The following is a 57,671-nucleotide window of genomic DNA, read 5'->3' as shown; positions in this document are numbered from 1 at the left end:
TTACTTTTCAAATCACTCTTTTTTATTTTTAAGTTTACTTATTTCATACAATGCCAATGCGTATATTTCGGTAATCTTTTCCAAATCATCCAAATCCATCCATTCGTCGGGCAGATGTGCGATATCTTTTTGCCCTGGAAAACTCGGTCCGTAAGCAATAATATTCGGAATAATTTTTGCGTATGTTCCGCCTGTTGTAGTAACAGGCTTTGAATCGAATCCTGTTACATCATTATAGACTTTCTGCAATGTCTTTACATATTTTGAAGTCTTATCATACAATATAGGATTCCAGTTGGCAATTTCTTCTATTTTCAGATTATCGGATAATTTCTCTTTTATCAGCTTTATTAATTCATCTTTTGTACAAATTGCAGGATAGCTCATTGCCCATTCAAAATAATTTTGATTTTCGGAAACTCCCAATTTATACCCTCTCATTATCATTTCACCGAAGTCTTCATCTTTAAAATTGATACCCAATTTTACTCCGTTATTCGGTGCAGACAGAATATAGTCATTGACAAAATTATAAAGTTCTTCAATATATTTATTTTCTGCAGAAACTCTTACTTTCAGTCTGCCTCTTTCACCATATACCACAGGCCATTTACAATCAGGTGTCCAACCGAAAACAGGAGGTTTCTCTTTTGTCATATAATGTTTTACACACTTAAATCCTGTTTCTTCATTTGTTCCGAATACAATTCTTACAGGAACATCAAAAGTTACACCGCATTTTTTCAATATATACAGTGCAAATAAATTTGCTAAAATCGGACCTTTATTATCCAAAACTCCTCGTCCGTAAATACGGTTATTTTCGATTTCTCCTTTTAGCGGTTCGTGTTTCCAGCCTTCTCCCAAAGGTACGACATCTACGTGTCCGAAAATTCCTATATATTCATCATTTTCACTTTCTCCGTACTGTGCATATCCTATTTTATTATCAATATTTTCAATATGAAATCCCATTTTTTGAGCTATATCTAAAACTTTATGAAGTGCTTCAAGAGGACCTTCCCCGAACGGTGCACTTTCCGAAGAAGTTCCTTCAATACTGTAAACAGCTACCAACTCTCTGATTGAATTTATCAAATCTTTCTGTATATTTTTAACTTTGTTTATAATTTCTTCTTTTTTTTCCGTACTCATTTTATTTTTCCTCCAAAGGTTTCATTCTTTCCTTTACATAATCGTCTACCCATTCCTTTGTTGCAGGCTCGTATATCGTTTCTTTTCCTTTTCTTTTAGCACGGTAAATACAAATATCCTCATTTTCATTTGCAACCACAAAAGAAAAATTATCAATATTTGTAGCAACTCCCCATTCCCCTTTATTGTTCATGGCAATAACCGAAATATCCCCCAATTTTCCTCTTCTTTTTATCATTTTCTCTTCAAAATTGAAAACAGCTTCTTCACAGGCTTTTTGAGGACTAAGTCCTGTTTCCATTAATTTTACTATCTCATAGGAAATAATCCCTTTCATTATATCCTCTCCAAGTCCTGTAGCACTTGCTCCTCCTATTTCACTGTCGGCATAAAGTCCCGAACCTATAATAGGTGAATCTCCCACACGTCCCTTTTTTTTCATAAACAGTCCGCTTGTAGATGTTCCCGAAACCACATTTCCCGAACAGTCCAGACAGACCATTCCCACAGTATCGTGTCCTGAATAAGGCTTTAATTCCAAGTTTATAATATCTTTTTTTCTGTTTTTATAGTGAATTTTGGCTCTGTCTGTAAGCATATTTTTTCTTTCAAAACCTTCTTTATGTGCATAGGCTTCCGCTCCTGCTCCTACCAAAACATTGTTTTCATTCAGTTTGCTAAGTCTTTTTGCTACGGATATAGGATTTGCAAAATCTTTTATAGCACATACAGCACCGAAATCAAGAGTTGTACCGTCCATATATGCCGCATCCAGTTCCACTTCCATTTCTTCATTAGGCAATCCGCCGTATCCTACCGACTTATAATAAGGAAAATCTTCAACACTCCTTATCGCTTTTTCTATCGCTTCTCCTGCTTCACCTTTATTTTCGAGTATTTTTTTCCCTTCTTCCAAACCGTCTTTTGCCATAGTCCATGTAGCGATTATTCCCCACATAAATATTTTCACCTCTTTCCGCATTTCTTAATATGCTGATTGTTTATAAAAATTCTCGTTCTTACTCTATAGATATAAAATAACTATATGCTGAAATCACTGATATATGTTATCTTCAGTCGTCAATTTCTCACTATTATGAACTTTCTTTATAACTTTCGCCATATTTTTGAGTGACTCTCTAAGTCCTGTTCCACCTTTTTTAGGCATTTTTACCATTATTATATCATTTTTATATTTTTGAATAACGTCGTCATTTTCTTCAGAACACACTACAATCGGCTTACACTCGGTTTTTTTCTGAATATAATCCGCTAAAATAGCCGACATCTCAGCATAACCGTGATAATTAAAACACGGACCGCATAAAAGTATATCGGCTTTCACTTTATTTATAAGTCCTTCCATTTTGGATAAAACTGTTTCTTCATTATCTCTAAAATAATTATCACTGCAATAAGTTGTTGCTATTACTGTTCCGCCTATTTCTTTTATATATTCTTCAAACATAAGATAAGAACCTATCCCGCCTTTTTCCACGGCAAGTTCTACATTTGACCCTTCTTTACCGCCTGTTCCCGACTGTATCTGATCGAAAAATAATATAATTCTCATTTTTTTGTCCTTCCCTGTAACTTATATTAAATTTCCCTCATTACTGCAAAGAAAATCTACATTTATGAGGAATGAGAGGGCTGCAATGAGCCCTCATCAGATTATATTAAGTATATTAATCAAACGATATATCGTCTAACGAAATATCATCCAAATCATCATTATTTTCTTCAACAGGTTTTGTTTCATCTTTCAAATACTGTTCATCCAAAACTCTGAAGAACGGATAGTATATTGCACATCCTATAGCTACCAACAATATTTGGAACAATCCTGCAATTATACTTCCTGTAGACAACCATCCCGAAAAGAATAACGGTGTTGTCCAAGGTAATGAAGCTCCTGTTGTACGAGGAATAATTCCCGCCAATGTTGCCGCTGTTGATAATCCTATATTTACTAAAGGTACTAATAAGAACGGAATCAAAATAATAGGGTTTAAAACAACAGGTAATCCGAATATAACCATTTCATTTATTCCGAATATTCCCGGTACTATAGATAATTTACCTAATTTTTTCATACGTTCTGATTTTCCTGCGAATATCATCAATAATACAAGAGAAAGTGTACTTCCTCCACCACCGAAGTTACCGAAGAAATCACCGAAAGGTCCTGTAAATATATTCGGTAAAGGTTGATGTGCAGTAAATGCTGCAAGATTTTCAGTAGTCAAAGCCAAGTGTATAGGTCCAAATACAGTATTTGTAACTGCCGGTCCGTTTATTCCGAAGAACCAGAATAATGTTGACAGGAACTGATAAACAGGTTCAAAAATAATACTTCTACCGAATCCCATTAGCGGTGTTTGCAATATTTTATAAACAAAATCATGAGCATATTTGTATTCTGTAAAATTGAAAATAAGTCTTATTATAAAGAAGAAAATCATAACAAACATACTCGGTATCAATGCCGCAAATGAATTTGACACTGCAGGTGGAACTCCTTCAGGAAGTTTTATAGTCCAACCTTTATTTTTAATTGCTGCAAATATTGATACAGATACAAGAGCTGTAATCATTGCGACAAATAAACCTGCCGAGCCTAAATTTTTGAATGCAAATCCTCCGAAAGCTTTCCCATTGGCATCTACATATTCATGAGATTGAGGACTTAAAATAAGAAAAGCTACAAGTGCTGCTGCCGCTCCTGCTATTCCTTCTATTCCTTTTGCTTTACCGTAGTAATATCCGATTCCTATAACTCCTATTAATGCCACTACTCCAAATGTTGCGTTAATTATAGCATCAAGATAATTTTCCCATCCTTTTCCAAAAAATCCTGCTAAAAATTCAGAATATCCGGGAACAGGGAAATTTCCGATTACAAGAAATATTGAAGCTACTATAAGTAAAGGTGTACCTACCAAAAACCCGTCCCTAATTGCAGTCAATACTTTGTTACTGCTTAATTTAACGGCCACAGGGCCTAAAACTTTTTCCAACTTTTCAAACATAGTTATTTACTCTCCTTCTCTTTTAAAATTTTTATTGCTCTTTTCAAAATACGTTCGCCATCAACATTACCATAATCATTTAAATCTATAACTGTTACAGGTATTCCCTTAGGTTCATATTTTTCTCTTGTTTCTTCATACTTAAATTTCACCTGCGGTCCTAATAAAATAACATCAGGATGAAGTTCCTCAACAATGATATCTAATTTATGATCAGGAAAAGCCTTAACTTCAATCGGAAGTTTATGACTGTCCGCTACATCCTGCATTTTCTTTGCAACCAGACTTGTTGACATTCCTGCTGCACAGAACAAATAAAATTTTTTCATAAAATCCTCCTATAAATTGTGTATTTTTATTATCTGTATTATCTGTCATTTGAAGCTGCTATCATTCTTATTGTGTGTCTTACACCTCTTATTGCTATAGACAGCTCCATTATATTTTCATAAGGAGCAACTCCTGCATAACCTGCATCTCCTATATGTTGAATATCTACTCCTGCAATTTTATTCAATATTGCTATTTCTCTTATTGTTTCTCTTGTGGAGCTTTCCTGACTTGTACCTATTGCAGACATTACAAGCCCTCCGTTTTCTTTTATATATTTTACGGCTTCTATCATTTCATCATGAGTAAATCCGGGTATAGTTCCTACCGCAGGGAGCATAATAACATCCGCTCCGCTTTCCAAAAACTGTTTTATTACATCTAAATTTACTATACGCTCATTTACTCCTGCACCGTGCATTTTTCCTGCTATTATCATACCGTCAAAGTATTTTTTAGCCAGTTTTATTCCGTTTACAGTTTCTTTATTTGTAACTCCGGTTCCGGGATTTCCTGTCAGACACACGAAATCAAATCCCATTTCAGAAGCTTTTTTCAATGTTTTTTCCGAACACATTCTTCCTTCGGGAATAATCTCAAGATTTTCCAACATATCGGCATTCAAATCCACAGGCTCCAAATTCAGTCCTACAGGTCTTCCTGTAAGTTTTTTCAATAATTTTATAGGTTCATCGCTTTCAGGTAATGATGCAATAACAGGATTATATACATCCAATCCGTTTAATAAAATCAAATCTGCACCGAATGCCCTTGCCAACTCACTGTTTGTTACATCTCCTGTAACTGTTCTTCTGTCGGCAACATTTTCCGATAATACTGTTCTTCCTTCGCTTGCTTTAATAGCATTTATTAACTCTTCTTTCGTCATTTTTTTAAAATCGCTTGCAAAGCAGTTAAGTAATCTTTTCGACATTATTTTCATCTCCATTTCTGTTATTTTCATTTTCAAATTTTCTGCATTTTTTATATTATTTTTATACCCTATGATTTATATTTTGTCAAAAAAATTTTTTTTAATTTTCAATTTATTATTTCATAACTATTATTTTTATTCCCTTGATTTTTTTCTTTATTATTAGTATAATTTAAAAAAGACGAAAAAATTTAATCTTTTTTCGTGTAGTTTATTTTAATCTAAAATTAGTTAAAATATACATAATCATATAACGAAAACTATAAAAATATTTTCGTTAAATTTGGAGGATTGCTAAATGAATGAAATATATTTTTCAGAAATATACACAAATATTGGACAAAAGAATATTAAACTCGAATTTTCCAAAAAAATAACAAAAAATGAAAAAACCTTCCTGAAATCAATTTTTTTTAAAATTATTTCAGACTTTTCTCTTTTGGAAAATATGAAAATATCACTTGAAGAACTTGGAAATAATCCTGAACTTTCTTCTATTGATGATTACTCTTTATTTACTAAAAATTTATCCGAAAAGCGGATATTTTTTTCAGTTTCTTCTTCATCCGAAAAATACGAAGGTTCATTCGGAATTATTTCTTCTTTTATTTTCAACACCGATTCTATCCTTCTGTTTTTTACCGAAGAATTTAAGTCCTGTTTTTCAAATAAGAAAAATTTTTTTTCACTTTTGGAAATTGAAAAATTTATTTTTATGTCCGAATCTTTTTCTTTCAGTCTGTATTCAAATATATTAAAAAATTTTGAAAACAGTAAAGAAATTATTTTTCCTATCTCATCTTTGAAAATGTATTTGAACTCAGATAATAAATACAGCAGATTTTTTGATTTTGAGAAATATATTTTAAAAAAAGCGGTTTCCGATATAAATATATTCACAACTTTCAATATTTCATATAAAAAAATAAAAGAAGGAACAAAATTAACAAATAAAATTACTTCTATTGCTTTTTTTGTTGAAAAATCAAAACATATGAATACTTCCCAGGATAATACTGTTTACAAAATGATGGAACTTGTAAAAGATCGCATTAAAAATCCTGAAAAAATTTATCAGTTATTTTTACTATATATCGCAAAAAGAGGCTATAAATATGTTTACGAAAATATAAAATATCTGAAGCATACCTCCTCTGAAAATTTTGATAAAAAATTAAGAAAAGCTCTATTACTGGATTTAGCTTCAAACAGTCTTAAATTATACATCAGTATAAATAAATCTGTAGACTCTTCCATAGTATTATTTTCCATTCTCAGTCGGAATATAAATGACATTAAAAGGTATTTTCCTAAAATCGAAAAATTGCTGCAAACTTCAGAATTAAAAAATATTAACTCTATCAGTTATTTTAAAGACGGCAATATTTTTGAATTTGTAAACGAAGATATCGAAATTTATGTCGAATACTATATTAATAAGCCTTCTTTAATCAAAATATATTTACCTGATAACATAATCAAAAAACTTGAAAAAAATAAGCCGAGACTGAGAAGTTAGTATTAATAAAGGGGTAATGACATACTCATAACTCCCATTATATAAAAAAATCCTCTACACTCGAAATTAAAAAATATCGAATATAGGGATTTTTTAGTAAAAATAATTTAAAACTTTTTATCTAATTTTATTTCAATTCAGGCCAGTATCCTTTATTAGCTTCTATTAAATCATCAAGTATCAATTTAGCAACAGATGCACTAGGTACTGTTCTTGAGAGAGTGATTGCCTGCCATAATTTTTGATAAGAACCTTCTATCCAAGCTTCTACTGTCAATTTTTCCACAGAAACTTGCTGTTCCATCAATCCTTTTTGGAATTGAGGGATTTTTCCCTGACATATTCTTTCAGGTCCGTTTGATCCTACTATACAAGGAACTTCAACCATTGCGGTAGAATCAAAGTTGGAAACAGCTCCGTCATTTTCTACTATCAAAAGCATTCTTTCATGAGTGTTATATGCTATTGCTCTCGCCAAGTCCACTATGTATGATGCATGGTCATCTACATGCAGTTTTGTTCCTTCGGAACTCCCTTTTTCAGCTATTGCTTTACATTCACCGAATACAAATTTTTCTCTTCCTTCCATTACTTCATTTGCTCTTGTATGATTAGGATTGGAATGAGCAACCACATAATCAGGGAAATAGTAATATTTTAAATATGTATTAGGCATTGTAGCAGGATCAAGTGCATAAACATCTTTTGCTTTTGTAAATGTTTCGCTCCAGCTCGCTTCTACATTTTCTCCCTCTATTTCTACATTATATCCTACTCTTGCAACTTTTTCTCTAAGTGCAGGCATCAAATCGTTTCCTTCTTTATCTCTTATATCAGTCCACCATCCAAAATGGTTTAATCCGAAATATCTTATAAACATTTCTTTTCTTGATTTTAAGCCTAACATTTCAGCCATTCTTATCTCAATACCTATAGGCATATCACAAATATTTAATATTTTAGAGTTGGGTCTCAGTTTTCTTGTAGCTTCCGCAACTATTGCTGCAGGATTTGAATAATTCAGCATCCAAGCATCAGGAGAATATTTTTCCATATAATCTACTATTTCCAATACCCCTCCTATAGATCTCATTCCATAAGAAATCCCTCCCGGTCCACATGTTTCTTGACCAAGCACACCGTGTTTCAACGGTATTTTCTCATCTTTTTCTCTCATAGCATATTTTCCTACTCTTATATGTGCCATAACAAAGTCAATATCTGTAAATGCTTCTTCAGGATCAACAGTATAAACAAAATTAATATCGGGAGCTTTTTCTTTTATCAATATTTCACAAGCTTTTGCTATAATTTCCTGTCTTTCTTTATCATTGTCATAAAATTTAATTTGTCTTATCGGAAATTTATCCAAATTCTCCAGTAACATCAATACTATTCCCGGTGTAAATGTACTTCCTCCTCCTGCTACTACAATTGAAAATTTTTTCATTTTTTTACCTCCTAATTTTATTATTTTTTCAATAATTCTTCCACTCTGTCTCTTACTTGAGGAACAGACAGCCCTATTATTACCTGTATAGCTTTTCCCTGTTTCAATACTCCGTGTGCTCCTGCCTGTTTAAATACCGAATCGGGCTGTAACAATTTTTCATCTTTTACACTTACTCTAAGTCTTGTCGCACAGTTATTCAGTTCTTCTATATTATCTTTTCCGCCTAAAGCCTCCAGTATTATAATTGCCTGATCCATATACATATCATTTTCATCATTCTGATTTGCTTCCATATTTTTCTTTGCTTTATAATCCGCTTTTGTAAATAACTTAGTTTCAACATCATCTTCTTCTCTTCCCGGAGTTTTTAAGTTCATTTTCTCAATTAAAAATTTAAAAACAAAGAAATATATTACTGTAAATATCAATCCTATAAATATCTGAGTAAACATAACATTACTGTGATTTTTCGCCATAGGTATCCAGTTTTGGAATAAGAAATCCAGCAAACCTCCTCCAAAATTTCCTACAACTCCGAATGTATACATTACTGCAGCCATTGTTGCTGCCAATACCGAATGTACAGCAAATAATAACGGAGCTATAAATAAGAATGTAAATTCAAGAGGCTCTGTAATTCCTGAAACTACTGCTGTTAAAACTGCCGGAATCAATAATCCTGCTATTCTTTTTTCTTTTCAGGCTTTGCTGTTGCATACAAAGCCAATGCAATCCCCGTGCATCCGAATATTTTCGAGTTTCCATGAAGAGAGAAGCCTCCCTGTGGAAATAAAGTCTTTAAAGCTTCAGTGCTTGCTCCAAATTGAGGTGCATGTACCAACCAGTAATTTGTTATTCCGCCTTCAACAACAGCCGGACCGAATATAAACGGACCGTAAATAAAGTGATGTAACCCTGTAGGTATAAGTATTCTTTCGAGGAATGTATAAATCCACACTCCTATTACTCCTGAAGTTACAAGTAAACCTTGTAAAGCAAATATACCCGCCTGTATTTTAGGCCATACCAAAACTGTTATTAATGCACACGGTATCATTACTATAAATCCTATTATATATACAAATACCGAACCTTGAAATATTCCCAAAAAATCAGGTAATTTTGTATCAAAATATTTATTATGTAAATATACCACTATTCCTGCTATTATAATTGAGCCTATTATGCTTGTATCAAGTGTTCTTATTCCTGCAATATCAGTAAGTCCACTTGTAGGACCTGTCGCATTAATATCTACACCGAAGCCCCATAATTTTATCAAAGCATTTACAAAATAGTTAAAAGTTGTGTACAGTGCAAATGTTTCAAGACATGCTCTTGCATTAGTTTTCTTAGCTAATCCCACAGGTAATCCTATAGCAAATAATAAAGGCATTTGTCTAAATACTGTCCATCCTCCTTCTTCTATTAGTTGCCAAAATTTCCACCAACCGGTTCCTTCATTTGCAATACTTCCCATAATTTGAGGATTTTTAAATATTCCTGTTATTCCCACGACTACTCCTGTAAATGTAAAGAATAGTACCGGAGTAAACATAGCTCCTCCAAAACGTTGAATTTTTTTTAACATATTACAGATACCTCCTAAAATATTTTTTATTTTTTCTTGCTTTGTATAGCTTTTATACCTCAAAAATTTTACTTTGTCAAAAAGAAATATTTTAATTATTTTCTTTTGTAATTTATAAATATTATTCTTCTTATCCTTGATTTTTTTCTTTATTTAAGATATAATTCTAAAAAGACGAAATAATATATGTTTTTTTTCGTGTCAATTCTTAAAATTAATAAAGATTAAAATTTAATATAATTAATAAGCGAAAATCTTAATAATTTTTTTCGCTTTTTAGGAGGGTATTTTTGTGAAAGACATCTATTTTTCTCAAAACATTATAAATACTGTAAAAAATGATATTAATCTTAATTTTTCCAAAAAAATGTCAAAAAAGGAAAGATTATTTTTAAAATTACTTTTTTTTAAAATTATTTCCAATTCAAAATCGCTAAATAAATTAGAAATTGAAATTAATGAAATGATTCTTACTCTTCAATTATCTTCTATTGATGAATTTGAAAATTTTCTAAAGATTTTAGCTGAAAAACGTATTATTTTTGAAATACCGACAAAATCCGGAAAATACTCAGGTTCTTTTTCTTTAATTTCTTCTTTTATTTTAAGTATGAATTTCTGCCAAATTTTTTTCACTGAAGAATTTAAATATTGTTTTTCCAATCAAAAAAATATATTTTCTCTTTTGGAAATTGAAAAATTTATTTTTATGGAAGACACTTTTTCATTTAATCTCTACAATAGTATAATAAAAATGTCGGATAATAAAAAAGAATTTAACTTACCGCTGAGCTCTTTAAAAAGATATTTGAATTCTGATGATAAGTATAAAAGATTTTTTGACTTTGAAAAACATATTTTAAAAAAAGCAGTTTTTGATATTAACACTTTTACTGATTTTAATATAGAATATAAAAAAATTAAATCAGGTACAAAGGCAAGTAATAAAATTGTTTCCATTAATTTTAAAATAAGAAAATCTAAACAAATTCCTATTTTATATGATGATACCATTTATAAAATGATTGAAACTATTAAAGATAAAATCGAGAATCATGAAAAAATATATAATCTTTTGCTTTTATATTCAATTAAACGGGGACATAAATATGTTTATGATAATATAGAATACCTAAAAAATGATTCTTCCGAAAATTTTGAAAGAAAATTGAAGAGAGCTCTTTTACTTGATTTGGCAACAAATAAATTGAAACTCTATATCAGCATAAATGAATTTGTAAAATCCCCTACTAAATTATACAATATTCTTGTACAAAATATAAACCTTATAAAAACATATTATCCTAAAATTGATATCCCGGAATATACCACAGGACTTACAAATTTAAGAAATGTCAGTTTTTTAGAAGATCAGGAAATATTTGAACTTTCCAATAATGAAATAGAATTATATATAAAATATTACTCAAAGAAAAAATCTGTTATTAAAATCTATTTATCAAATAATATTATAAAAATAATTAGAAAAGCAAAACAAAATGATGATAGCGATATTTAAAAATAAAAAGTTTTGAAATCTGACAACTTTTCTCTGAAAACGAACAGATACATTTATTTTAAAATAATCAATCTTAAACCAAGTTAATTTTCTCATTTTTTTTTAATATTTATATGATATAATAAATTCAAACTTAAATTAAGAATATCCGTATTTTTAATAAAGATTGTGTAACTATTTTTAAAGGAGAAGTAATGAAAAATAAAATGTTAATCACGATGTTACTAAGTATCATCATATTGGGAACTGTTTTAACAGCTGCTACTGCAAAGAAAAAAACAGTAAGTAAAACCAAAACTGCTGCAAAAAAAAGAGAACCTCAAACTACAAAAATAAAATATAAAAAAGTTGTCGGAGAAAATCCTTTCGTGACTTTTGTAAAAGCCGAAGAAATAGCATTGAAACATGCAGGATTGGATAAAGAAACCGGCGATATAACTAAAATTCTTATGGAACAGAAAGATAAAGAGCTCGTTTATAAAATAGCTCTTCATTCCGATTATAACGACTACAGTTATATTATAGGTTCTAAAGAAGGAAAAGTTTTGAATTATTCCTTGAGAAGTAGAGATTATCTTCTCTCAAATAAAGATTATATAGGAAACGATAAAGTCAGAGATATTATTCTTGAAAAAATGCCTGAGATAAAGGATTCTGACATATATGAAATTAAAAGCGAAAAAGAAAATAATCTTCCTGTATATAAAGTAAGAGTTATTCGTAGCGGTAAAGAATATAAATTTATTATTGATGCTTTAAAAGGAAAAATTTTAAAATCTGAAGAGAGTGAATTTACTTCTCTTTAATTTAAAAATTTTAGCTGAAAAGTTATAAAAATCAGCTTTTGAATGTGTTTTTAATTTTTTAAAATAAATAAAAAATCGGTATTACAATTGGAAGTTTTTTATCTTCTTACAATATCTAAATATAAAAATACCCTAATCTTCTAATATTTATGATATTATAGAAAATAAAAAACAGATAATTAATAATGCCGATTTTTATTTTATTACTAATCTAATTCCCTATTTTACTCAATTTTTTTGTGTCATTTACATTAAATCCTCTATTTCTTTATAAAAAATTTCAAACTCTCATTTTTTTTTAATATTTATGAGGTATAATATACATGCTAACAACCTAAATCTATCCGTAAAGGAGGGATTGCATGGAAGAACCTGAGAAAAGAATTTTTTTAAATTTCGGGTTTTCCCGGAAGAATTATGATTAATGTTAATCATATTCTCTTTAATCTTCTAAAAAACAGGGTTATCTAAAAATTATTTCAATTTTCGATAGCCCTGTTTTATTTATTATTTTTTATTAATTCATTTCAAACTCTATGTATACAGTTTTTGAAAACGAAGATTTCTGTGGATTTATAATTATTGCATTATGTTCCGACTTTTCTATAATTTTAGCATCACTTTCTTTTAATATATCCAAATTATGATCATCAACATAATTTCTATTGAAATAAGAATAAAAAGGTCTTATTACACCGTTTGAATTATCTGTTATTGTTACAGGTTTTCTTAATTTAAGTTCAGTTTTATTAAGTATATTTTCCGCCTTTTTAAGTGCTTCCTTATAAGCCTGCTCATATAATTGATCTTCCATTTTCTGCTTGTTATCAATGTCATATTCTATAATTCCTGTAGAAGCTATTTCAAGAGAATGAGCCAGATTTATTATATTTCCGAGTTTTTTCATATCTCTTGTACTTACTTCAATGGAATGGCTTACTGTATAAACTTCTTTTTTTACATCCTTATTACTTTCCATATTCACTTCATTATTATCATATCCTGATATTTTAATATTATTACTGTTAAAACCGTTTGCAGCAAGTTTTTTCTGAATATCGTTAAAATCATTTACTGCATTTTGATAAGATGTTTTATTGTCGGTATTTTGAGATATTACATTAAAAGAATAACTGCCGTTGTCATTTCTTATTATATTATAAACTCCTTTTTGAACTAAAACCGTCATAAAATTTTTCAGTAAATTTATATCAAAAGGACTTACTTCTACAGTCAATACTGTTCTGAATTCTTTTTTTCCTTCATTTACTTTTATACTTTCCCAATTATAATTTTTATAAGTGGAATAATTCGTCGATTCTATCTTTTCATATTTTGTATTTGTTTTTTTCAATAAATTCTTATATTTAGCCAATATATCGGCATTTTCTCTGCTTGCTTTTTCAAGATTTTCATTTTTTGTGATAATCTCAAAATGTATTTTTGCTGAATCCGGAGCAATTTCTCTTGTAGCAGTACCTCTAACCTGTATTCTTTTTTCCGAAGCATTATCTCCGAAAGAAAAAATCGAACATACTGCAAATAACAAAGTTATAATTTTTTTCATTTATTTCAACCTCTTTCACAAATTTATTTTATTTCGTATAAAACTGATATATTCTGACTTAATTTAATCGGTTTCGGAGTATAATCCACTTTCGGTAAACTTCTCTTTGCTATCGCCGCATTATTAACATATCCCATTTCTTTCAATCTATAAGTTTCAGGTGCTTCAGCTGCTATTGCCCAATCCTGATCTATACGATCTATCATCTTTTGCTGAAACGCTATATCCTCACTCACTACAAGCGGAGAACTCAACATCATATTACTTGATTTTAATATGCTCACAGCTTTAGATTTAGCCTGATTAAATGCTTCGTTATACATTTCCGAAGCTATCCTGTCCTTATCGGAAATATCAAAATATATAGAACCGCTAACATTTATAGAATTATCATCTGCAAGAGAAATAATATCATTCAGATTTTTTAAATTTTTTGTAGAAATCGTGAATTCTTCAGTAACAACAAAAACATCTTTTTCATTTTTTCCTTGTACATTTTGATTTTCAATCACTTTATAATTACTGAATACAATATCATTCGCAGAAATTCCCGATGACTGTAACTTGGATTTTACAGAATTAAATTTGCTCAAAGTCTTGCTCAAAGCATTATTCAAATTTATATCCGTTTCATTTAGAACAAAATAATAAGAAGCACTGTCTTTTTCATATTTTTTGATATTTTTCACAGCATCATTTCCTGAAAATTCTATTAACTTTGAAATCTTATCAAAAGTAGTATTTTTTACAATAACCTGCATTTGTATAGTATAAGAAGCCGGCTTCTTATCTTTGTCAGTTTTTGTTTTACCTTTAACATCATATACCGCCTGTTCATCTTCTACATACCTATAATCATCATAATAATCATTATAATCCTTAGTTTTATTACTGTAAAAAGAAACAGTTTCAAAATTCGATAATTCTATCTTTTTAGCTCTTAGCCCCGATTTGAATTTTTCTATTTTTTCCTTAAGTTCTTTTGTTGCCGTGTTCAAATTCTGATTTTTCATTTGTATTTTAAAAGAAATTTTTGCCGTATCGGGTAAAACTTCCCTTTCAGAATTACCTGTAACACTTATTTTTCTTACAACGTTTTCTCCAAAAGAAAATGCCGCTAAAATAAGAAACAGGGCTGTAAAAATTTTTTTCATAATTGAATTCCTCCTCATTTTCTCAAATTATCTTATTTTTTCTGAATTTTTTCTTTCAAGATAATCTTATAACAATATATTACCAAAAGAACCTTAAAATAAACTGAAAAATTTTAATTTTAAAATAAAAAATCACGATTTTTTAACGTGATAATTTCTACCCTAAAGAATTCAGGGTATTAATCAGTACAAAATTTTTTGTGTTAATAAAAATATTACCAATACAAAAAATAAGGTACGAATAGTACACCTCCTTAAATATTAGTACGGGTGACGAACCCGCTTAAAATTTATTATAACAAAAAAGACCGGATTTTTCCAGTCTAATTTGTCGTCATTTTTTACTAATATCTAAGTTACCCTTCGAGATTTGCCCTATAGGTAAATATATTATAACATTTTTTGAAAAAATGTCAATAAATTTAAACTATTTATAAAAAGAAAAACCTTGAAAATCAATATTATCAAGGCTTCTAAAATTATCAAAATTATCTTTTTGAGAATTGAGGGCTTCTTCTTGCTTTCTTTTTCCCGTATTTTTTTCTTTCAACCATTCTTGAATCTCTTGTTAAGAATCCTGCTTCTTTTAAAGCTCCTCTTAACTCTTCATCAGCTACTACCAATGCTCTTGAAACACCGTGTCTTATAGCTCCTGCCTGACCTGTATTTCCTCCGCCGTTTACATTAACTTTTACTCCGTATTTATTTAAAGTTTCAGTCAATTCTAAAGGTTGTTCTACTATTTTAGCTAATAATTCTCTTCCACCGAAATACTCTCTCATATCTTTTCCGTTGATTTCTATTCCTGAAGTTCCCGGAATTAATCTTACTCTTGCTACTGAAGTTTTTCTTCTACCTGTTCCTAAATATTGAATTTTTTCTGCCACCTAAATTACCTCCTATAACTCTATCTTCTCAGGTTTTTGAGCTTCGTGATTGTGCTCTGTTCCTGTGTAAATTTTTAATCTTCCGATCATTTGGCTACCTAATTTATTTTTAGGCAACATTCTTTCAACTGCTTTTCTTATAACTTCAGTAGGTTTTTTCTCTAACATTTCTTCCAAACTTCTTACTTTCAATCCTCCCGGATATCCACTATGTCTGTAATATTTTTTGTTCAGCATTTTTGTACCTGTTACAGCAAATTTTGTTGCATTTGTTACTATAACATAGTCTCCTCCGTCAACGTGAGGTGTATAACTCGGTTTATGTTTACCCATTAATTTTACGGCAATTTCAGTTGCCAATTTTCCTAAAATTTTTCCTTCGGCATCGATTTCATACCAGTTTCTTGTTACTTCTTCTTTTTTTTGCATTACAGTGTATTTATTCACTTTTTATCCTCCTGATTTTTATCTTTTTGGATAACGGTCCTTTGTGGGAAAGGATTAATTACATTAAAAGATTATATATTATTTATTTTTAATTGTCAAGTAAAAAATCTTTATATTTTATAAATTTTCTTTTACTAAATCGTCTATTTTATATTCTTCGATTAATTTGTTTATAACATTTTGTCTTTCTTCAACTGCTCTGTTATTTAACAATCCGTTTGCTATTTGATTATAAGCATCGTTAGGAGTTACATTTCCTAATTTTCCTTTTTCAGATTCATAAATTCCTACGATTTCTTCATGAGTTACCTGAACTTTTTTTCTTATTTCCAAATCAACATAAAAATTAGCTAAAACATTGTCTTTAATTATTTTAAGAGCATCTTTTTCTTTTTTCTCAAAGTCTGTACCTTTTGCTTTTTCTTCCACAACTTTGTTTAATACGATATTTCTTATAACATCAGGATTTCCTTGAGAGAAGATAATTTCTTTTTTAGCTATTGACACGGATTCTCCCATTTCTTCAATTATTTTATTGAACTCTTCATTTTCAAGAGTTGCAACCTGTTGGTTCAACAAATCTCTTTGTATAATATCTCTTGCCTGAGTAAAAGGAACATTTTGTGCATCAAACTGTGCTTTGTTTTCGTTGTAGATTTTTACAACTTCATCTGCATCTACAGATATTTTTTCTTCGATTTGTTTTGCTACAAAATATTTTGTTTTTTCATTATTGTAAAAGTAATCGATCTCTTCTTTTTCAGAATCCGAAAATTCATATTTTTCAGCAGTTGCAAGAGCCGCTTTATTAATAAAAGCCTGCTTTAATCCTTCTTCATTGCCTTTCAATAATTCTTTTTCTTCATCAGTTAATTTTAATTTTTTCATTTTTTCTCCTTTGAATTTATTATTTAATTTTTTACATATATTTTACATTATTTTTTCAATAATATCAATACTATTTATTTAACATTCTTGATAAAAATTCTTTTGTTCTATCATGTTTAGGATTATCAAAGATTATTTCAGGTTTATCACTTTCTACTATAACTCCCTGATCCATAAATACTACACGACTTGAAACATCATGAGCAAAATCCATTTCATGTGTTACGACAATCATAGTAAGTCCACTTTTCGCAAGGTCTTTCATTACTTTCAAAACTTCTCCGACCATTTCCGGATCAAGAGCCGATGTAGGCTCATCAAACAAAAGGACTTCAGGTTCCATTGCCAATGCTCTTGCTATAGCAACTCTCTGTTTCTGTCCTCCGGATATTTGATTGGGCTTTGCATGAATAAATCTTTCCATTCCGACTTTTGCAAGTAATTCTTTTGCAGTTTTTTCAGCTTCTTCACGGGATTTTTTAAGAACTTTCGTCTGCCCTATAACACAGTTGTCAAGCACACTCAAATTATTAAACAGATTAAACTGCTGAAAAACCATTCCAACTTTTTCTCTTAATGTTATTAGAGGAATATTGCCCGAAACAACATCTTTTCCGTGAAAGAGAATTTCTCCGCCTGTGGGTGTTTCAAGTAAATTTATACATCTTAAAAGTGTAGATTTACCGCTTCCCGAAGCTCCTATTATACTTACAACTTCTTTTTCGTAAACGTCAAAATTTATATCTTTTAAAACTGTTCTGTTTCCGAAATCTTTTCTTATATTTTTTATTTCTATTACTTTATTTCCGTTTTCCACTATTTCTCTCCTCCTGTATTCACACTTGCTTCCTCTAAAACTTCAAAATTTTGAGGTCCGTCCATTTTTTTCTCGACATATTTTAAAAGTGCCGATAAAGTAAATGTCAGGAAGAAATATATTACACATGTAATAATAAATACTTCATAATATTTCGAGTATGTTCCTGCTACTGATTTTGATACAAAGAACAGTTCAGTAACACTTATTACACTAAGTACAGACGTATCTTTTATATTTATAATAAATTCGTTCCCTATGGATGGCAATATAATTCTGAATACCTGCGGGAAAATTATATTTTTCATCATTTGAAAATGCGTCATTCCTATTGCCTGTGCAGCTTCAAACTGACCCTTATCGATGGAATCTATTCCTCCACGTATAATTTCACACATATATGCTCCCGTATTAATGGAAACTATGAATAATGCCGCTCCTAAAGGAGACAGATTCCAGTTTAAGACTTGAGACGAACCGTAGAATATTATCATTGACTGAACTATCATCGGTGTCCCTCTAAATACAGCTATATATATTGAAAAAATTGTATTTATTATCTTTAGTCCTATTTTCTTTATAGCAGATGTTCTTTCGTCAGTATTGATATTTTTTACGAGCATTACTCCCAATCCTATTATAAATCCTACAACAGTTCCTGTAAGAGAAATCCCCAACGTAGTAGCTGTACCTATTAGGAAAGCCTTTTTGTTATTTTTAAGAAAAAACAGTACCCATCCTGTAAAATCTCTCTTCTTCATCTCAGGCTGATTGCTTATAGCTTTTTCCATAAGCTGTTTTCTCTGCTCAGGTGAAATATTGTCCAAAATTTTATTTATTTCTCCGACCAGCTTTTCATCGCCTTTTTTCACTCCTACCGCTACATCGACTTCGGAATTTTCATACTTAAATCCGTTTTCTTTATCAAAACTCACAAAAACCAGCTCAGGATTTGACATTTGTGCTGCCATTGCTCCCGGCTTTTCGGAAACATATCCGTCTATTTTCCCTGAATCAAGTGCCACTATCATTGCAGGAAAATTTTCCATTGCCTGCTGCTTTTTTACACCTTTCATCTGGTCTATAACATTGTAGTGAAGTGTACTCAGCTGCCCCGTTATTCTTGCTCCGGCAAAGTCATTAATCGACTTTGCATTGGCATATTTACCGTCCTTTTTTACTACAACTACAAGATCCGATTCATAATAAGGCTTTGTAAAAGAAAGACTCTGTTTTCTTTCAGCAGTGGGCGACATTCCTGCTATAACTATGTCTACATTTCCTGATGTCAATGCAGGTCCGAGCAGTGCATCCCACTCACTTTTTACTACAACCAGCTTTTTATCCAACCCTTTTGCTATTAATTTTGCTATTTCAACATCATAACCGCCGCAATATCCGCTGTCGATTTTTACAGCCCCGTTTTTATCATTATTCTGAACCCAGTTAAAAGGAGCATATCCGCACTCCATCCCTACTCTTAGCTCACCGTTTTCAGCATATCCGAAAACAAACAAGCTCAAAAAACATAATAATAAAACTATTTTATTTTTTAACAAATTCAATTTCAATTATATAACTCCTTTTTTTATTAATGTTTCTGCTATCTGAATAGTATTCGTAGCTGCACCTTTTCTTATATTGTCGGCAACTACCCATAAATTCAATCCGTTTTCTACAGATTCATCTCTTCTTATTCTTCCCACGTATACTTCATCAGTATCTGCAGCATCTATAGGCATAGGATAAACATTTTTTGAAACGTCGTCTTTTACAATAACTCCTTCTTTTTCCTCAAAAGCCTTAAATACATCTTTCAAATCAAAAGGTTTTTCCAACTCCACGTTTACCGATACGGCATGCCCCATTCTTACAGGCACTCTTACACATGTAGCCGTTATTTTCAAATCAGGCAATCCCAATATTTTTCTTGTTTCCTCTACCATTTTCATTTCTTCTTTTGTATATCCGTTGTCTAAAAATACATCAATATGAGGCAACAAATTGAACGCTATCTGATAAGGATAATTTTTTGAAGACTCTCCTTTCAGGTTTGCTTCCAAGTCGTCTATTCCTTTCTGTCCGGAACCTGCCACTGCCTGATAAGTAGAATATACTACTCTTTTAAGTCCGTATTTATCTGCTAATACCTTTAACACAGGCATTACCTGTATCGTAGAACAGTTAGGATTGGCTATTATTCCGTTTTGCCCGTCCAATGCTTCAGGATTTGCCTCAGGTACAACAAGAGGTATATCTTTATCCATTCTCCATGCACTGCTGTTATCTACAACTATTGCACCTTTATCTCTGAATTTCGGAGCATATTCTTTGGAAATGCTTCCCCCTGCAGAAAATAAAGCTATATCAATATCATCTTTTATATTTTCGTCTTTCAACTCTATTACAGTGTACTCTTTCCCGTCAAAATCGACTTTTTTCCCTGCCGATCTTGCCGAGGCATAAAGATAAAGATTTTCTATCGGGAATTTTCTTTCTTTCAAAACCTTTAAAAATGTTTGTCCTACCAGTCCTGTCGCACCCACAACCGCTACATTGTATTTTTTCATATTTTTATTTCCTCCTCATAAATATTTTATATTTGAAATTTTATATCCATTGTTTATTAACCGAAAATTTGTATTTTTACTTAATAATTCCTCTTTCCTTGAAAAACTTCGTCAATCTGTCTTTTGTTTTATGCTCTGCCGAAACTAACGGAAGTCTTACAGAATCATTGCCGATTTGCCCCAAAATATTCATAGCGGCTTTTACCGTAACAGGATTTCCCTCTATAAACATATTTCTGCTGACTTCATAAAGTTTTGTATGCAGCTCGAATGCTTTCTCATACTCTTTATTTAAAAACGAAGCTATCAAATCACTCATTTCTTTAGGCATAATATTTGCAACTACTGAAACTACTCCTTTTGCTCCTATAGACAACATCGGAAGTATCAAATGATCTTCTCCCGAAAGAATTTCTATTCTGTTACCGCACAAATCCTGTATTTTTATCATCTGTTCCAAACTTCCTGTAGCTTCTTTAATTGCAACTATTTCAGGAATTTCAGCCAATCTTGCCACAGTTTCCGCTTCAATGTTAATTCCCGTTCTTCCCGGCACATTATAAAGCATAACAGGAAACTTTGCTTCTTCAGCAATTTTTTTATAATGTTCGTAAAGTCCTCTCTGTGTCGGTTTGTTATAATAAGGACAAGTGCTTAATGCTGCATCTGCTCCAAGTTCTTTAGCATATTTTGTAAGTTCTACCGCTCTGTCTGTATTGTTGGATCCCGCTCCCGCTATTACTTTTATTCTTCCTTTTACTTCTTCGACTACTATTTTTATTACCTTTTCATGCTCAGAAAAAGTCAGTGTAGGGGCTTCTCCAGTAGTTCCGCAAGGTACTATTCCTGCTGTACCGTTTTCAATATGATAATTTACAAGTTCCCTTATTTTTTCTTCATCAACTTCTCCGTTTTCTTTAAACGGAGTTATCAATGCCACGTAAGATCCTTCAAATTTCATAACTACCATCCTTCTCTATTTATCTTTTAAAAATATAATGACCTTCAGCTATCTTTTCACTTGTTCCCGTCATATAGGCTTCACTTCCGTAACCTGCATAATCTATAACAAGTTTTCCTCCGGGAACAGTCACGTTTATTCTGTCTTCCACATATCCGTATATTCTCGCAAGAACTGCAGAAGCTGTAGCTCCTGTTCCGCAGGCAAGAGTTCTTCCTGCTCCTCTTTCCCAAGTAATAACTTCAATATTCGATCTGTCGTGTACTTTTACAAAATTCACATTTACTTTTTTTGGAAAAATTTCAGTATAATTTTCTATTTTAGAACCTAAATCATCTATATCATAATCAGAAAAGTCATTTACAAATATTACAGAATGATCTGTTCCCATAAAAATATACGAAATTTCTATTTCTTTTTCATCTATGACTATTTTTTCCCTCATAAATCTCTCTTTTTCAATATTTATGAGTTTTTTAACGTCAAATACAGGCTCTCCCATATTTACTTTGGCAAAAAAAGTTTCATTTTCGGTTTTAGTTTCGATTTTCAAATCTCCCGAAAGAGTTTTCACTGTAAAAATGTCTTCCTGTTCCACATTATTATTTTTCAGATAAAGAGCAAAACATCTTATTCCGTTTCCACACATAGGTGCCTGACTCCCGTCGGAATTATAATAGAACATAAAAGGCATATTTGCTACATATTTCAATATTAAAAGTCCGTCGGCTCCTATTCCGAAATGTCTGCAGCACACTTCACTCGCAAACTGATTGTAATCAGGTATACCTTTTTCTATAAGATCTTTTTCATTTACAATAATAAAATCATTTCCCGCCCCTTGATACTTTTCAAATTTCAACATACTTAATTCCTCCTTCGGGTAAAATTTTAATATTTTATATTATTAATTTAAACATTAAATTCCTTCGCAAGTAATTCTGCAACTTTTTTTCCCATTACCTCGTCCACTATAAGTCCTATACTTATTTCCGAAGTTGCTACTTGGTGAAAACTTATATTGTTATCTGCAAGGACTTTAAATACCCTCGCAGCTATTCCTATATTGCTTATAAGCCCTATACCCACAATGGATACCTTTGTTACATAAGGATTTATAATAACAGAAATTCTTTCAAATTTTTCTTTTAAAATCTCACTTATTTTCTCAAGAGAAGCCTTATCGCTTTGAGGACATGTAAATGCGAAACTTCCATGTTCGCTCGACACATCATTCTGACTTATTACCCCTATATTTACTCCGAATTTTACCGCCTGTTCCAATATTGCGTACACATTTTTCGCATAAGTAGGAATTTCCTCGATATTTACCATTAATATATCTTCATTTACCGATATGCCTGTTATTACTTTCTCTTCCATTATTTTCTCCTTTGCAGTTATTACAGTACCGTTTTTTTCTCCCAAAGACTTTCCTACATATATTTCCACACCGTATTTTTTACCAAGTTCCACTGCTCTCGTCTCCATTACTCCCGCTCCGAGAAATGCGAGTTCCATCATTTCGTCATAAGAAATATACGAAATCTTTTTCGCTTCGGGATAAATTCTCGGATCTACGGAATACACACCGTCAACGTCTGTATATATTTCACATTTCCCGTTTAGAGCCGCAGCTAATGCCACTGCCGAAGTATCCGAGCCTCCCCGCCCGAGCGTAGCTACATCTCCGTTTTCATTTACTCCCTGAAATCCTGCAATAATAACAATCTTTCCTTCTTCCAGATGTTTCTTTATCTTTTTTTCGTCTATTGATTCTATTCTGTTTTTCGTGTGATGTCCTGAAGTCCTGATTCCTGCCTGCCGCCCTGTCAAAGAGATAGCATCATATCCCAACGACTGCAACGCTATACTCAAAAGAGCTATTGTCTGCTGTTCTCCCGTAGACATCAGTCTGTCCATTTCTCTTTTATCGGGATCTCCCGTTATTTCATGAGCCAGTTTTATAAGTGTGTCGGTTGTTTTTCCCATTGCAGAAACTACCACTACTACATCATTTTTCTCGTCTTTTACTTTTCCTAAATATTTTGCTATATTCATTATTTTTTCGGTCGTAGCTACCGAACTTCCGCCGTATTTATGTACAATAATCACTACAATTCCTACTTTCCGAAGTTAATCTGTTTTTTGTCTATTGTAATATTATAACATTTATTTAACAAAAATTACAGTTCAAAAATTTCATCATTTCTTATCAGATCTTCAAAAGTTTCTCTTTTTACAGCCAACTTGGCTTTTCCGTCTTTTACAAATACAACGGCAGGCTTTGTAAATCTGTTATAATTACTCGACATAGTATAACAGTAAGCTCCCGTGGTAGTCATCGCAAGTATATCGCCTACATGTGCTTCCTGAATTTTTGTTTTTTCTATAAGTATATCTCCTGACTCGCAGAATTTTCCCGCAACAGTTACTTCACTTGTCGCTTCTTTATCCAGTTTGTTTATAATTCCTGCTTCATATTCTGCCTGATAAAGTGCAGGTCTTATATTATCTGCCATTCCTCCATTTACAAAAACATAAGTCTTTCCGCCGACAGTTTTCTTTATTCCTCCCACTTCATAAAGTGTCGTCCCGGCATTTCCGACAATGCTTCTTCCCGGCTCGATACAAAGTTCTTTAAATCCTATTTTATATTTTATTTCCATTGCTTCTGTATAAGTTATTATTTCTTTCAGTACTTCTTCCACAGGCACAGGATCGTCTCCTTCTTTATAATAGACTCCGAAGCCACCTCCCATATTTACCGTATGTACTACAATCCCCAGTTCTTTTTTCAGTTTATCCAGATATTTGAATATTTCTTCCAAAGCAAATATAAAAAATATCGACTGAAATATCTGCGAACCTATATGTGTATGAAATCCTCTAAATTCAAGATATTCACTGTCATTAATTCTTTTTATTATATCAAGCAGATCTTTTTGAAAAAGAGAAATCCCGAATTTTGAAGTCAATCCCGATGTTTTTATGTAATGATGAGTATGAGCCTCTATTCCCGGGTCTATTCTTAATAATACTGCCTGTTTTTTGTTTTTTTCTTTGCATATTTTTTCGATTTTTCCGATTTCGTCTTCATTATCTATTACAATCTGTTTTATCTCTAAATCTATTGCCATTTCAAGTTCTTCGTATGATTTATTATTTCCGTGCATATGCACTTTATTCATAGGAAATCCTGCTTTATAAGCAGTATAAAGCTCTCCGCCCGACACTACATCCAGTTCCAGGTCTTTTGCTTCGATAATTTTCGCCATACCTGTTGTAAAAAACGCTTTCCCCGCATAAGCAATATGTGTATCAAATCTCGAAGAAACAAATGCTTTTTTCATTTTATCAATAGTCGTTTCTATCAGTTCCTGATCCATTACATAAAGCGGCGTTTTAAAGTCTTTTACAAGTTCTGTCGTGTCCACTCCTCCTATGGACAAATTCCCATTTTCATTGATTTTTGATGTTCCGAATAATTTCATGATATACCTCCTCAGATTTTTTGTTTTTATATAAAAAAATACTGATAGAGAAATCAGCATATAAAACATTTATTTTAATAATTAAAAAATTACGATTTATATCTGACAGCTCACCATTATCATTAAGATAATGACAGTTCTACGGATATTTTCCGTAGCCCCAGTAACAAAGTCAGTCAATCTTTGTCCTTCGGCAATTATTCCTTTCAATTTACTTCACCAAATTGACTGTTCTCCATAAATTTACTCTTAATAATTGCACCTCTATCTTTGTGTATTATACATGTTTTTTATAAATTTGTAAAGATGAAATTTTAAATTTTCAGGGAAAAATTCCCCTAAAACCCCTTTTCCAACTTCAAATTTTACATACTCAAAAATGCCCGTTCACTATGAAAATAAAAAAGATATTTTCATAACATTCACTAACACATTTTTTTCGTTGTAAAATCTGAAAGTTGGGGTTTTTATTTTTAATATTTCTAATCCCTGAATATTTTTCTGAATACTTGAAGTTCTTTCTTAACTTTTTTACTATCATATTGATTTTAATTTGTCAAATTTTATAAATAATTAAATTTTTCCCACTACTTTTTTTATTGTTAAAGTGTTATAATAAAAATAAATTATTATTTTAGCGAAGAAAAGAGGATACATATGATATTTAAAGCTCAAACCGCAGAAGAACGGCGAAAAATGATTTTGAATGGAAATATTTTAAATACACTTCTTTTTTTATCGGTCCCTACCCTTCTTGTAGGTGCGATACAGGCATTTATTCCCTTGTCGGACGGTCTGTTTCTAAATAATATTGCAGGAGTCGTTACTGCAAGTGCAGTTACTTTCAGCCAACCTGTTTTAAATATTATGATTGCATTGTCACAAGGGCTCGGTGCCGCTGCAATGGCAATGATAGGACAACTCTACGGTCGGGGAGTTATAAAAGCCGTAAAGGAAGTTACTCTTCAAGTTTTTGTTTTCGGATTTGTTATAGGACTTATCCTTATTCCGGTGTGTATAGGAGCAGGATATCTTGTTTCTGCAAATATTACTTCGGAGATAAAACACGAAGTATTTGTTTATATTTCTCTTTATTCTTTAGTTATGCCTCTCGTATTTATGACGGCAATATACAATTCCGCCAAAAATGCGGTAGGGCGACCCGAAGTAACTTTTATAAGAGTTTTTATACTGTTATTTTTAAAAATTATATTTAATACTGTATTTTTATATTTTTTTGAAATGAAAATCGTCGGTGCTGTAATGGCAAGTCTTTTCTCGTATATTATTATTTCTGTATGGATGTATCATGACCTGTTTATAAAAAATACCGATATGAAACTTGATTTGAAAAAATATCATCTAAATCTTCCCATTGTTGCCAGACTTTTTAAAATCGGATTTCCATCAATGCTCAGTTATATGCTCATTCAAACGGGATTTGTACTTATTAATAAAGAAGTTGACAAATACGATGCCATTTCTCTGAATGCACAGGGAATCGCTTCAAATATTAATTCTATCTGTTTTATTCTCCCATCGGCTATAGGAACTACAGTTACTACAATGATCAGCATGAATATGGGAATCGGAGAAATTAAAAAAGCAAAAAAAATTTTTACTTACGGCTGGATTACCAGTGTTGTGATTGCTCTTTTGACAATAGGTATGATAGTTCCTTTGGCGGGAAAAATAACCGTGCTTTTCACACGTAATAAAGAAGTTCTCGATATTGCCAATCATGCTTTAAATATTTATACATATTCAGTAATAGGATTCGGTGTATTTTCAGTCTGTCAGGGTGTTTTCATCGCTTTAGGAAGAACAAAAGTGCCGCTTTTTATGGCTATATTGAGAATATGGTTTTTCAGATATCTGTTTATACTTTTTACACAAAAATTTTTGGGCGTGTATGCCGTATTTTGGGGAAATCTTTTCTCAAATACCCTTGCAGCAATACTGTTTTTCTGCCTTGTAAAAAAACTTGACTGGAATATAAATCCTGCAAAGATCCAAAAGAAGAAACTTAAATAAGATTAGAATTGATAAATAAGGAAAAGAGGGCTTGCTGTTTTGCCCTCCTGATTTTTCAAAAATTATTTATATTCTGTTATAGTATAGTCATCTATTCTTTCAAGAACTTTTTTATTTTCTTTTTACTTTTTATGAATTAAAATTCTATCATAGAATTAAATTCTTTTATGTATTATTTTTACTGTTAATATTTTCATTAATTCCTATTTTACCTTACCTGCTACTATTTCTTTTTTATATTTAATTAAATTATCTTCTATTTTTCCCAATCTAAATCTAATTCTTTCAAATCATTTTCTTCAAAAAAACAATTTTCATTATGATTTGTCATAAAAACCTTGCTATCCCAAAAAACATAGCAAGGAAAAAATACTATTACATAGCATTATTTTGAATTAATAAAAACAATACTACAAAAAATAGTATTTTTATTATGAAACAGTACATATTTCACCTCCTAACTGACTTAGTATTGGTGAGATACTTCAGTCGGAGATAGCGAATATATATCATAAAAACAAAAAAACAACTACTATAGAGTTGTTCTTTTGTCACCTTAATATGTACCGTTTCATTTTTATAAAATTATTATAGCATTATATCTTACTTTTTGCAAACAAAAAGGCACAATCACTCTGATTATGCCTTTATAATTTTAAAAAAATTTTTTTAAAATTAACCAATGACAATTAGCTTGCCAATGAATTAACTTTTAATGCAAGTCTTGATTTTTTTCTCGATGCTGTATTTTTCTTAAGAACTCCTTTAGTTACAGCTTTATCTAATTCTTTATAAGCAACCTGTAATGCTGTTTTAGCTTCGTCGACATTTTTAGCCTCAACAGCTGAAAGAACTTTTTTTACGAATGTTTTAACTCTGCTTTTTATAGCCTGATTTCTGCTTGCATTTCTTTCACCGATGAAAATTCTTTTTTTAGATGATTTTGAATGTGCCATTCTTTCCTCCTTCCAAATATCATTCTTTCTATTATATTTATGAATATTGCTCTATAACTTAGTATATGCAAAATTACCAAAGTATATTACCATTTTTTACAATAAAAATCAAGTGATTTAATGTTATTTGCAAAAAAACTTTTCTTAAACTCCCTTTTAATACCTAATTTTTCTGATTTACAGAGTTTTTATTTTTTCACGTATAAATCGGCTGTTTCCATTATTAAAGTTTCTATACCCGATTCCATTTCTATTTTCCCGGTTTTTATATCCTTTTCAACTTCCCAGCATCTGAAAACAAGCCTTCTCAGATTTTTTGCCGTATAATTTTTTAATTTCGGAAATTTCATAAATATCACATAAGGATTGGGAAGTCTATTATTCGTTTTAAAAATCTCCTTTATTCCTTCAAATTCATTTTTAAATACCGCATAATTACTGCTGAATTTCATACCGGAACTCCTTAAACAGCTTAGTTTATACATAACTTCCAGTTCTCCATACAGCGAATAAAGTACACCCATGTACTCCTTAGTTTTTTCGAGATAATCTATTACTTCTGCTGCTTTGTTATTCAATATTTTATCGACTGTTTCGTAAATTCTGTATTCTTTCTCGACAGACACTATCTTTTTCATTTCCTGCATATTAAAAGAGTCGCCGTTTAAATATATTTTTATTTTCTCGACTTCGTTTTTCACTTTAAAAGGATCGTTTCCAATCATTTCCAAGAGCATTGCCGTATCTTTCTCGGAAATTCCCAGTTCCTTTTTAATATACTTCTTTATCTCTCCATCATCTTCTTTAGGAAATAAATAAACTTCCAATTTCCCGTTTTTCTTTAATTCTTCCAACTTTTTTGAAAGTTTTACTCCTGTTTTTCCGTCTTCTTTAAAATAATCTATTATTATTTCTTTTCCGACTATATCAAGATTTGCAATGTAGTCTAAGGTTTTTTCCAAGTCCTTCAATTTTTCTGCCCGTCTTAATACGATTAATTCTTCTGTTGAAAAAATAGAATTAAAACTGACTTTTTCCAAAAATTTCTCTTCTTCCTTAATGTCTACATCAAAAAAGCTTTCCGAAATTCCCGGATTTTCTTTCCTTATTTTTTCAAGTAAATCAAAATACCTAAATTCTCTATGTTTCGTTCCGCCTATAAAATAAATCATTGATTTCCTTCCGACTTTTTAATTTTATATCTTAGTATAACCTTTTTAGCCGCTAATTTCAATTTGATTTTTCAATTTTTTTATGTTAAAATCTTTGAGTAAATAATAAACATTGTTACAAGGAGGTATTTATGAGTTCAAATATTAAAGAACAGGCTTCAATAGGAGGGTTGAGAGCAAATGCAGCGGCAGCTCTTATAAATCTGAGTTTCTTTTTACCGGGGTTGGGATTTTTAATATCACTTCTTGCACTGATTTTAGAAACTAAAAATCAGTTTGTAAGAACTTATGCTAAACAGACACTTGCTTTAGGTATGTTGTTGTTTGTATCTGTTTTTTTAAATGTATTTATTTTTATAGGAAATGCAGCATTTGTAATTATTACATTTGTACTTTCGATTGTTCAAATTATCGCTATAATAAAATCATTTTTAGGACAGGAATTTGAAATTCCTTATATTAAAAAAGTCAGTGAATTATTATTTGTAGATTAAGACTATAAATTAAAAGAGGCAAAGAATTTTATTCCAAGCCTCTTTTTATTATCTTAATTCTTTTTATATCTAATTTTCTATTTAATAATTTCTAACATAATATTCTCCCAATCATTAGAAAAACCCATTTTATTTAATATTTTTTTATAATGATTAGGTAATAATGCAGGCAATTTACTTATTAATTCATTTATTTTATTAATCATTTCAATATAATTTTCTTTTATTAAAAATATTTTCAACGATACAATTAAAGCAAAAACATCATTATTGAATTTTATATTTTTATCTTTGAAAATAAAAGGATTTGGAGATTTACCCGATGTAAATTTATGTTTGTGCTGATATATTCTTTCATCATGAGCACATTTATTTCTGAAATTACAAATAAAAAATAAAATTTCCGATGTTTCCGCAGGATTAAGGATTGACTTTTTATTATAATTATATTCTTCTTTATAGTCTTCAAATATTTCTTTTACTATTGCATTTTGATCCTTTAAATCAAGCAATAGAAAAAATGAGATATAATACCGAAATTTAACTTTTCTACCAATACCCACAAAGGAATTTTATCATGTATTTTCTGATAATGGTATATAGAAGAATTAACTTCAGAATATATTCTTTTCACTTTAGACATATTATAAATTAATCTTAGTATTTGCAAACTTTTTCTTCTATTATTATAATCAAAGTTATTAGCATTCAAGTATTTATCATCATATTTCATTGAAAAATGATATGATATTTTTGTTTTAATTGTTCTTTCTACAATTAGAATATATTTTAATAAAATCATCCTCAATTCTCTATCAAAATTAAATAACATAAATATATTTTCGAAATACACATTCTCTTGATAAATTTCCGATTTAAAACTTTCTAAAAATATATCTTTATATCCATTTATTAAAGCATAGTAACTTTCTATTGATAAAATTTTTTTGCTTTTCTTTCATTCAATATTTTCAAATTTCTACTTTTCAAAATATTTAACTGTTCTTCGTATGTTTTTGATACTTTTTCACTCATATTTCTCCCCTTTTTTATTGCATTTTATAAAAAAATATAGTATAATAATTTTATAGTGAGCGAGGTAAGTTTCTACGGAAGTCTTACCAGGCTATTATTCTTTGGAATAATAGCTATTTTTTTATCTTTATATTTTTACCCTCCAACCTTCAAATTTTACAATGTAAAAAATGTGTTAGTGAGCGTTATGAAAACATCCTTTTTGTTTTCATAGCGAACGGGCATTTTTAAGTATGTAAAATTTGGGGTTGTCAGCAGGAGTATGAGGACAGCTAGTCCTCATAAACTTAGCGAACGAGCATTTTTGAGCATCTAAAATCTGAAATCGTTAGCAAGAATTATGAGGACAGCTAGTCCTCATGACTATTTTATATTCCGACTGTGAAATCTCAACTTTTTCACTTCATCTTTATTTTCCCAACAGGAAAGTATCATTATAAATAACAGTACCGTCTGTATCCAAAATATGGGAAAATCAGTAAGATTATGAGCTACAACGCCTAAAAGTATGGATATTTTCAAAACATTACTCTTATCGTCTTTAAAAATATCATATATATATTTTAACCATACCGTCATAAGTGCTACCGTTCCGATTAATCCGTAGCTTATAAGCAGTTCGGTTACGGCATTATGTGAATGAGGATAAAACTTCGTATATTTGAAATAATAAAAATTCCCGTGTCCGAACAGTATATTACTCTTAAAGGCCCGCAACGCCATTTTCAATATATCTTTTCTCAAACCGTAATATTTTGAAATACTGTCTTCCCTCAAAAACGGAAGAAAATCGCAATAAACTCCCGCAATATAACTGATTAAAAACAAAACACAGATAAAAAAGGCTTTTTTTTCAAGAAAATAATAAAGCAGAACAAATATTCCTATTATTGCTGCAGCAAGGGCCGACCTTGAACCTGACATTACAATAGTCATAAAATTAAGTATAAATATTAAAAAGTTAAGTTTTGTTCTCTTTTTAAGAGCCAAATAGAGATTTACAACAGCAGCCATCACCATTATATTTCCCAAATAGTTAGGATTCAAATAGGAAAAATATCCTGCTCTGTCTTTTGTAATAAGACATTCAATCAAAGAAATAAAAAATGCTGTTCCTGAAAATTTTGCCATTAATTCAAGATTATAATTTTTAAAATCATCGCTTACAATTCTTGTATAGTATCTTCCTACCATAATACACAGCAACATCGGTATGGCGATCAACCCGTAATAATTTTTATAAAATAAGGAAGTTATTATGGAAAGCCCCAAAACCGCTTCTACTATAACAAGAGATTTATCTTTTAATATTTTCTTGTATTCTCCTGTAACAAAAATATCTTTCAACAGCAGTATACAAAGTACTATTACCAGAACATAGTGAGTAAAAATGGCTCCGCCCAAAAGCATATACATTTTCTCAATATAATTCCTGTTCTTTATAATTTCCATAAACCCTCTTTTCATTTTTATAAATTTTTCAAAGAATTAAAATACTCCGCGTTCAAATGAATAAGGATTGTAATTCCCCTTTTTAGTCTGCAGACTTTTTATAATTTTCTTTACTTCTTCAGCTGTTTCAAAAGTAAAGTCCAATCTTAATTCATCAAAATTAAATTCTTTTATTTGATCAAGTTTCGGAATAAGATTCATAGGCTTATCCAAGTACAATTCTATGTTATCCAGGTCATTTTTCAATATTTTATACTTATCATAAAATTCTCCCTGTAATTCCTTGTACTCTTTATCAAATATCTTATGCTCAATATACATTCCCTTTAAATATCCGTATATTATCATTCCTATTTTGACTTTATCCGATTTTATCATTTTCAGCTGCTTATAATTCAACTCAGGCGATAAAAACACTGTTTCCAAATTGGGAAATTGTGAAAATAAATCCAGAGTATAATTATTAAACACGTTTAAATTCCAGTCCGAAGATTGTCCATTTATATTATTCTTTTCTCCCATGGCTACTTGATAAAGGTTTGAAGCTAAATTTGAGTCTGTTTTTATTTTATCGGTTTTATGAAGATTTTTTTCTTTGGCGACGTCATACTGCTTATGATAGATTTTTTCTATTCCCGCCTCACGACAGGCTTTTTCCTGCTCTTCATTGGAAACAAGAGCCGAAAAAATGGGTTCGGTATTGCATTTTCCTTTAAAAGTCTTTACCTTTTTTTCCTCAAGCTTTTTCCTGTAAGAGTTTACAAGTTTTTCCTGAAGCTCCGACACACATTCTCTTTTTAATGATTTCAGTTCACTGAAAGGTATGAAAGATTTTCCGTCATAATTTATTTTCAAACTGTTCAGTTCAAACGTTGTATCTCCCAGTTCTCCCAACTTTTCAGCTATCTGCTCTTTTGTAATTTCTTTTTTAGCGTCCTGTTCTATAACATTTCCTTTTTTTAAAACTTCTATTTTTTCATCTTTAAGATTGTAAATAGAAAATTTCAACATAATTTCCTGTCCTTTTTCCGCAAACAGTTCTCCATCTATGGAAGCAAATCTTTTGGACACTTTTATATTATGTATTATTCTGTCATTGATTTCTTTGGAATAATTTTTATAAATATACTTTGTTTTGTCAGGCAGTTTTCCTACAGAAACAATATCATCTTTGTCGGCTTTTTGAACTTTTTTCCCGTTTACAATAAGTTTATTTACATATTCTCCTGAAATTTTTTCAAAATCACTGTCTACAAATTGAATGCCGTCCCCTAATATAAGCTCGTCATCAATCCTGAAATTATTGCTGTTTTCTATTCTTGCCCCTAAAAAATACCCGAAATTTGAAGAATATTTAAAATTCATAAGTTTATTATCCAAGTAAAAATAACCTTTAGAATAACCTCTGTTAAACAGCTTGTAGCTTTCAGTAGGTCTAGGCTTTCCTTTCAGTATATTATCATAATAGCTTACTGTTTCGTACACATATTCGCTTGATTTTTTACGTCCTTCAACTTTTATTGCATTTATTCCTATATCTTTCAGCTTGTTTATTTCTTCTGTTTGCAATAACTGATCGTTAGGACTCAGAAAATACGCTTTATTGCCTTCTTCATCTTCAAACTTTTTTCTGCACGAATAAGCACAAAGTCCTCTATTTCCGCTTCTCCCTCCGATAAAGCTGCTTATATAACAGTTTCCCGAATAAGAGATACAAAGCGATCCCGATACAAATATTTCAAGCTCTATATCAGTTTTTTCCCTTATACTTTTTATTTCTTCAAAAGACATCTCTCTTGCGAGAACTACACGACTCAGCCCCAATTCCTTAAGTTTATTTGCTTCTACATGATTTGCCACTGTCATTTGAGTACTTCCGTGTAAAGCAAGTTTCGGAAAATTTTCTTTCAGAAAACTCATAAATCCCAAATCCTGCACTATTACCGCATCAAGTCCGTGTTCATAAATTTTACTTATGTATTTGTATGCTGCATCTATTTCTACATCTTTCATAACAGTATTTAATGCTATCAGTGTTCTTATCCCTCTCGAATGGGCATAATCTATTCCGTCAAGAATTTCTTTTATACTCAGATTTTCATTGTTTCTTCTGGCCCCGAATCCTTTAAGCCCGAAATAAACTTCATTTGCTCCCGCTTTTATTGCCGCTTCCAATTTTTCATAGTTACCTGCCGGTGCGACTATATTCATTATATTTTCTCTCCGTTCTATACTTTATATTTGTATATAATTATACAAACTTTAGTAATTTTTGGCAACTAAAATTTTTAACTGGACTATTTCATTTCTTTTTTATATAATATGAATATCAAACAGCGAAAGGAACTGAATCTATATGAATCTTAACCGAATTATTAAAAAAATTGTCTTACTTTTAATACCTGTTTTATTTCTGATCTCCTGTAAATCTATCGATCCGGCATACAAATGGTACTCTGCAAAAGAAGTAATCGCTAAATCGGATCAGCTGCAGCCCGGAGATATACTTATTTTATCCAAAAGAAACACCATCCGTTCAATGTGGGGACATGTGGCAGTTTTAAACGAAGAAAAGAAAATAGTCGAATTTCCTTCTTATTCTGCCGGCTACAGCGAAAGCCCTTTATTTGTGTGGCAAAAGATTGATAGACAAATTTCTGTATTCAGATTAAAAGGAATAGATGATGATTATAAAAATGCTTTATTTGAAGAAATAAATAAAACTGTAAATAAACCTTACGGTTTGACTTTCCACAAAAACTTTGATAAAAGGCTTTATTGTTCACAGTTCGTTTATCTCGTATTTAAAAAAGCGGGAAAAAAAGTCGGAAGAAATGTCGATTTGGATTCAAATAACGGTGGTTGGGTAATGCCTTTTGACATTATGAGGTCACCGCTGCTGGAAAATGTGATATTGGAGTAATGAGGGGGCTATCACTCCCTCATACTCCTTCTTTATCGACTTTGAAAATATGGATTTAATTTATTATAAAAAATCACAATCAACTTAATGAATGTGATTATATCAAACTTTTTAACTTCTTTCTGAATCTTTATCTCTTTTTATATAATATCCGAATCCTGTTCCTCCTAAAAATGCAAATGTTATTTTCAAAATTTCAAGTAAAACATCTTTATTTCCCGAAAATAAACATATCCCTGTTAAAATAAGGAATCCCGGAATTCCTATTATTAAACTTAATCTTTTTAAACTAAAGTCTTTATTGTTTTTATCACCGATTAACTCTAATACTTTCATATTTGCTTCATGTTCTTTTGTTTCCTGATTTATAAAATTATTTACCAATTTATCTTTATTTTCTTGAGATAAATTTTGTAATACTTCTAACGGAAGAGGTCCGGAAAACTCTCTTTCTACAGTCCCGTTTAGTTGAGACAATATTTTTGGAACATCTCTCAATCTTTCCACCATTTCAGTCTCTTTATTTTCAATCTTTATATTTTCCAATTGATTTTCATTATCTGACATAATTCAAATTACCTTTCATGGAATGACTGAATTTCATTTTTTTCTTTCCTGAAAAACGATTTTCAACCTTTAATTCTGAATTTAAAACATCAATAGTAACTTTATAAATAGGAAGCCCTATTTTTTTATTTAATTCTTCTGTTAATTTTGAAACTCTTGTATATTCTTTTAAAAATGAACTTCCATACAAATTCATATGTTTTCTATATAAAATATCCATAATAGACCTCCTAACTAATTTTATGTTAACATTATATCATAATTATTTCAAAAATCAACAAAAAAGTTCAAAAAATCAATACACACCTTTATTTTTAGTACATTTTCTATTTTCTTTCCAACAACCCCACAATCTCAATGTGATTTACTTGCGGGAACATATCCACAGCCGACACTTTTTTCAGTGTGTACCCGTTTTCCATCAAAAGCTTGCAGTCTCTCGCAAAGGTCGAAGGATTACACGAAATATAGACTATTTTCGGTATTTTATTTTTAGCTGAACTTTTTAAGGCTTTCTCATCTATTCCTCTTCTCGGCGGATCGAAAATTATCGCTTCGACACTGTTTCCTTCTTTTTTAAGCACATCAGGTAATACTCTCTCAACTTTTCCTTTAATAAATTCAACATTTTTTATATTATTTTCTTCGGCAGTCTGATTTGCAGCAATTACAGAACTTTCCACGCTTTCTATCCCTATCGCTTTTTTGACTTTAGACGATAAAGCCATCGCTATTGTACCTGTTCCCGAAAATGCGTCAATTACAGTTTTATGTACACTTTCTCCCAAAAATTCTATAGCTTTGTCATAAAGTTTTATTGCCTGAGATTTATTTATCTGGAAAAACGAATCGGGATAAATCTTAAATCTGATTTCTTCAATCTCTTCTTCCAAATACTCATTTCCTAATAAATGCCTTGTTTCTTCTCCTAAAATAACATTATTTGCTTCTTTTTTTACCGATATATAAACAGATTTCAGCGACTCATTTTCTTCATATAACTTTTCCAAAACCTTTACAAGCTGTTTATATTGAGACTTTTTGCTTACAGTAATTATAAGCATAACTTCATTTTTTTCATTATTTCTTACAATCACATGCTTAAGAAATCCTGTATTTGTTATTTCATTATAAACTTTAAATTCATTTTTGGTACCTGAAAAGCTGTTTATCTCTTTCAAAAATTTATTTATTATATCTTCGGCAATTTTTGATTTTAAAAGGCTTTCACTTGCCGAAAATGTATCATGAGATTTTTTTGAATAAAATCCTGTCATAATTTTTCCGTCTTTTTTAAAAACAGGCTCTGCAGTTTTGTTTCTGTAATTGGTCTTTATATCACTTCCGATAATACTTTCAAGCTCAATATTTTCAATATTTATTTCGCCGATTTTCTCTAAAACCTCTTTCAGCATTTCATTTTTATATTCCAGTTGTTTTTCATATTTGAGCATCCCGAAATCACAACCGTCAAAATCCTCAAAACTGACTTTTGAAATGTCATCTATTCTGTTTTTTCCCGGTTTTATTATCTTTGTGATGAGTCCTCTAGCATAAGATTTTTTTACCGAGATTATTTCAATTTCCAAAACATCGCCGGGAACACTCATCGGAACAAATATGGTAAATCCGTCTATCCGTCCCAATCCTTCTCCACCGAATACTATTTTTTCTATTTCTATTTCAAGTTTCTGTCCTGTTTTATATTTTTTTTCACTTATATCCATTTCTACCTCTTATAATTATAGTTTTCTAAAGAATACCTGTATCTTCCCAATCTGAAATATCAGGAATATTTCCTGTTTCGTAAAAATTTTTAAAAAGATTCTTTATTTCTTCTTTAGTATTTACAACTTTTCTATATATTTTTTCTCCTGTTCCTATTTCAACATTATAACTGTCTATTCTTAATTCTTCCGACAATCCGAAAATTTTCCTGAAAAATGACTGCTTAGGATATTCAGATGTGCATTGCATAAAAGGAACGCTTATCCCGCTTTTTTCATACCAGATTACAATAAAAGCATTGTCTCTTGCATTTGTACCTCTGTAAGAACTATCCAAAGTATCTATCGAATATTCAACTTCATCCCATATAGCTATTCTTTCCGATATGCTTTCAGTATTATATTTAAATAATTCATTTTCATAATATTTTTCCTCATCAAATTTAGAATAATAATTCCTACTTTCTTTAATCTTTTTTATTTTAAAAATTCCAATATATTCTTCAGCTGCAATCCTATTCCTATTTTAAGACTTTCCTCGTCTATATTGAATTTCGGATGATGCAGGTCATAAATCAAGCCTTTTTCTTCATTTCTCGTACCTAATCTGAAAAAACATCCGTTTATTTCATTTAAAAAATAACTTACATCCTCTACATCCATTCTTGCTTCTTTTATAATTTCAAGGCTGTCTTTTCCGTATAAATCGACTATATTCTGCTCGACTTTTTTTGTAATTTCCTCATTATTAATAACAGGAGCGTAGCCTTCTCTTATTCTAATATCGGCTTTCCCACCCAGACTTTCTACAAACTTAGACAAATCTTTTTTTATTGTTTCGATTATAAATGTTCTTATTTCCTTAGACATTGTCCTTATCGTTCCGAGCATATCGACTTTATCGCAAACGACATTTTCCGCTTCTCCTCCTTTAAAAGAGCCCACTGTAATCACCGCTTCTTCTCTCGGATCTATTCTTCTGCTTACTATCGACTGTAGAAATTCCAGAACTTTAGCCCCTATCAATATGGCATCTACTCCCTTTTGAGGCTGAGCCGCATGAGCCGAAACTCCGTTTATCGTTAATCGGAACATTGCCGAAGTCGCATGAGCCTTGCCATATTTTATTCCTATTTTTCCCGTTTCGATTTCAGGAGCCATATGCAGAGCAAAAAATGCATCTATTTTCCTGTTTTCATCTCTTTTAAATTTCAATGCTCCCGCTTTTATCATCCGATCGGCACCCCCGTTTGTTTCTTCTGCCGGCTGAAAGAAAAATCTAACTGTTCCTTTCCATTTATCTTTATTATCTGCAAGTATCTTTGCAACTCCCAACTGTACGGAAGTATGTCCGTCATGACCGCAAGCGTGCATTTTTCCGTCTATTTTTGATTTGTATTCCACATCATTTTCTTCAAAAATCGGAAGTGCATCAATATCAGCTCTTGTCGCCACAGTTTTTCCCTCTCCGTTATATATTGTAGCCACGACTCCCGTATTTATAACTTCTTCATATTCGATTCCGTTTTCTTTCAAAAAATCTTTTATTGTCTTACCTGTTTCAAATTCTTCATCTCCCAACTCGGGATTCATATGTATTTTTCTTCTTATTTTCACTATTTCATCGTATATTTTTTCCGTATTTTGCTTTATAAAATCGTTTATTTCTTTTGAATTCATTTCTACACCTCTTTTTGCGGATATTTTTATAATTGAATTAAATAATTCAAAATGTTATAATTTATTATAAATAAATTTAATAAATAAAGCAATAAAAAATATTTTGAAAGGACTTTCCATGAAACTGATAAAAACAAAAAAACCGAAACATTTAATGAATATATACAAACTTTACTTAAAAGCCTTTCCTAAAAATGAAAGAAAGCCTTTTCCTTTTATACTGTTAAAGCAATGGAGAGGAACAACGGAAATCCTTTCAATAAAAAACAGTACAGGAGAGTTTGCAGGACTTGCTATCGCAGCTATACACAACGATCTTGTTTTACTCGCATATTTTGCAGTTTCGAGTACACAAAGAGGAGGAGGGATAGGCTCAAAAGCTCTCCAACTTTTAAAAGAGCGTTATGCCGACAAAAAACTGTTTCTCGAAATAGAAAATACCGACACCGATGCTCCCAACATAGAAGAACGGAAAAAAAGAAAAAATTTCTATTTAAAAAACGGAATGAAGGAAATGCCTTTTATTATAAACTTTTTCGGTACAGAAATGGAGATTATGACTTATAATTCGGATATTATTTTTGACGAATATCATTCTGTTTATAAAAAAGAATTCGGAAAATATATAAGCAGGAAAGTCAAATTTGTAAGATATAAATAAAATTCCCGTATTTTCAAAATTCGTAAAGGACTGAAAAATACGGGTAATAACTGATAACTCTCTTTAAAATTTTTAACGGGAGTTTTTTGATTAAATTATTTCTCAATGTATTCAATATGATTTAAAGATTTTCCCACTATTTTTTTCACGCGTTCATTATTTATTACAATCGGAGAATCCAAATCGGAAATAACATCTTTTATTTCTCCGCTTTCCATTATGACAACTTTATCACACAAATAATAACATGCTTCAAAATCATGAGAAATAAATACATACGTCAAATTCATCGTTTCTCTCAACTCTGCAAGTAATTCGAGTATTTGTTGCTGAACAACAGGATTAAGTCCGCTGACCGACTCGTCAAACACGATAATTTCAGGCTCCAGTATCAACGCTCTGGCAATGCAAACTCTTTGCAGCTGACCGCCGCTTAATTCAGTAGCTTTACGTGACAAAAATTCGGCACGAAGTCCTACTTTTTCGAGCAAATCCGTTGCACGCTTTTTTATTTCTTCGTATGAAAGCGTTTTTTTATAATGTATTCTCAAAGGCTCAAGCAATATTTCCTCTATTGTAAATCTCGGATTTACAGCACCTAAAGCATTTTGAAACACCATTTGAACTTTTCTGTATATTTTCTTCATTTCTTTTTTGGAAAGTGATTTATATGATATTCCGTCGAGAATCATATCTCCCTCGTCTAAAGGCTCCAATCCCACAATAAGCTTGGCGAGAGTACTTTTTCCCGAACCGCTTTCTCCCATTATTCCTACACATTCCCTTTCGGAAACTGATAAATTGATATTGGATAAAATCAATTTTTTATTATAATATTTATTTACATTATTTATCATTAATTTTGTCATACATTATCACTTCTTTTTTTATATCTCGTGTGAGTTTTTCTTAGTAACAGTTCTTTACCGTAATTACTTTCAGGATTTTTAAGCATTTCGGAAGTAATTCCTTCTTCCACTATTTCTCCGTTTCTCATAATCATTACTTTTCCGCCTAATTTTTCCGCAAGATCATAATCGTGAGTAATAACTATAAGTGCTGTATTCTTTGACTGAAATTTTTTAAGCATTTCAGCTACTTTTTCACTATTGTAATAGTCAAGAGCAGAAGTAGGCTCATCAGCTATTAAAAGTTCGGGCTGCAGTTGCATCATCATTGCAAACATTACTCTTTGAAGCATTCCTCCGCTTAACTGAAAAGAATATTTTTTCATTATTTCTTCCGAATTGGGAAGATTCAACTCTTTCATTCCTGAAATCATTTTCTCTTGACATTCTTTTTTTGAAAAATTCAGCTGACTTTGAAAAAGCTCTACTGCATGAGATTCAATACTCTGAAAATCATTAAATATAGCCATGGGATTCTGTGCGATATAAGCAATTCTTTTTCCTCTGTAATTACTTCTTTCTTTTTCTATCATTGAAAGCAGATCTTTATCATCAAAATATATATTTCCTCTAATAATCGCATTTTCAGGTTTCATTCCTATTAAAAGTCTCGAAAGCATAGTTTTTCCCGAACCGCTTTCTCCGATAATAATAAGCGTTTCCCCTTTATTCAGCTTAAATGAAATCCCTTTTAAAATTTCGGTTTTATCAATTTCAGTTTTTAAAGAATTTATAATTAATCTTTCCATAATTTTTTTATTCCTTTTCCGTCAAAAGTTTCGCCTAACAGATTAAAAGCAAGAACCGTAATAAATATAGCCATTCCCGGATACAGTACGAGTCCCGGTATTCTTCTGAAATAAGGTTTTGCATCGTTTAACATCATTCCCCATTCGGCAATATTGGGCTGTACTCCTATTCCTAAAAAAGAAAATCTCGAAATCATCAAAATGATATTTCTGATATTCATCAGAGCAGCTATCAAAATAGGCTTGAAAACAAAAGGCAAAATATGCTTTCTTATTATATAGAAAGACGGTGCTCCTATAGCACGTGCCGCCTGAACATATTCCTGCTGCTTAATGCTCAAAACCATATTTCTCAAAATTCTCGCATAGTAAATCCATTCAATTACTGTTACAGCAATTATAATATTTCCTACTCCCTGACCCAAAATCCCTACAAGTGCCATCGAAAGAAGAAAACTCGGAAATGCCATTAATACATTGATAAACCACAAAAACAATTTATCCCACGCACCACCGAACCAGCCTGCTGCGATTCCTACAGGAAAACTTACACACAAAGTCAAAACTGTTATAATTCCTGATATTGTGAGCGAAAGTCTTGTTCCGTAAACCAACCTTGAAAAAACATCCCTTCCCATGTGATCCGTTCCTAAAATATGAATTTTACTCGGAAGCTGCAACTTCTGAGAAATATCGGTATATAAAGGATCATAAGGTGCTATCAGCGGAGCAAAAATTGCTATAAAAATCAATATTACCAATAATGTGCACGAAAAATAAAATAATTTACTTTTTTTCATAATACTCCTTTACATTCCCGTTTTTTCTTTTAATCTTAATTTCGGATCTATATATTTTATCATAATTTGAGTAATCTCGTTTACAATTACCGACATTACTCCGAAGAAAAGCAGCATTATTTGAATAAGCGGAAAATCTCCGGTTCTTACTGCCGTTGCAAACAATTTTCCTATCCCGGGCCATGAAAAAATTTCCTCGATTAATACACTTCCTGTCAACAAAAACATGATATTCGAGCTTAAAACCGTTACAATAGGAATTGCCGCATTTCTGAGCAAATGATTTATAATTACTTTTTTTCTTGAAACTCCCCTAATAACTGCATTTTCCACATGAGGTTTTTCCATTTGTTCGAGTATACTTTTTCTTATTAAAAATGTTGTTTGTGCTACTAGCGGTGTTACAAGGGTTATACACGGCAATATAAGATTTTCGAGTCCTCCTCTTCCCGAAACAGGAAGGATTTTCAATGAAACTGCAAATATTATAATCAATATATATCCGAGCCAAAATGTCGGAACCGATACTCCTGTATATGATAATGCCTGTACAATATAATCGATAAAACTGTTTTTATTTACCGCACTTATAATACCCAATATCGGAGCTGTCAAAAGCAATATCAAAAACGAAAATAATCCCAACTGAAAAGTCGGAACTATTGCTTCGCTTACCAAGTCGATAACGGGAACTTTTTTTGAATAAGATACTCCGAAATCACCTTTCAACAGATTTCCCACCCAGTTCATATACTGAACCGGGACGGGTTTATCAAGACCTAATGCTTTTCTCGTAGATGCCAGTGTTTCTGCAGTTATACTCACGTGAGAAGCTCTCAGATAATTTTCAACGGGATCTCCCGGCGATAATTTCACAAGAAAAAACGTTATCAGAGAAATTACCGCAAAAATTGAAAATAATGATATTATTTTTTTATCATAAAATCGTCCTTTTATTTTACAATAAGATTATTTTACCTTTTTCACTGACCATGCAGGAATTCTGTTTTCCTCAGGCATAAATTTAACTCCTTCAAGTTCTCCTGTTCTGTAAACACTCAACATAGCCTGATAACTTATAGGAATGTATACTGCCTGTTCATGTAAAGTAGTCAATACATATGTATACATTTCATTTAATTTTTGTTCGTTAGGCTCTACCAGCAACGCTTTTATTGTTTTATCCAATTGTGCTTTCATCGGTAATCCTAATTGTGCTGCGTAATCAGGATTTGTATTACTTGCCGAATTATCAGCCATTGCAGTCAGGAACGCATGAGGATCCCAAGGTGCTCCCCAAGAGAAATCGGACATTATATCGTAATTTTTTGCAGTCGCATTTTGCCAGTAAGCTTTTTCTTCCATAGCTTTTAATTCAACCTGTATACCGATTTTTTTCCATTCTCCCTGAATATACTCTCCTATACTTTTATCAGTAACTTTTGAAGAAATATAAGGGAATGAAAGTACCATTTTTTACCGTTTTTCTCTCTGATACCGTCAGCTCCTTTTTTCCATCCTGCTTTATCCAGCATTGCTTCAGCTTTTGCTAAATCATATCCATATTTTTCCAATTTTACATTTGTATGAGGAACATTAGGAGCAAAAATAGTATCTGCAGGTTTTTCTATACCGTCAAATATATTTTTTGCAATACTTTCTTTATCCACTGCGTGATTTAACGCTTTTCTTACATTAAGATCTCCCAATATAGAGCTTGTTGTATTCATAAGCAACATTCTTGTAGACATAGGGTTTGATGTAGCAGTAGTGTATTTTCCGTTATCCTGTCTGTAAGAATTGAATCTGTCAAGACTGATAAGTCCGTTTCCGTAAATCAAATCAATATCTCCCGATTCAAATTGCAATGCCAATGTTTCACTGTCAGGAATATTTTTTATAATTATTTCCGAAGCTGCAGGTTTTTCTCCCCAGTAATATTCATTTCTCACGAAAACTGCATATTCATTGTTTTTATGTTCTTTCAATACCCATGCACCTGTTCCTATAGGAGCTTTTATACCTTTCATAGTATCTCCGCCTTCAGGAAATCCTGCATCTCCAAGGAAACGAATAGGTCTTATCATTGCTAAATCATATAAAGTCGCAGTATAAGGTGTGTCCAACACTATTTCAAAAGTCAGATCATCTACCGCTCTGTATGATTTTAAATGATTAGTAAATGCAAACCATGAATGCTTAGATTTATTTTCTTTAGAAAAAATTGTATCAAAGTTTTTTACAACATTTTTGGCATCAAAAGCCGAACCGTCTGAAAACTTAACATTAGGTCTTAATTTAAAAGTATAAGTTTTTCCGTCTTCGGAAATTGTCCATGATTCTGCCAACATAGGCTTAATTTCTCCGTTTTCTCCGTATGAAACCAGTCCGTCATACACCATATCCTGAGTGATAAACTGACTCGGCAAATATTCATGCGGATTCAGATTTCCTACAGGATCCTGATTAAACGCAAGTGTAACTTTATTTTCTTTATTTGCTTTCTGTCCTTCTTTGGAATCGCTGTTAGGCTTTGATTGACAACCTAAGATTATTTCCGTCATCAGTAAAATACCGATCTGTTTCAAAAATTTTTTCATTAAGTTTTTCTCCTTTTTGTTTTTATTTTTTATTATTTTACTTCCTTAAAAATTATACTTTTTCATAAAAAAAGAACTGTTTGACAGAATAAACAAACGGTTCTAAAAAACACTTATAACTTAAGAGCTTTTGAAATTCCATTTAACCGTCTACCGCAGTCAATTTAATGAAAATTTATTATGGATAGTTATCCGACTTAAAATAAAATATTTTTTCACGGTTGCGGGACAGTCCAGGAATTCCACCTGCTTCTCTACCTCTCGATTTTTTCAAATCAGTCATAATAATATCAAGCTTAATTTTTATTTATTGCAAAATAATAATTTTAATTTAGGGAATTATATCATTATTTTTTCTTTTTTCAATAGTTTGAACATATATTAAGCTCAAATAAAAAAGGAAATACAGATGAAACAAAATCTTGAAAAAATAGACAAAATTTAAAAGTTTTTCACAAAATTATCGGATATACAAAAAAATAAAGGAAAATTTTCCTTACTAATTTTTTTTTCAAATTATACTTTAATTAGAAAAATAATATCAAATAAATGACAGGAGATGAAAAGATGAAAACTAAAAAAACATTATTTTTTCTTATTTTAATTGTCTTAATGACACAAATTTCAGTTTACATTTTTGCATGTACAGGAATTATCGTCGGTAAAAATCTGACAACTGACGGTAGCTTTATATTCGGAAGAAATGAGGATTTGGAACCTGACCATAATAAAACATTCGTAGTTCACGAAAGAAAGAAAAATAAATCAGGAGATGTATTTAAAGATGAAAGTAACGGATTTATCTATAAATTACCGGCAGAAAGTTTCAAATATACTGCCCTTCCTGATGTTACTCCAAAAGACGGAATATTTGACGAAGCAGGCTTCAATGAATACGGAGTTATAGTTGATGCTACAGTATCTGCTAAAGCTAATGAAAAAATACAGAAAATAGATCCTTATGTTGAAAACGGTCTTGCAGAATCGGCTCTCACTTCAGTTGTATTACCTTATGTAAAAACTGCAAGAGAAGGTGTTATGCACTTGGCACAAATTATTAAAACACAAGGTGCTGCTGAAGGAAATACTTTGGTAATTGCCGACAAAAATGAGCTTTGGTATATAGAAATTTATTCAGGTCATCAGTTTGTTGCCATAAAATATCCTGATGACAAATTTTCGGTTTTCCCTAACACTTTTTTCTTGGGAACTGTAGATTTGAATGACAAAAAAAATGTTGTCGCTTCTGAAGATATTGAAAATGTTGCTAAAAAAGCAGGAACATATATAGCTGAAAACGGCAAAATCCATTTGACAAAATCTTATGCTCCACCTTTTGAGGATAGAGACCGTTCCAGACAGTTTTCAGGAATATTATCATTAAATCCTGATTCAAAAATTACTTATAACGATGAAAGATATGATTTTTTACAATCAACAAATAAAAAAATATCCTTACAGGATGTTATGAAAACATTGAGAAATCGTTTTGAAGGTTTAGGATACAAGCCTGAACTTTCCAAAGCCGACAAAGGAAAAGAAGGATACAAATATCCTATAGGCAACATTAACACTATGGAATCTCATATTTTCCAAATAAAAGGAACTCTTCCTAATGAAATCGGTGGAGTTATGTGGCTGACTATGGCAGCTCCTAAATTTTCTCCTTATGTTCCTTACTATGGAAATATAACTGCTACAGACAGTTCTTACCACAATGCCGACACAAAATATAACGAAAATTCTTTTTACTGGGTAGCTGATAATGTAAACGATATTCTTGATAAATCGGACTCTAAATCACAAAATGACTTTTTAAGCAAAATCAAAAGTTATGAAAATAAAAAAATTGCTGAACAAGCCCAAATAGATAAAAAAATTGCTAAAATGTCACCTAAAGAAGCTCAAAAATTTGCAACTGAACTTGCATTGAAAAATGGAAAAGAAGCTTTTAATATGGTAAAATCTCAAGAAAAATTATTGAAAAGTAAATAAAATTCAAAAGAATCCATAAAAGATTCTTGTGAATATATAAAAAGCAAATTTTCTTTCCTTATATAATAATACTCCCGTTATTTACAGTTTTTACTGTGTTAGCGGGAGTATTTTAAAATAAAAAATATCATTTGAATTAATTCTCATTAAATACATATTTGTAAATTGCTTTTGCGACACCATCATTTTCATTTGTATCAGTAATAAATTTTGCAGCTTTTTTTGCAGCTTCTGTTCCGTTTGCCATTGCTATTCCGAAACCTGCATATTCAAGCATTTCTATGTCATTATTTCCATCACCTAAAGCCATAACTTCACTTTTATCAATTCCCAAACGATTGGCAAAATCTTTTAAGGCTGTTCCTTTATTCACTCCTAAAGGCATTGCTTCCAAAATACTTACCTGACTTCTGACAAATTCATATAATTTTTTCATGTTTTCAGGGATATTTTTCTGAAATCTGTCAACTTCTTCGGGATCTCCCACATACATACCTTTAAATATAGTATATTTTCCGCTTACTGCTTCTTCCAAATCAATTTCCGTAATAGGAACATACACGAAATTTCCGTCACGTACAGTATATTCGTTAGGCTTTCCTACACAAAAATAATGTTTCTCATCAAATAAAGTAAAATCAAAATTATATCCTTTACCGAAATTATATAGATCAATAATTTCTTCTTTCGTTAAAGTGTGAGAATCAACCAGACTCCAGTTTTTAGTTTCTCTTATTTCACAGCCGTTATTCAGAATTACATATTCTTCCTCATCAAAATCAAGTTCTTTATACAGTGGTTCTACTCCGAATAAAGGACGTCCCGTGCATAATACAATTTTTATTCCTTCCTGAGCTGCCCTTTTTATTGCTTTTTTCTGTGCTTCCACAATATGTTTATTGTTATTTAACAATGTTCCGTCCATATCCAAAGCTATTAATTTAATCATAAGATTTACTCCTCTTTTTTATTATTTCAGTTCAGTATATCATATGATTTTACTTTTTAAAAGAAAAAGTATAATTCAATACATTTATACTCGATAAAAAAGTACTTTTTACAAAAACTGTCGACTATAATCGACAAAAATTATTTCTTTATAATTTTATCGGTTATAATCGACAGAATAATCGATTTAATTAAAATTACTTTTTATACAAAATTATTAATTTTATGCTTCTTTCTTAGCCATCATATCTTTGACTTTCATAAGTCTTGTGATACTTCCACGCTCATTTTCGTCAAGTTTCATCTGGATAAATCTTATTGTTTCCTGAAGTTGCGGTATTGTCATGTATTCCAACGCATTTACACGGCGTCTTGTCTTTTCGACTTCATCTGCCATAAGCTGACATGCCTTTTCCACTTCAGCCAATTCGAGCAACTTATCCATTACTTTACTTAATCCGTCAATAGCATCATCCAAATCGGCTGATGTCTGAGCATATCCGTAAGGATATATAGAAGCAGACTTTCCTTCACTATTTTTTATAAAATTCATTTGAGGCACGTGGACACTCATTATATTTTTTTTCTTAATTTCCACTCCTATTTCCTCATTTGAATAAATAATAGCATTTTCAAGCATTTCATCGGACATTACTCCTCTTGCAAGTAAGAAATCCTTGAATGAATCCTGTATTTTCCCTTCGACTTCTTCACGAAGTTTTTTATTCATTTTTATCATGTCTATAAACTGTCTCATCAGTTCGTCCTGCTTGTCTTTGAGAAGTTTATGCCCTCTGACTGCAGTTTTCAGCCTTATTTTAAGCTTTGTCAGCTCCATTCGGGTAGGATTTATATTTAATTTTGCCATAATTATTCATCTCCTGAAGGTAAATATTTTTCCAAATATTCATCCCTGATTCTTTTCAACTCTGTTCTAGGCAATATTTTTAACAGTTCCCATCCTAAATTCAACGTTTCTTCTATCGTTCTGTTTTTTTCAAAACCTTGAGCTACATACTGATCTTCAAAAGCAGTCGTAAATTTTACAAATGCTTTATCCGTATCGGACAATGCAGATTCTCCCAATATTACAGCCAATTCTTTCGCTTCTTTTCCTGTGGCATAAGCAGCAAACAACTGGTTCATTGTATCGGCATGGTCTTCTCTCGTTTTATTTTTTCCTATCCCTTTATCTTTCAATCTCGAAAGCGACGGCAAAACATCCACAGGCGGCATCAGATTCTGTTTATACAAATCTCTCGACAATATTATCTGTCCTTCTGTTATATATCCTGTCAAATCAGGAATCGGATGAGTTTTATCATCTTCAGGCATTGTAAGTATAGGTATCTGAGTTATTGATCCTTCTTTTCCTTTTATTTTTCCCGCTCTTTCATAAATCGTAGACAAATCTGTATAAAGGTATCCCGGATATCCACGTCTTCCCGGCACTTCTTTTCTAGCTGCAGACACTTCACGAAGTGCTTCACAGTAGTTAGTCAAGTCCGTAAGAATTACAAGTACATGCATTCCTTTTTCAAAAGCAAGATATTCAGCACATGTAAGAGCCATTCTCGGAGTTGCTATCCTTTCTATTGCAGGGTCATCTGCAAGGTTCATAAACAATACAGCTCTGTCTATCGCACCTGTTTTAGTAAAATCATCAATAAAGAACTGAGCTTCCTCAAAAGTAATTCCTATAGCTCCGAAAACTACCGCAAATTTTGATCCCGATCCTAAAACTCTCGCTTGTCTTGCTATCTGTGCTGCAAGTTCCGCATGAGGAAGTCCTGATCCTGAAAATATAGGCAATTTTTGTCCTCTAACCAACGTATTCAATCCGTCAATGGAAGAAACTCCGGTTTGAATAAATTCCGACGGATAATCTCTCGCAACAGGATTTATCGCCACTCCGTTTATATCCAAACTTTTTTCGGGTATGATTTTCGGACCGTTGTCTTTCGGTCTTCCCAATCCATCAAATATTCTTCCTATCATATCTTCAGAGACCCCCAATGATAAAGGTTTTCCTAAAAATCTGACTTTTGTATCTTTCAAGTTTATCCCTGCAGAACTTTCAAACAACTGAACCATAGCTTTGTCGCCGTTTACTTCCAATACTCTTCCACGTCTAAGTTCTCCCGTTTGAGTTTCGATTTCCACAAGTTCTTCATATTTTACACCTTCGACTCCTTCAACTATCATCAAAGGACCGACTATTTCGGTAATTGTTTTATATTCTTTAAGCATTAGATATACCTCCCTCACTTATAAGGTTGTCGATTTCTTTTGTTATTTCTTCGGAAATATCATCTATTTTGTTCAATTCTTCTTCAGGGAGATATTTTGCTCTCGCTATTTTTTCTCTTACAGGCATTTCGGAAACTTCTTTTAAATAAACTCTCGAATCAAGTCCTCTCAGTCCTTCATCGTAAAATTTCAACACAAGAGCCAACATTTTGTCCTGTTTTGCCAATGAAGTATAAGTATCCGATTCCATAAAGGCATTCTGTTGCAAATAATCTTCTCTTATAGATTTTGCTACTTCAAGTTTTAACTGATCTTTTTCCGATAAAGTATCTCTACCTACCAGTCTTACTATTTCCTGTAAACTTGATTCTTCCTGTAACAGTGCCATTGCTCTTTGTCTGTTTTGGGAAAATTCAGGTCCTATATTTTTATCCATCCATCCGTCTACTTTTGTCTGATACAGTGAATATGAATTTAACCAGTTAATAGCCGGGAAGTGTCTTCTGTAAGCAAGGTTCGCATCAAGTCCCCAGAACACTTTAACTATTCTAAGTGTAGCCTGTGATACAGGCTCGGAAATATCCCCTCCCGGAGGCGAAACCGCACCTATTACCGTCAACGCTCCTTCTCTGTTGTCAGCTCCCAGACATACTACTTTACCCGATCTTTCATAAAAGTCTGCCGCTCTCGATCCCAAATAAGCAGGGTATCCTTCATCTCCCGGCATTTCTTCCAGACGTCCTGACATTTCACGAAGAGCTTCTGCCCATCTTGATGTAGAATCGGCCATTATCGCTACCGAATATCCCATATCCCTGAAATATTCTGCAATAGTTATTCCGGTATATATACTTGCTTCCCTTGCGGCAACCGGCATATTTGAAGTATTTGCTATAAGCACCGTTCTTTTCATCAATGACTGTCCTGTATTAGGATCTATTATTTCAGGAAATTCCATAAGAACGTCCGTCATCTCGTTTCCACGTTCTCCGCATCCTACATATACTATTATCTGTGCATCTGCCCATTTTGCAAGCTGATGCTGTACTACCGTTTTTCCCGATCCGAACGGTCCCGGCACACAGGCAGTTCCTCCTTTTGTTACAGGGAAAAATGTATCTATTACTCTTTGTCCTGTAATCAAAGGAGCCTCAGGATTTAATTTCTGTTTGTATTTTCTACCTCTACGCACAGGCCATTTCTGCATCATCTGAATATTTACATCGCCTTTGTCGGTTTCTACTACTGCTACAGTATCTGTAACAGTAAAACTTCCTTTTTCGATGGATTTTATTTTCCCGCTTATTCCGAGAGGTATCATAATTTTATGGCTTATAACCGAAGTTTCCTGAACTGTTCCTATTATATCTCCGGCTTCCACTTTATCTCCGACTTTCATAACAGGTTCAAAATCCCATTTTTTCTCTCTGTTTAAAGACGGAACTTCTACTCCTTTATTCAAATAATCTCCCGCAACTTCCTGAAACTCTTTTAACGGTCTTTGTATACCGTCAAACATCGCTTCCAAAAGTCCCGGTCCGAGTTCCACACTCAAAGGCTCTCCTGTGGAGTATACAGGTTCTCCCGGTCCTATTCCTACAGTTTCTTCATAAACCTGAATAGACGCCTTGTCGCCTCTCATTTCTATTATTTCACCTATCAATTTATTATCGGAAACTCTTACGACATCATAAACATTTGCTTCGTCCATTCCCTCTGCAACTACAAGAGGTCCTGAAACCTTTATAATTTTTCCTACTTTCAATGAACATCTCCTTCTTTCTCCAAGTATTTGAAGTCTTGATTTCAAGTTTTAAAATATATTTGAACCTATTGCTTTTTCTACATAATCATTTATTTTTTGGATTCCTGTTCCCAGACTTCCCTGATTATTCGGAATCAATATTATCGCAGGAATCAAATCTCTGTTATATCTTTCAATAGTTTCTTCCACAAGCTGAGCAATCTGTTCGGTTACGAATATAATTCCGTATTTATCACTCGCCAGTTTATCTATTATTTTTCTTGCTTCTTCTTTTCCGACTGCAGGATATACATCTACACCCAACGCTCTAAATGCCAATATTGAATCTTTATCACCCACAACACCGATTTTATGCATATGTATCACGCAGCCTTTCTTTTACTTTTTCGGAATTTATATTGTTAATTTTACTTACCATTATCATTCTTACAGCATTTATTTCTCTTTCTTTTGCTACAAGATAAGTAAATAAAGGCTCAGGGCCGAATACAATATATTTTGATTCCTTATTAAGCTCAAGCAGATAATTATCCGCTATTTTTTCCAATTCCGAAAGTCTTCCGTTTTCTCCGAAAACTTCCATTCCTTTTGTCAAATAAACACCTATTTTTTCTTTTTTAAATTTATTTGCTATACCTTCCGGACTGTCATTCAAAGAAGAAATTATTTTTTCTCTGGAAATTTTTCCTCCGTCATGTATTACATTTTCCAAAAATTTAAAATCTCTGTTTTGTTTTTTTACTCTTAACAAAGTTATTATATTCTGAAAATCTATAAGTCCCTGGACATAATCCCTCAATATTTCCGTATCTATGCTGTTTGCAATTCTCAACAAATGAGAATAATAATATTTATCGGCTATTATATCTATTCTTTGAGGATCTTTATTTTCAGAAAAATCTTTTTCAGCCTCATTGATTACAGCTACAAACTCTTTCGGCAAATCATCGTAACTTTTTGTTTCAAAATCCGATTTCATTCTTCCCGCTTTTACAGTTCCAGCATCTATCAGCAAATTTGAAAAATCTTTTCCTGCCATTCTTCCTCTAAGCAATACTTTTAAATTATGATAATCATATTTTAAAGACAAAATATCGACTATTTCACTGTCTTTAGACATGTCTCTTACCAGTGAAAATACTCTTTCAGTTTCTCTTTTCAATATTTTTTCATAATCCCGACTGTTATCAATATCGGTCATATTTTGGGAATATTCCGTTTCTCCCAACAATTTCAATACTTCATCGGGAGTTTCGGCTTCTATCATTCTTTCCAGTTTATTTTTAGTTAAAAGCCTTTTTTCCAACACTCTTACAGTTACGACACTTCGTCCGTAATCCATTCTATTCATGCACTTTCTCCCTTATATTATTATGAAAAGAGCAATTTTGAAATTTCAACTTCCAATTCGTCTCTCATAAAATCCAGTTTAACTTCAAAAGTATAGTTTTCCTGAATTCCGTTTTCTTCAATTATAAATCCGGAATTTACAAATTCGTTCTCCTCGACTTTAATATTCGGAAATCTTTCTTTTACTTTATTTACGTATTCTTTTTTCACTATTAACTTTTTATTTTGATTAAATGAAGAAACATCTATATTTTTGGAAATATAATCAAGATATTCTCTTTCACTCATATTTACAAGTTTTTCTTTCAATCTCAGTATTACTTTATCTATTGCCTCCTGTTTCGCTTTCAGCTTATCATCTCTGGCTTTCAGATTTGCTCCGGATTTCATTCTTTCAGAAAGAAGTTCCCTCTCTCTTTTTCCTGTTTCCAAAATTCTTTCTTTTTTCTCCTCAGCTTTTTTCATACCGGATTTATATTTTTCTTCAGCTGTTTCTTTTGCTTTCTGCTCGATTTCAGCTGCTTTTTCTTTAGCATCATTTATAATTTTTGATGTTAAATTATCCAAATTAGACATTATTTCACATCCTTAACTTAAACTTATTTTATTGCTTTTTCCTGTGTCGTATACCATCTTCAGATAATTTTTATTTAAATGATACTCCCGACAAAAGCATAATTGATACGACAAATGCCAATAACGCATAAGTTTCAACCATTACGGCATAAATTATACCTTTTGTTGATTGTTCTTCATTTTTAGCAAGTAAACTTATTCCTGAAGCTGCAACTCTACCTTGAGCTATTGCAGAACCGTATCCTGCCACTGCGATAGGTAAACAAGCCATAAATATGTATAATCCTTCACCGATACCCATATCAGGTTTAAGTCTTCCCAATACCATAAGTCCAATAACAAATCCGTATAATCCTTGTGTTCCCGGCAATAATTGCAATACTAATGATTTCCCGAATTTTTCAGGCTCTTCAGCCATAAGTCCCGCTGCTACTTCTCCGACTATTCCTACTCCTTTTGCAGATCCTACACCTGATAAAAATACTGCTATTGCTGCTCCTAAAGCTGCAAAAATAAGTCCGCTCTGTTCTCCGAACAATGTTGATAAATTTACAAGTAATGTTGATGAATTCATTTTTTCCTCCTAAAATTTATTTTTATTTTATTTTTTAACAAAAATTATTAATTTTACTAATCTTCCAAATTTATATATTTACTTTCTGTTCTGAAATTTTTAAAAGCTTTACCTCCGCCTTCGTAAAATTTACCGAAAAATTCCACGTATATAAGTCTTGAAGTATGCACATAAGCTCCTAAGAATGCGAGGAACAGATTAAACAAATGTCCTACCACAAGTATTACAGGTACAAAAACCAATCCGTATATAGAACCTCCTAGCATTTGTGCTATCATATTCATTGACTGTGCAATAAATCCTCCTGATAATCCCAAAGCCATAAGTCTTGAATAAGACACAAAATCTCCTACATATCCTGAAATTCCGTAAAGACTGTAAAGTCCTCCTCCCAATTTCCCTCCGATACTTTTAGCTTCTCTTCCTCCTGTAAGTACTATTCCTATCATCCCTACAATCATTATCCACATAGATATATTTGTAACGACAGGGGAGAGTTTCATCAAAGAGAATACAAGATAAACTATTCCTCCTGCAAGAGCCATATACCAGAAACCTACGTCATACAGAGCATCTAAAGGTTTTTTTGCCTTAAACAGCAAGTATGCCTTAATCGCAAGTCCGAAAAATAAATGTATCAATCCAAATATCATCGATCCTATTAACAGTTTCTGAAATTCATTGGCAGGATTTATCAACCGCCACATTCCTGGCATTTCGGCACCGAAATATGAGCCATATAAGAATCCCCATATTATTACTGAGAAACTTAAATAAAAGAAAAATTGTACCATAAGTTTCATTTTTTTATTCAAATTTACAAATTTTAAGGTAAACAACGTTCCTAATAAAAGAATCAGTCCGTATCCGACATCTGCACCCATCATTCCGAAGAACACTATATAAAACGGTGTAAACAAAGGTGTAGGATCTATTTCGTTATATTTAGGTAAAGCATACATTTCAGTCAAATTCTCAAATGCACTTACAATTTTTCCGTTTTTCAATTTTATCGGAACTTTCTCATCTTCCAAGTCGGCTTCTTCAAATTCCGTATAATAATTTCCGTGTGTTATTTCCTTTACTGTTTTTTCAAATTCCTCTTTTCTTCCTGTAGGAATCCAGCCTCTTAATATACATGTATTTTCAGTTTTAGCCATTTTCTCCGTTTCGGTAATTCTCAACTTCTTATTTTTCAGATATTCATAAACGGCTTCCAAGCTACTCAACTCTTCGTCATAGCTTTTTATTTCATCTTTTAAAGCATGCTTTTCATCTTTAAGTTCCTGAATTTCTTTTTTAAGTACATTCATCTGTTCTTCAGGCACTGCATCCAGTTTAATATCTGTTACAACAAAACTCGTATCTCTAAAAGTTTCAGCAAGTTTTTCTTTTTCAGATTCACTTTTATCGGATATAACCAGATAATAAACATCATCTTTCGTAACTCTCAACTCTTCATAATAAGTTTTATCAAGTTCACTTATTTTGGAAATAAAATCATTTTTTAATTTAAAAGGTACTGTTCCCAAATAAGTGTCCACCGTTTTAAGATTTTTCAGTGCCTCAGGATTCACATCCAGTCTTTTCCATAAAGATACACTTTCAAGTTCACCATATTTTTTAGATATTTTCGAACGTACTTCATCCAGATTTGAGCCTAATTTTTTCAGTTTCCGACATATTTCTTTCCAGTCATACACAGCCGCTTTTTTAGCCAACTCCTCAAAGGTATAATTATCATTACCTTTCATCATTAACTTTATATCTTTTTTAATCACCTGATATCTTTTCAGCAACTTAATCGAATAATCAACAGAATAAAGTCTTTCTTCAATTTTAGTCAACTCTTCATTATCGAAAACTCTATTCAGGATTTCTTCTTCATTATCATCTTCATTAATATCAATAAAACTGACTTCTTTAAATTTTTGAAGTCCTTTTAAGATTTTAGCTCTTTGGGAGTCGAAAGCAATTAAATTAAACTTACTCATTTTAACTATTGCCATTATTTATTTCACAATCCTCTCTGCTAATAAATTCACTATTTCATTCATTTTGCCTTCATCAATATCCAAAATGCTTTTCAGGCTTTCTCTTTCTTTATTCAGAAGAAACTCGACATCTTTATTGACTTCTTCTACTGTTTTCTCTTCCTGCTCTTTAATTTCCTGTTGAGCATCAAAAATTATTTTTTCACTGTCATCTTTTATTTTTTTATCAATATCTTTCAAGATGTTTTTAGCATTTTCATTAGCTTTTATAATAATTTCATCAGCTTCTTTTTCAGTACTTTTAATTTTTTCCAATACTTCTTTTGCCAAATTTATTTCCTCCTTTTTCAGAATTTTGTTTGCAGCAAATTAACCTATACGTTATAATTATACCACATTTTCGTTTTTTTGCTTTCTTAAATTTTTATTTCAAAATGACCCACAAGTCATTTTTTATTCTATCACTTTTATTTTCTCGTGTCAACGCTTTTTTTATCTTGCTATTTGATTTTTGAATAGCTAAAATATAAAAAATTTCAGTTTTCAAAAAAATTCCCGTATTTCTAAAAACAGCACGTCTTAAATAATACGGGAATAAAACCATAGAAAATAACTCTAATTATTTATTTTAACATACTTCATATCATTATTCGGCACAAAACCTAATTCCTTTGATTTTTCCTCTACCTGTTTCAAATCAAAATTCGATATATAAGTATTTTCAAGGGTATCAACTTCTTTTTTCAATTCGTTCAATTTATTTTCAACATTTGTTTTTTCAATACCTAAATTGGAAACAGTGTATGTCATCCACATTCTTCCCATTAACATTGATACAATCAGTACAACATAAATAAATGCCGCAACAACAGCAGGAATACTGCATCCTTTTACTTTAACAACGGTTCTTTTCTTTACTTTCGGTTGAACTCTTCGGGGAACAGTGATTATTACTTCGTTTTGAAAGTTGTCATATTTTTTTATTGTATGTGAAATACTTGGAAATTCTATCATTTGTAATTTTTTCTTATTCATGTTCTAACTCCTTTCAAATATTCTCAGTTTTGCCGAATGAGCTCTATTATTTATCTCCAATTCCTCATTTTTTGCTGTAATAGGCTTTTTCGTAACAATTTTTCCTAAACTTTCTTTTTTGCATACACAAACCGGCAATTCCGGCGGACATACGCACGGATTTTCATATTTTCTGAATTTCTCTTTTACCATTCTGTCTTCAAGAGAATGAAAAGTTATCACAAGCAGCTTCCCGCCTTTATTTAACAAATTAACTGCTTTATCCAACGCTTCCTCTAAAACTTCAAGTTCTTTATTCACAA

At 31.5% G+C, this 57,671-nt stretch carries 56 protein-coding genes, 1 pseudogene and 2 riboswitches (1 of these 59 cut by a window edge); of the genes and pseudogenes, 8 read left to right on the top strand and 49 right to left on the bottom strand.

Annotated features, from left to right (window positions below; translation table 11 throughout):
* Positions 1-12: 12 nt before the first annotated feature.
* The 6 genes from FVE72_RS05205 to FVE72_RS05180 all read right to left on the bottom strand — a co-directional run bounded on the left by FVE72_RS05205 (position 13) and on the right by FVE72_RS05180 (position 5,481).
* Entirely contained in the window at positions 13-1,155 is a 1,143-nt protein-coding gene (locus tag FVE72_RS05205) for a Sapep family Mn(2+)-dependent dipeptidase (RefSeq protein ID WP_026737529.1), read from the bottom strand.
* Between the two features lies 1 nt (position 1,156).
* Complete coding sequence (locus FVE72_RS05200) at positions 1,157-2,113, bottom strand: N(4)-(beta-N-acetylglucosaminyl)-L-asparaginase (RefSeq protein WP_026737528.1); 957 nt, start codon at positions 2,111-2,113, stop codon at positions 1,157-1,159.
* 96 nt (positions 2,114-2,209) lie between these two features.
* Complete coding sequence (locus tag FVE72_RS05195; protein ID WP_026737527.1) at positions 2,210-2,728, bottom strand: GrdB-related putative oxidoreductase; 519 nt, start codon at positions 2,726-2,728, stop codon at positions 2,210-2,212.
* A gap of 115 nt (positions 2,729-2,843) precedes the next feature.
* Positions 2,844-4,187: a PTS sugar transporter subunit IIC gene (locus FVE72_RS05190; RefSeq protein ID WP_026737526.1), complete on the bottom strand. Its 1,344-nt coding sequence runs from the start codon at positions 4,185-4,187 to the stop codon at positions 2,844-2,846.
* A gap of 2 nt (positions 4,188-4,189) precedes the next feature.
* Positions 4,190-4,516 carry a PTS sugar transporter subunit IIB gene (locus tag FVE72_RS05185; protein WP_026737525.1) on the bottom strand — a complete coding sequence of 109 codons (327 nt, stop codon included), beginning with the start codon at positions 4,514-4,516 and terminating at the stop codon, positions 4,190-4,192.
* A 38-nt stretch (positions 4,517-4,554) separates the two neighbouring features.
* Positions 4,555-5,481, bottom strand: a complete 927-nt coding sequence (locus FVE72_RS05180) for a DUF7916 family protein (protein WP_232049488.1) — start codon at positions 5,479-5,481, stop codon at positions 4,555-4,557.
* Between the two features lie 268 nt (positions 5,482-5,749).
* Here FVE72_RS05180 and FVE72_RS05175 point away from each other — a divergent pair, with 268 nt between their 5' ends.
* Positions 5,750-6,970, top strand: coding sequence for a replication initiation protein (locus FVE72_RS05175; RefSeq protein ID WP_026737523.1), 1,221 nt, complete (start codon positions 5,750-5,752; stop codon positions 6,968-6,970).
* Between the two features lie 127 nt (positions 6,971-7,097).
* Here FVE72_RS05175 and FVE72_RS05170 read toward each other — a convergent pair whose 3' ends face one another.
* Positions 7,098-8,420: a 6-phospho-alpha-glucosidase gene (locus FVE72_RS05170; RefSeq protein WP_026737522.1), complete on the bottom strand. Its 1,323-nt coding sequence runs from the start codon at positions 8,418-8,420 to the stop codon at positions 7,098-7,100.
* 20 nt (positions 8,421-8,440) lie between these two features.
* Positions 8,441-10,014 (bottom strand): annotated as a pseudogene (locus FVE72_RS05165) (alpha-glucoside-specific PTS transporter subunit IIBC).
* 292 nt (positions 10,015-10,306) lie between these two features.
* Between FVE72_RS05165 and FVE72_RS05160 the strand changes: the two are divergent.
* Together FVE72_RS05160 and FVE72_RS05155 are read left to right on the top strand one after the other, a co-directional pair.
* On the top strand, positions 10,307-11,533 hold the full coding sequence (locus FVE72_RS05160) for a replication initiation protein (RefSeq protein WP_026737521.1): 1,227 nt from the start codon (positions 10,307-10,309) through the stop codon (positions 11,531-11,533).
* Between the two features lie 194 nt (positions 11,534-11,727).
* The gene (locus tag FVE72_RS05155; protein ID WP_006808524.1) at positions 11,728-12,339 is read left to right on the top strand and encodes a PepSY domain-containing protein; all 612 of its coding nucleotides are present in this window, start codon (positions 11,728-11,730) and stop codon (positions 12,337-12,339) included.
* A 517-nt stretch (positions 12,340-12,856) separates the two neighbouring features.
* Here FVE72_RS05155 and FVE72_RS05150 read toward each other — a convergent pair.
* The 12 genes from FVE72_RS05150 to lysA all read right to left on the bottom strand — a co-directional run bounded on the left by FVE72_RS05150 (position 12,857) and on the right by lysA (position 25,124).
* On the bottom strand, positions 12,857-13,906 hold the full coding sequence (locus FVE72_RS05150; protein WP_026737520.1) for an SIMPL domain-containing protein: 1,050 nt from the start codon (positions 13,904-13,906) through the stop codon (positions 12,857-12,859).
* A 23-nt stretch (positions 13,907-13,929) separates the two neighbouring features.
* The gene (locus FVE72_RS05145; RefSeq protein ID WP_026737519.1) at positions 13,930-15,060 is read right to left on the bottom strand and encodes an SIMPL domain-containing protein; all 1,131 of its coding nucleotides are present in this window, start codon (positions 15,058-15,060) and stop codon (positions 13,930-13,932) included.
* Between the two features lie 488 nt (positions 15,061-15,548).
* Positions 15,549-15,947 (bottom strand): 30S ribosomal protein S9, encoded by a 399-nt coding sequence (gene rpsI, locus FVE72_RS05140; protein ID WP_006807350.1) that lies wholly within the window; start codon positions 15,945-15,947, stop codon positions 15,549-15,551.
* 12 nt (positions 15,948-15,959) lie between these two features.
* On the bottom strand, positions 15,960-16,394 hold the full coding sequence (gene rplM, locus FVE72_RS05135) for a 50S ribosomal protein L13 (protein ID WP_006807346.1): 435 nt from the start codon (positions 16,392-16,394) through the stop codon (positions 15,960-15,962).
* A 117-nt stretch (positions 16,395-16,511) separates the two neighbouring features.
* Positions 16,512-17,282 carry a hypothetical protein gene (locus tag FVE72_RS05130; protein WP_006807326.1) on the bottom strand — a complete coding sequence of 257 codons (771 nt, stop codon included), beginning with the start codon at positions 17,280-17,282 and terminating at the stop codon, positions 16,512-16,514.
* 70 nt (positions 17,283-17,352) lie between these two features.
* The gene (locus tag FVE72_RS05125; protein WP_026737518.1) at positions 17,353-18,099 is read right to left on the bottom strand and encodes an amino acid ABC transporter ATP-binding protein; all 747 of its coding nucleotides are present in this window, start codon (positions 18,097-18,099) and stop codon (positions 17,353-17,355) included.
* On the bottom strand, positions 18,099-19,670 hold the full coding sequence (locus tag FVE72_RS05120) for an ABC transporter permease subunit (RefSeq protein ID WP_026737517.1): 1,572 nt from the start codon (positions 19,668-19,670) through the stop codon (positions 18,099-18,101). Before FVE72_RS05120 ends, FVE72_RS05125 begins: the two co-directional genes overlap by 1 nt.
* A complete protein-coding gene (locus FVE72_RS05115) occupies positions 19,671-20,669 on the bottom strand; it encodes an aspartate-semialdehyde dehydrogenase (protein WP_026737516.1) in 999 nt (332 codons plus the stop codon).
* A gap of 76 nt (positions 20,670-20,745) precedes the next feature.
* Entirely contained in the window at positions 20,746-21,630 is an 885-nt protein-coding gene (gene dapA, locus FVE72_RS05110) for a 4-hydroxy-tetrahydrodipicolinate synthase (RefSeq protein ID WP_026737515.1), read from the bottom strand.
* Positions 21,631-21,649: 19 nt separating this feature from the next.
* Positions 21,650-22,495, bottom strand: a complete 846-nt coding sequence (dapF, locus tag FVE72_RS05105) for a diaminopimelate epimerase (RefSeq protein WP_036056092.1) — start codon at positions 22,493-22,495, stop codon at positions 21,650-21,652.
* Between the two features lie 47 nt (positions 22,496-22,542).
* Positions 22,543-23,745: an aspartate kinase gene (locus FVE72_RS05100; protein ID WP_026737513.1), complete on the bottom strand. Its 1,203-nt coding sequence runs from the start codon at positions 23,743-23,745 to the stop codon at positions 22,543-22,545.
* Positions 23,746-23,816: 71 nt separating this feature from the next.
* Positions 23,817-25,124, bottom strand: a complete 1,308-nt coding sequence (lysA, locus tag FVE72_RS05095; protein WP_026737512.1) for a diaminopimelate decarboxylase — start codon at positions 25,122-25,124, stop codon at positions 23,817-23,819.
* Between the two features lie 98 nt (positions 25,125-25,222).
* Positions 25,223-25,399: riboswitch (Lysine riboswitch) on the bottom strand.
* 382 nt (positions 25,400-25,781) lie between these two features.
* Here lysA and FVE72_RS05090 point away from each other — a divergent pair.
* Entirely contained in the window at positions 25,782-27,158 is a 1,377-nt protein-coding gene (locus FVE72_RS05090) for an MATE family efflux transporter (RefSeq protein ID WP_026737511.1), read from the top strand.
* A gap of 689 nt (positions 27,159-27,847) precedes the next feature.
* On the opposite strand, the gene rpsT is transcribed toward FVE72_RS05090, so the two are convergent.
* Entirely contained in the window at positions 27,848-28,114 is a 267-nt protein-coding gene (gene rpsT, locus FVE72_RS05085; RefSeq protein WP_026737510.1) for a 30S ribosomal protein S20, read from the bottom strand.
* 188 nt (positions 28,115-28,302) lie between these two features.
* The gene (gene holA, locus FVE72_RS05080; protein WP_026737509.1) at positions 28,303-29,286 is read right to left on the bottom strand and encodes a DNA polymerase III subunit delta; all 984 of its coding nucleotides are present in this window, start codon (positions 29,284-29,286) and stop codon (positions 28,303-28,305) included.
* A 131-nt stretch (positions 29,287-29,417) separates the two neighbouring features.
* Here holA and FVE72_RS05075 point away from each other — a divergent pair, with 131 nt between their 5' ends.
* On the top strand, positions 29,418-29,780 hold the full coding sequence (locus FVE72_RS05075) for a DUF4870 domain-containing protein (protein ID WP_026737508.1): 363 nt from the start codon (positions 29,418-29,420) through the stop codon (positions 29,778-29,780).
* Between the two features lie 77 nt (positions 29,781-29,857).
* Here the strand turns inward: FVE72_RS05075 and FVE72_RS05070 are convergent, their stop codons facing one another.
* The 4 genes from FVE72_RS05070 to FVE72_RS05055 form a co-directional block, all read right to left on the bottom strand.
* Positions 29,858-30,292 (bottom strand): Abi family protein, encoded by a 435-nt coding sequence (locus tag FVE72_RS05070; RefSeq protein WP_026737507.1) that lies wholly within the window; start codon positions 30,290-30,292, stop codon positions 29,858-29,860.
* Positions 30,280-30,675, bottom strand: a complete 396-nt coding sequence (locus FVE72_RS05065; RefSeq protein ID WP_232049503.1) for an Abi family protein — start codon at positions 30,673-30,675, stop codon at positions 30,280-30,282. The genes FVE72_RS05070 and FVE72_RS05065 overlap by 13 nt, the downstream gene beginning before the upstream one ends.
* 503 nt (positions 30,676-31,178) lie before the next feature.
* Complete coding sequence (locus FVE72_RS05060; RefSeq protein ID WP_026737505.1) at positions 31,179-32,267, bottom strand: O-antigen ligase family protein; 1,089 nt, start codon at positions 32,265-32,267, stop codon at positions 31,179-31,181.
* A gap of 36 nt (positions 32,268-32,303) precedes the next feature.
* On the bottom strand, positions 32,304-34,478 hold the full coding sequence (locus tag FVE72_RS05055) for a peptidase U32 family protein (protein ID WP_026737504.1): 2,175 nt from the start codon (positions 34,476-34,478) through the stop codon (positions 32,304-32,306).
* Between the two features lie 145 nt (positions 34,479-34,623).
* On the opposite strand from FVE72_RS05055, the gene FVE72_RS05050 reads away from it, so the two are divergent.
* Entirely contained in the window at positions 34,624-35,190 is a 567-nt protein-coding gene (locus tag FVE72_RS05050) for a YiiX/YebB-like N1pC/P60 family cysteine hydrolase (RefSeq protein WP_006807307.1), read from the top strand.
* A gap of 111 nt (positions 35,191-35,301) precedes the next feature.
* Here FVE72_RS05050 and FVE72_RS05045 read toward each other — a convergent pair whose 3' ends face one another.
* The 5 genes from FVE72_RS05045 to FVE72_RS05025 form a co-directional block, all read right to left on the bottom strand.
* Positions 35,302-35,757 carry a hypothetical protein gene (locus FVE72_RS05045; RefSeq protein ID WP_006807319.1) on the bottom strand — a complete coding sequence of 152 codons (456 nt, stop codon included), beginning with the start codon at positions 35,755-35,757 and terminating at the stop codon, positions 35,302-35,304.
* Entirely contained in the window at positions 35,747-35,977 is a 231-nt protein-coding gene (locus FVE72_RS05040) for a hypothetical protein (RefSeq protein WP_006807349.1), read from the bottom strand. Before FVE72_RS05040 ends, FVE72_RS05045 begins: the two co-directional genes overlap by 11 nt.
* Before the next feature lie 106 nt (positions 35,978-36,083).
* A complete protein-coding gene (gene rlmD, locus FVE72_RS05035; RefSeq protein WP_026737503.1) occupies positions 36,084-37,484 on the bottom strand; it encodes a 23S rRNA (uracil(1939)-C(5))-methyltransferase RlmD in 1,401 nt (466 codons plus the stop codon).
* 25 nt (positions 37,485-37,509) lie between these two features.
* The gene (locus tag FVE72_RS05030; RefSeq protein ID WP_026737502.1) at positions 37,510-37,821 is read right to left on the bottom strand and encodes a hypothetical protein; all 312 of its coding nucleotides are present in this window, start codon (positions 37,819-37,821) and stop codon (positions 37,510-37,512) included.
* Positions 37,822-37,961: 140 nt separating this feature from the next.
* Positions 37,962-39,164: a M20 metallopeptidase family protein gene (locus FVE72_RS05025; protein ID WP_026737501.1), complete on the bottom strand. Its 1,203-nt coding sequence runs from the start codon at positions 39,162-39,164 to the stop codon at positions 37,962-37,964.
* A gap of 118 nt (positions 39,165-39,282) precedes the next feature.
* On the opposite strand from FVE72_RS05025, the gene FVE72_RS05020 reads away from it, so the two are divergent.
* The gene (locus FVE72_RS05020) at positions 39,283-39,825 is read left to right on the top strand and encodes a GNAT family N-acetyltransferase (RefSeq protein WP_051411750.1); all 543 of its coding nucleotides are present in this window, start codon (positions 39,283-39,285) and stop codon (positions 39,823-39,825) included.
* Between the two features lie 95 nt (positions 39,826-39,920).
* On the opposite strand, the gene FVE72_RS05015 is transcribed toward FVE72_RS05020, so the two are convergent.
* The 6 genes from FVE72_RS05015 to nikA are packed head-to-tail and all read right to left on the bottom strand — an operon-like array spanning position 39,921 to position 44,882.
* On the bottom strand, positions 39,921-40,694 hold the full coding sequence (locus FVE72_RS05015) for an ABC transporter ATP-binding protein (protein WP_026737500.1): 774 nt from the start codon (positions 40,692-40,694) through the stop codon (positions 39,921-39,923).
* Positions 40,691-41,482, bottom strand: a complete 792-nt coding sequence (locus tag FVE72_RS05010) for an ATP-binding cassette domain-containing protein (RefSeq protein WP_026737499.1) — start codon at positions 41,480-41,482, stop codon at positions 40,691-40,693. Before FVE72_RS05010 ends, FVE72_RS05015 begins: the two co-directional genes overlap by 4 nt.
* The gene (locus tag FVE72_RS05005) at positions 41,470-42,282 is read right to left on the bottom strand and encodes an ABC transporter permease (RefSeq protein ID WP_026737498.1); all 813 of its coding nucleotides are present in this window, start codon (positions 42,280-42,282) and stop codon (positions 41,470-41,472) included. The genes FVE72_RS05010 and FVE72_RS05005 overlap by 13 nt, the downstream gene beginning before the upstream one ends.
* 9 nt (positions 42,283-42,291) lie before the next feature.
* Positions 42,292-43,239 carry an ABC transporter permease gene (locus FVE72_RS05000; protein ID WP_036056090.1) on the bottom strand — a complete coding sequence of 316 codons (948 nt, stop codon included), beginning with the start codon at positions 43,237-43,239 and terminating at the stop codon, positions 42,292-42,294.
* A gap of 12 nt (positions 43,240-43,251) precedes the next feature.
* Positions 43,252-43,755, bottom strand: coding sequence for an ABC transporter substrate-binding protein (locus FVE72_RS11640; protein WP_373920381.1), 504 nt, complete (start codon positions 43,753-43,755; stop codon positions 43,252-43,254).
* A complete protein-coding gene (nikA, locus tag FVE72_RS04995; RefSeq protein ID WP_373920380.1) occupies positions 43,704-44,882 on the bottom strand; it encodes a nickel ABC transporter substrate-binding protein in 1,179 nt (392 codons plus the stop codon). Before nikA ends, FVE72_RS11640 begins: the two co-directional genes overlap by 52 nt.
* Before the next feature lie 165 nt (positions 44,883-45,047).
* Positions 45,048-45,181: riboswitch (cobalamin riboswitch) on the bottom strand.
* Between the two features lie 268 nt (positions 45,182-45,449).
* On the opposite strand from nikA, the gene FVE72_RS04990 reads away from it, so the two are divergent.
* Positions 45,450-46,877, top strand: coding sequence for a C69 family dipeptidase (locus tag FVE72_RS04990; protein WP_026737496.1), 1,428 nt, complete (start codon positions 45,450-45,452; stop codon positions 46,875-46,877).
* A 136-nt stretch (positions 46,878-47,013) separates the two neighbouring features.
* Here FVE72_RS04990 and FVE72_RS04985 read toward each other — a convergent pair whose 3' ends face one another.
* From FVE72_RS04985 to rsmH, 12 genes are all read right to left on the bottom strand, one after another.
* Positions 47,014-47,826, bottom strand: coding sequence for a Cof-type HAD-IIB family hydrolase (locus tag FVE72_RS04985; RefSeq protein ID WP_026737495.1), 813 nt, complete (start codon positions 47,824-47,826; stop codon positions 47,014-47,016).
* A 222-nt stretch (positions 47,827-48,048) separates the two neighbouring features.
* Positions 48,049-48,693: a V-type ATP synthase subunit D gene (locus tag FVE72_RS04980; protein ID WP_026737494.1), complete on the bottom strand. Its 645-nt coding sequence runs from the start codon at positions 48,691-48,693 to the stop codon at positions 48,049-48,051.
* Between the two features lie 2 nt (positions 48,694-48,695).
* Positions 48,696-50,075, bottom strand: coding sequence for a V-type ATP synthase subunit B (locus FVE72_RS04975; RefSeq protein ID WP_006807310.1), 1,380 nt, complete (start codon positions 50,073-50,075; stop codon positions 48,696-48,698).
* The gene (locus FVE72_RS04970) at positions 50,068-51,840 is read right to left on the bottom strand and encodes a V-type ATP synthase subunit A (RefSeq protein WP_026737493.1); all 1,773 of its coding nucleotides are present in this window, start codon (positions 51,838-51,840) and stop codon (positions 50,068-50,070) included. Before FVE72_RS04970 ends, FVE72_RS04975 begins: the two co-directional genes overlap by 8 nt.
* A 48-nt stretch (positions 51,841-51,888) precedes the next feature.
* Complete coding sequence (locus FVE72_RS04965; protein WP_026737492.1) at positions 51,889-52,197, bottom strand: V-type ATP synthase subunit F; 309 nt, start codon at positions 52,195-52,197, stop codon at positions 51,889-51,891.
* Entirely contained in the window at positions 52,190-53,191 is a 1,002-nt protein-coding gene (locus FVE72_RS04960) for a V-type ATP synthase subunit C (RefSeq protein WP_026737491.1), read from the bottom strand. Before FVE72_RS04960 ends, FVE72_RS04965 begins: the two co-directional genes overlap by 8 nt.
* A 20-nt stretch (positions 53,192-53,211) precedes the next feature.
* The gene (locus FVE72_RS04955; protein ID WP_026737490.1) at positions 53,212-53,766 is read right to left on the bottom strand and encodes a V-type ATP synthase subunit E; all 555 of its coding nucleotides are present in this window, start codon (positions 53,764-53,766) and stop codon (positions 53,212-53,214) included.
* A 70-nt stretch (positions 53,767-53,836) separates the two neighbouring features.
* On the bottom strand, positions 53,837-54,340 hold the full coding sequence (locus tag FVE72_RS04950; RefSeq protein WP_051411749.1) for a V-type ATP synthase subunit K: 504 nt from the start codon (positions 54,338-54,340) through the stop codon (positions 53,837-53,839).
* A 56-nt stretch (positions 54,341-54,396) separates the two neighbouring features.
* Positions 54,397-56,349, bottom strand: coding sequence for a V-type ATP synthase subunit I (locus tag FVE72_RS04945; protein WP_026737488.1), 1,953 nt, complete (start codon positions 56,347-56,349; stop codon positions 54,397-54,399).
* Between the two features lie 3 nt (positions 56,350-56,352).
* Positions 56,353-56,664 carry a F0F1 ATP synthase subunit B family protein gene (locus FVE72_RS04940; protein ID WP_006806323.1) on the bottom strand — a complete coding sequence of 104 codons (312 nt, stop codon included), beginning with the start codon at positions 56,662-56,664 and terminating at the stop codon, positions 56,353-56,355.
* A gap of 285 nt (positions 56,665-56,949) precedes the next feature.
* Positions 56,950-57,369, bottom strand: a complete 420-nt coding sequence (locus FVE72_RS04935; protein ID WP_051411748.1) for a hypothetical protein — start codon at positions 57,367-57,369, stop codon at positions 56,950-56,952.
* 3 nt (positions 57,370-57,372) lie between these two features.
* On the bottom strand, positions 57,373-57,671 hold the end of the coding sequence (rsmH, locus tag FVE72_RS04930; protein WP_026737487.1) for a 16S rRNA (cytosine(1402)-N(4))-methyltransferase RsmH. 625 nt of this gene lie beyond the right edge of the window; the window shows 299 of its 924 coding nt (coding positions 626-924); its start codon lies off the right edge, out of view — the gene reads right to left on this strand; the stop codon is at positions 57,373-57,375.

It is taken from the genome of Pseudoleptotrichia goodfellowii (genome assembly GCF_007990505.1).
Classification (GTDB): Bacteria; Fusobacteriota; Fusobacteriia; order Fusobacteriales; family Leptotrichiaceae; genus Pseudoleptotrichia; species Pseudoleptotrichia goodfellowii.
This window is presented reverse-complemented; position numbering and strand designations above follow the sequence as displayed.

Coding starts and splice junctions, on each gene's coding strand:
- FVE72_RS05115 (WP_026737516.1), bottom strand. CDS start 20,669: ATGAAAAAATACAATGTAGCGGTTGTGGGTGCGACAGGACTGGTAGGA.
- FVE72_RS05170 (WP_026737522.1), bottom strand. CDS start 8,420: ATGAAAAAATTTTCAATTGTAGTAGCAGGAGGAGGAAGTACATTTACA.
- FVE72_RS05020 (WP_051411750.1), top strand. CDS start 39,283: ATGAAACTGATAAAAACAAAAAAACCGAAACATTTAATGAATATATAC.
- FVE72_RS05180 (WP_232049488.1), bottom strand. CDS start 5,481: ATGAAAATAACAGAAATGGAGATGAAAATAATGTCGAAAAGATTACTT.
- FVE72_RS05025 (WP_026737501.1), bottom strand. CDS start 39,164: ATGAATTCAAAAGAAATAAACGATTTTATAAAGCAAAATACGGAAAAA.
- holA (WP_026737509.1), bottom strand. CDS start 29,286: ATGATTTATTTTATAGGCGGAACGAAACATAGAGAATTTAGGTATTTT.
- FVE72_RS04950 (WP_051411749.1), bottom strand. CDS start 54,340: ATGAATTCATCAACATTACTTGTAAATTTATCAACATTGTTCGGAGAA.
- FVE72_RS04945 (WP_026737488.1), bottom strand. CDS start 56,349: ATGGCAATAGTTAAAATGAGTAAGTTTAATTTAATTGCTTTCGACTCC.
- FVE72_RS04985 (WP_026737495.1), bottom strand. CDS start 47,826: ATGATTAAATTAATAGCTTTGGATATGGACGGAACATTGTTAAATAAC.
- FVE72_RS05045 (WP_006807319.1), bottom strand. CDS start 35,757: ATGTCAGATAATGAAAATCAATTGGAAAATATAAAGATTGAAAATAAA.
- FVE72_RS04975 (WP_006807310.1), bottom strand. CDS start 50,075: ATGCTTAAAGAATATAAAACAATTACCGAAATAGTCGGTCCTTTGATG.
- FVE72_RS04955 (WP_026737490.1), bottom strand. CDS start 53,766: ATGTCTAATTTGGATAATTTAACATCAAAAATTATAAATGATGCTAAA.
- FVE72_RS05090 (WP_026737511.1), top strand. CDS start 25,782: ATGATATTTAAAGCTCAAACCGCAGAAGAACGGCGAAAAATGATTTTG.
- FVE72_RS05185 (WP_026737525.1), bottom strand. CDS start 4,516: ATGAAAAAATTTTATTTGTTCTGTGCAGCAGGAATGTCAACAAGTCTG.
- FVE72_RS05190 (WP_026737526.1), bottom strand. CDS start 4,187: ATGTTTGAAAAGTTGGAAAAAGTTTTAGGCCCTGTGGCCGTTAAATTA.
- rlmD (WP_026737503.1), bottom strand. CDS start 37,484: ATGGATATAAGTGAAAAAAAATATAAAACAGGACAGAAACTTGAAATA.
- FVE72_RS04965 (WP_026737492.1), bottom strand. CDS start 52,197: ATGCATAAAATCGGTGTTGTGGGTGATAAAGATTCAATATTGGCATTT.
- dapF (WP_036056092.1), bottom strand. CDS start 22,495: ATGTTGAAATTTGAAAAGTATCAAGGGGCGGGAAATGATTTTATTATT.
- FVE72_RS05200 (WP_026737528.1), bottom strand. CDS start 2,113: ATGTGGGGAATAATCGCTACATGGACTATGGCAAAAGACGGTTTGGAA.
- FVE72_RS05130 (WP_006807326.1), bottom strand. CDS start 17,282: ATGAAAAAATTAAAATTAACTGATGAAGAAAAAGAATTATTGAAAGGC.
- dapA (WP_026737515.1), bottom strand. CDS start 21,630: ATGAAATTTGAAGGATCTTACGTGGCATTGATAACTCCGTTTAAAGAA.
- FVE72_RS05060 (WP_026737505.1), bottom strand. CDS start 32,267: ATGGAAATTATAAAGAACAGGAATTATATTGAGAAAATGTATATGCTT.
- FVE72_RS04960 (WP_026737491.1), bottom strand. CDS start 53,191: ATGAATAGAATGGATTACGGACGAAGTGTCGTAACTGTAAGAGTGTTG.
- FVE72_RS05175 (WP_026737523.1), top strand. CDS start 5,750: ATGAATGAAATATATTTTTCAGAAATATACACAAATATTGGACAAAAG.
- FVE72_RS05205 (WP_026737529.1), bottom strand. CDS start 1,155: ATGAGTACGGAAAAAAAAGAAGAAATTATAAACAAAGTTAAAAATATA.
- FVE72_RS05155 (WP_006808524.1), top strand. CDS start 11,728: ATGAAAAATAAAATGTTAATCACGATGTTACTAAGTATCATCATATTG.
- FVE72_RS05015 (WP_026737500.1), bottom strand. CDS start 40,694: ATGACAAAATTAATGATAAATAATGTAAATAAATATTATAATAAAAAA.
- FVE72_RS05075 (WP_026737508.1), top strand. CDS start 29,418: ATGAGTTCAAATATTAAAGAACAGGCTTCAATAGGAGGGTTGAGAGCA.
- FVE72_RS05195 (WP_026737527.1), bottom strand. CDS start 2,728: ATGAGAATTATATTATTTTTCGATCAGATACAGTCGGGAACAGGCGGT.
- FVE72_RS05010 (WP_026737499.1), bottom strand. CDS start 41,482: ATGGAAAGATTAATTATAAATTCTTTAAAAACTGAAATTGATAAAACC.
- nikA (WP_373920380.1), bottom strand. CDS start 44,882: ATGAAAAAATTTTTGAAACAGATCGGTATTTTACTGATGACGGAAATA.
- FVE72_RS04935 (WP_051411748.1), bottom strand. CDS start 57,369: ATGAATAAGAAAAAATTACAAATGATAGAATTTCCAAGTATTTCACAT.
- FVE72_RS05040 (WP_006807349.1), bottom strand. CDS start 35,977: ATGGATATTTTATATAGAAAACATATGAATTTGTATGGAAGTTCATTT.
- lysA (WP_026737512.1), bottom strand. CDS start 25,124: ATGAAATTATTCGGAACATCAAAAATCAATGAAAATGGGAATTTGTCC.
- FVE72_RS05050 (WP_006807307.1), top strand. CDS start 34,624: ATGAATCTTAACCGAATTATTAAAAAAATTGTCTTACTTTTAATACCT.
- FVE72_RS05055 (WP_026737504.1), bottom strand. CDS start 34,478: ATGAATATAGTCGCACCGGCAGGTAACTATGAAAAATTGGAAGCGGCA.
- FVE72_RS05150 (WP_026737520.1), bottom strand. CDS start 13,906: ATGAAAAAAATTATAACTTTGTTATTTGCAGTATGTTCGATTTTTTCT.
- rpsT (WP_026737510.1), bottom strand. CDS start 28,114: ATGGCACATTCAAAATCATCTAAAAAAAGAATTTTCATCGGTGAAAGA.
- FVE72_RS04980 (WP_026737494.1), bottom strand. CDS start 48,693: ATGGCAAAATTAAATATAAATCCTACCCGAATGGAGCTGACAAAGCTT.
- FVE72_RS05145 (WP_026737519.1), bottom strand. CDS start 15,060: ATGAAAAAAATTTTTACAGCCCTGTTTCTTATTTTAGCGGCATTTTCT.
- FVE72_RS05005 (WP_026737498.1), bottom strand. CDS start 42,282: ATGAAAAAAAGTAAATTATTTTATTTTTCGTGCACATTATTGGTAATA.
- FVE72_RS11640 (WP_373920381.1), bottom strand. CDS start 43,755: ATGGTACTTTCATTCCCTTATATTTCTTCAAAAGTTACTGATAAAAGT.
- FVE72_RS04990 (WP_026737496.1), top strand. CDS start 45,450: ATGAAAACTAAAAAAACATTATTTTTTCTTATTTTAATTGTCTTAATG.